The following is a 46,831-nucleotide window of genomic DNA, read 5'->3' as shown; positions in this document are numbered from 1 at the left end:
CGGTCAGCGCCACCTCGGCCCGCGCCGCGCGCAGGGCCGCCTGCGCGCCCGCAAGGTTCGCCTGCGTCACCCGCACCTGCGCCTGCGCGGCCGCCAGCGACTGCGCCGCCGCGCTCGCCATCGCGCCGACATAGCGAGTGCCCACCACGGCCGCCGCCGCACCGCCGGCCGTGGCCAGGCTCTCCATGCCCTCGGCAATGGCCGCCGCCTGCGCGTTCAGCGGCTCGGCGCCGGTCAGCAGGCTGGTGAACGCGTCCGCCGTGTTGCCGATGGCGCCGGCGATGGAAAGGAAGGCCTCCGTCGCGCGCGTTTCCAGGACGGTCATCAGCGTGTCCATCTGGTCGCTGACCAGCTCGGACTTACGCAGCAATTCCTCGTCCAGGACGATGCCCAGGTCGCGCGCCCGCTGCCGCATCGCCTCGAAGCCGTCGGCGCCGTCGCGCGCGAAGCGCGCCATGGCGACGCCCGGCCCGCGCCCGAACGCGGCGGCCGACAGGGCCAGCCGGTCGGCCTGGTCCGTCGTCTCGGCCATGCGGGTGAACAGAAGCTGCAGCGCCGCGTCGTTCGACTGGGCATTGACCAGCATCTGCTTGAATGCCGGGTCCGTCGCGTTCAGCAGCGTGTTCAGCGACCCGGTGCCCGCGCGCAGTTCGCCCAGCCGCTTGCCGAAGGCTTCCAGCCCGTTGTTCACCTTGGCCTGGGAAACGCCCACGCGGTCGCCGACGAACTGCAGCTCTTGCAGCGCGTCCGTCGTGATGCCGATGTTGTCGGCCAGCTTGGCGATGTCGTTCGCCTTCTCGACCGCGCGGGTCAGCCCCACGACCGACGCCGCCGCCGCGCCGATACCCCCGGCCGCCGCCAGACCCGCCGGCCCCAGGTTCGCCAGGATGCCGCCGACCGGCCCCGCCCGATTGGCGAACCCGCGCAGCGCCTGTTGCGCCTCCCGGCTCGCCGTATCGACGGTGCGCAGCCCGCGCGACGCCGGCTTGCTGGCGGTTTCGATCTTGCGCAGGGCAGAGTCCCCCTGCCCACCAAAGCGCCGCAGCGCAGCCGTCGCCTTCTCGGCGTCCCGCACGGACAGCCGGACAAAGATGGAGCGTTCACCGCGCATGGTCGGATCCCCGGAACGACAAAACCCCGCCAAAAGGGCGGGGTTTTCGAATCCCAATGAGTTGTGATCTACTTGGCGATCTCACCTAAAGGAGGTCGCAATGATCCGTTTCCAGAAGCCCAATGAGGACGAGCGTCGGGGTCCGCCGACACCTTCGCCTAGTGACAGGCCTCCGCGTCCGCCTAAGCCGCCAAAGCCAGATAGGTAAGCAGTCCGACCATCGGGGAGATCACACCGACGAGGGCACCAAAGGTTACCCATCGAGAGGACCAGTCGAGGCGGCAGCGGTTCCGACTAATCGCGGACTCATAGTTCAGCGACTCTCGGTAAAGGCACTCAGCCAGCGATCGGTTGGTCACGCCGTCATCCCACCAATTCTTTGGTCTGTTGCCCGGTACAGCAAACGGTCGCGGCCACGTAGCTACTACGCACATGACAGCCGCGACCACTTCAAGTGCGCCGCTCACTGCCAATGCGATTGAGCCATTCGGCGGCACCGCCTTCGCGGCTGCTGCCGCCAGCAGACCCGAGGCCAGGAGCGCGAAGACCGACGCAAGGCTCGCGCCTCTCTGGTCTGCATTCATTGCCAGACGCAGTTGCGCATCCAGGTTCAACTCGCCCTGCCTCATCACGGTACGGGCAAGTTCTTCACTCGGCTGCTGGGATGTGCCCACCTGTTGTTGCTGTGCGCCCGTCATGCCACACCCTCTTTTAAGCCACTAACGTCACCCCCGGATAATACACCCTCCCGCCGCGTCGGGTCTTCTCCACGCCTATCTGCCCCAGGCGATGGCCGAAGGTCTGGCGCGGCACGGGGCTTTCGCCGTTGTGGCGGCACCAGTCCGCGTAGTCGCAGTAGGCCGCGTCGGATGGCGTTTGTTCCCCGGCGGCGCCGGTCAGGCGGGCGCGGGTCCAGCGGGCCACGCTGTCGTCGCCGGCGGTCGCCGGGTCCAGCGTTGGCAGGTGCGGCATGCGCTCCCACAGGCGCCGCGCCGCCGTCCGGCCGCTGATCCGTCGCGCGGTGTTGACGATGTCCAGCTCCACCCGCGTGGCGTTGATGTCGGTCAGTTCCCAGGCCTCCGGCCCCGCCGGAACCGGATCGGCCTCCTCGGCTTCGGCTGCCGCCGTGCGCCCGCCCTGGAAGTGCTGGAACAGAACTTGATAGCACTCGCGCTTGTACAGCAGCACCCGCTCGCGCGTGTCCGGGTCCTTGATGCGCCGGTCGTCCACGCCGAATAGCCAGCCGTTTAGCAGACCGAGCGGGAGGCATAGGGTCTTCTGATGGCCGCCGGGCGAAGGTATGGTCATCACGACCATACCTTCGTTCAAAATGACATCCTGGCTCAGCCGTCGATATTGAGATTTCCAGTCAAGCCCAAGCGATTCGCAGATCGGCTTGATAGCGACCAGCACCTCGCCGCCCTCGCGTACGGCCCAAACTCGGTCGCCGTGAAATTCGACCTGCGCAACTTCTCGCGTCATGCCGTGGTCTCCGTATTCGGCCTTAGAAACCGATCCAATTCCTCGCGCGCCGACAGCAGCATCCGATCCCGCGCATCCAACTGGTAGTGCGGGACCTGCGGCACTTCAGCCGCGAAGCTGTCCAGCACCCACCGCAACTTCCATGTCAGTTCGTCCAACGACGTGGCCGGTGTTACCGCAATTGCCTCGGCCACGCCGGACTGCGCACGACCCAGCGCAATGCTGCGCGTCTCATTTCCCGCTTGGCTCTCTGCATTTGACATCGAGCCAAGGCGGCAATACTCCGTCATCAGATCTCGCATGGTGCTCATTGACCCTGCTCTCTGTTGCTGTGCCCCTAGATTGTGATACCGTACCAATATCGGTATAGGTACACAACAACAAAATTGCGACAGAGCCACAATATATGATTACAGGCGCCCAAGTCCGGATGGCCCGAGCCGCGCTGCGAATGAGCGTTCGGGACGTAGCAGCCGCTGCTCACGTTTCCCCGAATACGATTAGCCGAATAGAAGCGGATCACCCCGCTAACTCGTCAACGTTGATGGCCCTACGCAACGCCTTCGAAACCGCCGGCGTAGAGTTCACGAACGGCGACGCCCCCGGCGTCCGCCTGCGCGCCCGCGACGACGCCAAGGGCTGACCTTATTGCGAGCCGCCAGAACCGTCGTCGTCAGCGGCTTCGGCGTTCATGATGTAGAGGCCGTGCAGCGCCCCCGCCTTATAGGTCGGCCTCGCATCCACGATCAGCCAACCCTTCTTTGACGCGGCATCGGTGTAGACATTCGGAACGGTATCGAATGCGGGATCGCGAACCTGTGCCGTCAGGTAGGCGCCCGGAACCTCCGGGTTGTCGACCTTAAGCTGGCGGTTGTGGTGAATGATGCCATCGACATGGACGCGCATTCTTTCCATATCCCCAACCTCAATCTTGTCCTTCGAGCGTACCGCATCCGCCATCGGCGCATCGACGACGGTCGCCTCTTCGGAATCGCCCACCCAGGGAATCGTAGCTCTGTCGCAGGACGGGCCAATCGGCGCGACTGCGCTGCGGGCAGCCGGATGTAACCGGTCCAGAATATCCAAAAAGAACTGACGCTGCTTATCCTCGCTCCTCTCGTGATACTGCGCGAGTGAATGCGTAAGCTGCATCAGCATCGTATATTGCGGGTCCGCGTCTTTTTCCCTGCCGCCGGCCATAAGAAACACCCAACTCACCCATCTCCATATGATCTCAGACGCCCCTGTGGCGATCACCTCCTGCATGAGCGGTAGAGCGCCGACAAGCGGGCCAAGGTCGCCAAAGATTTCCACCGATCCGGCTACAGGCTCTTGAGCGCGGACGACAAGCGGGAAACGCTCGCCTCGTCTTGGCGGCCTGCGGTCCGATAGTGCGATAAGGCCAGTCGAGATCATACGGTCGAGGCCAACGAGCGATTGGCCAAGGTGCCGCATATCCAAGGCATGCTCATCGGCTTCGAAGCCCTCGAACCTGATCCGAAATTGAGTCCCCTCCATACCCCCTCCCGTTTTTCGGGAAGGTTATGCAGGAAATTCGCGTTCAGCAATAAAAACATAGGGGCTCGAAATATGATCGCCGCCAATGTATCCCAATACGGCATCTCATATATGCCCAAAAGAAAGGGCCGCCCCTAAGGACGGCCCTTATCGGCATCAGCCTCATTGTCGAAAGCCGTCTAGGTCAATGCCCAACCTCCAGCAATGGTGCCGGCATCATCAGTCCCGTCATACTTACGCTTGTTGCGTTTGTAGACTGCGTACATTGCAATTCGGCGGATAAGCCATCCGACAATCAGGCTGTTGAGTGTAATGGCCATGCTTCCTGCAGCCACCGCCTTACCAAACTGTTGGCGGAGCTCTTCAGGCATATCGGCCAAATCCTGTCGGAGCTGGCGCAACTTCTCTGCTGGCTCGTTTGCTGAACGCCGGGCATCGCCATGAATGAGGAAGTACATCATCTCATACGGCGCCCTACGCTTGCCAACTCGTTCCGCCAGAAATTCGACTACACTTAGGGGTGTCTCCGGCGTATCTTCACGTTCCGCAAGCACATTTGCCGCATCAAAGAAGTCATTTCGATACTCCTCCCGCGCGTCGATTTGCTGCACTCGCGCCCTCGCATAGAGGCCGGCCAACGCCAACAGAACGATAGCGGCGATGAGACCATAGGTTACCATAAGCGTCTCCCGCGCTGACCCTTCGGCCTTCTGGCGGGTCCACGCGTCACTTCCTGCGACGCTGCATTCTTCGATTGAACTGCGCCATCCTCTCATGATGGCGACGCCTACTTTCCCGATCCTTAACGTAAGCCTCAAGAACGTGCGGGCCAAGCTTTACTACGACCCATGCAAGGATACCTAGCAGGATCAGGTTGAATATGCCGTCCCCATCGAGGCGTTTTGTCGCCTCTTTTAGCGCTTCCCCCAGCCCGTTCATGCACGCGCTTGTATCAAAGCCCTGATAGTTTCGCTATCGGATTTTGACCAAATTGTGTCCGGCGCACGACCTGGACAGCGATAGGAAAGCCACGACAGAACATTAATCCATGCCCATTCGACGCCCCCGGCGTCCGCCTGCGCGCCCGCGACGGCGCCAAGGGTTGACCTCGGCCACCGTCGCGGGAACCATCGGTTTTCACCCGCAACCGATGGAGTCAGTTATGAGCGAGACTACCCCGCCCGATTTAGATCAAACTGTTCAACGATTGCAGCAACTCCAGCTTACCCACGCTACGCAGCTCACAGATATCGCAGAGATGGTTGTGGAGTTGACGCAGCATCTTCGCGAGGTCGTTCAAAGCGTCAAAGATCTTGAAGATCGTGTCGCCAAGCTCGAAACCGCTGAAACCTAGCAATCTCACGAACTGGGGCGCAGTTCGGCGGCCTCGCGCCTCAGTTCGCCCACCTCGCTCCTGAGCGCGGCAATCCGCTGATCCAGTTCGGCCGCCACGCGTTCGGACTCTTCCAGCGCCGCGCTAATGGACATGCCGATCCGCTTGGAGTTATCCGCTACAGATGGCGGGGACGCAGACTGGACGCCGATACTGAGGGTTGTAACAGGTCCATTAGCTGGGTTGTCTCTGCATACTTTGAGGGAAGCCTCCAGCCGGGTTCCTAACCTCATCTAATTATCCTTTCTGTTCCGCCGCATCCGCGCCGCCGTCGCGGCCATCAGGTGCAGCGACTCCATCGTCGCGGCGGGCTGGTCCAGCATGCCGCCCGCCGCCGGCAGGTGGCCGGGGCCCTGGCCGCCGCCGCGCCATGCGTCCCACAGGCGGATGAGGGCCATGTCCTCGTCGTCCAGAAGGTGCAGCGGGTGCACGACCAGGGCGACGCCCGCGTCCTCGAACGTCCAGGCGTCGCCGTCGAAGCCTAGCTCGCGGTCGAGGGCTTCCTCGAACTCTTGCCCCTCGCCTTGGTCGACGACGACCGCCTCCCCGGCGAAGCGTCCGCCAAAGGTGCCGAGTGGCCGGGCTTCGTCCGCGTCTTCGCCGCCGTCGAAGTCGTCGGCGCGCAGCGCCCAGACGACGGCGATGCGGAGTTTTTTGCTTCGGCCCCGTTGAGGTGCGAAAGCTCGTGCGCCTTCGCCATGATGCCCAGGCGGTGCGCCTCCGGGATGCGGGCGATGTCCCGGTCGCCGACCCCCATCGGGCCGCGCGCCAGATCCTCGCCATAGCCTTCCCATCCCACGACGAAATGCCGGACCGCCTCGATCTGCATCACGTCCATCGCGAACTCGGTATCGGCCTCCGCCTCGGCATAGGCCGGAATATGGCGGCGCACGATGGAATCCAGTTCGGCCAGCTTGGCGCGCTCCGCCTCGGACAACTCGCCCTCGCCCGCTATCTCCTGGCGGCGCTTGTCCAGCAGGGTCTCGGCATAGACGCGGTCGGCGTCCGCCTCGTCCGGCAGGATCGCCGCCACGCCCCGCGCCAGGACTTCCAGCAGGTCCCGGTCGCTGTAGTAACGCGCGCCCTCGGCCTTGATGGCGCGTTTATAGCGCGGCCAGCTTTGCACCGTCGGCGGCTGTATCAGATACGCCTTGCCGGAATCGTCCTCCGGGTCCCAGCGCACCGGCTCCGTTCCCGTCAGTTTCGCCATGCCGTGCCTCCTCAGTACGCCAGGATGTAGACGCCGGTGTCGATGCCGTTGGCCTCGAACGGGACGGTCTCGTGGCCGAAGCCGTTCACGTCCTCGTCCTCGGGCACCATCGGGCGGATGGCCGGCAGGAAGATCGACAGCCGCCGGCCCGGCGTGTTGCCCCAACGCACCCACAGCGGGCTTTCCGTCGCGGCCAGGAAGTCGCTCAACACGTCGCGGACGGAAAGCTGCGACAGCGGCGGGTTGAGGCTGCCCTGGATAAGCCGCTCCGTCACCGCGCCGACGTCCACCCCATAGATGTCGCCCGGGTCGTCCGCCTGCTGCACCTCGCCGCCGTAGTCCAGGCGAAGCTGGTTGAAGCGGATCCTGCTGCCGCCCAGGAACACGTCCGCGTCCATGAAAGGCACGCCCTGCACGTCGTCGTAACTGGGTGTGCCGGGGTCCGCCACATCCTGCGGCGCGCCCAGCTTGCCGTTGAAGGTCCAGGAAAAGCGCGCGATGCGCCGCGTCTGCACCTCAAGCTGCCACGTCCCCGCGCCGCCCAGCAGCTTGTCCAGCCGGTGCATCGCCCCGCCGCGCGTGTTGTGCCGCCACTGATAGATGGTCTGGTTCTCTAGCGCGCTCGATGCCGGGACGTAAAGCGCGGAGGCATGCACGGTGTACTGCGACGTCGCGTCCGGCGGGGTGTCCCAGTTCGGATAGACGCCCGCGATGTCCGTGCCGCTATCGACCGACCGGATGACGCGCGTCTGGCCGCCGCCGGTGCCGCCGGTCAGGGTCACCACCTGCCCGATGGCCGCGTTGGCGCCGTCCCCGGCGGCCAGGGTGATTTCGCCTTGCGCCCCGGCTTGCGCCATGCCGCTAAGGTCGCTGGCCAGCAGGGTTTCCGACATGGCGGAGGCGCGGAACAGCACGCCCGATTCCGGCGCCTGCCCCGGCGTACCCGGCCCCTTGGCGATGGTGCGGCCGGTAAAGCGCGCGCCGCCGCCGGTGGCCTGCGAGGGAAAGCGGTCCAGGCTGCCCGTCACCTCCTCGGACCGCTCGGTATCCAGGGCGTACTCCATGCGCGGGTTCTCGAAGCGCACGGCATTGGCGCCCAGCGTCGGCGCGGCGTCCTCGCCCGGCTTGGCCTCCAGCTTGACCGCGACGGAGCGGTTACGTGTGCGAAAGTCCGACATGCCCGGTTACTCCCCCTTGCCCTGTTTCGGCGCCGCCTTGCGGTGGTCGATGGTTTCCTTGGGCTTGCCGCCCGCCTTCGGGTCGATGGTGACCGACCCGCCGGCGCGGCGGCCGGGGGCCGGCTTGCGCGCGCCGATGGGCGCGGCCTTCGTCTTGCTCGCCAATGTCGCCTCCTCGCTTAAGCGCCCGGCAGGCTGGCCGGGTCGGTGTCCGCCGTCTCGACGTCGATCTCGAAGCCGACGGTCAGTTGCATCAACAGCGTCGCGCCTTCCTGCGCCTGCTGCGGCTCGCCGCCCTCGGCGGCCTCGCGAATGTCCTGCGCCAGGGCCCAGATGCCGGCGTCGCGGCTAATGGTGCGCACCAGCTCCGCATGCCGCTCGATCAGGCTGGCCTCGGCCGCGCGCAACATCTCTTTCCGCGGCGTGCCCTCCGGGAAGTCCGCGCGCTTGCTGGTCTCGACGAGGCCGATGTCGACGCGAACGGTGTACAGCTTCGCGCCCGCGTCCAGGTGCTCCACCGCCTGTCCGCTCCAGAACCGCGCGACGGCCGGTAAGTCCTCGACCGACAGCGCATAGTCCGGGTTCACGTGCACCGTCGGCGCGCCCGACAGCGTGCCCAGCGCGGCGTCGACCGCGTCCAGCACCTGCTTGATGACGGGTGTCATTCAGCCCCTTTCCAGTTTTCCCAGCTTGTCGTGCAGCGTGTCCGGCAGCCCGCGTTCCGCCCGCAAGATGGGCCGGTTGAAATCGATGCGCTTCGGGATCTCCACGCGGCGCACCAGCTTGGCCAGCAGTACCGTCCGCCGCTTCGAGGTCTTGCGCACGAACCAGAAGCTGCCCCGCCCGGTGGGTATCAGCGCCAGCTTCGGATCCTCGCTCAGGCGGTCGAGGCTGCGCCGCGTCGCGTTCACGCGCCGCGATGTGCCCTTGGCCGGGATAACCAGGAACTTGCTGCGGTCAGGCCGCAGCGTCGCGCCCCGGACGTGGGGCAGTAGCGGGTCGCCGCCATCGCGCTTTCGCCACTTCGAAAAGACGATGCCGGCGCTGTCCGCCGGCCCGTCCACGAAGACCTTGCTGCGGATCAGCTTCGGCGCCTTGCGGCTGTCCAGTGCGCCGGCCACCTCCGCCCGCGCCTGCCGTTTCAGGGCGTTCGTGGCCTCTTGCACCGACTCTGTTGTGGCCTTTTCGATGACCCGCCGGTCGCGCGCCATCGCCGCCTGCAGGTCGCCCTTGACGGCAAGATTGAAGTCCATCCCCCGCCTCCTACAGCCCGCAGCGAATGCGCCATTCAAGGCCCAGATCGTCCAGCTCCGGGTCTTCAAGGGCGTGCAGAGTCTCCCCGTTCGCTCGCGCGATGGTGTCGCCCTGGCGCGGCTTGGCCGACAGGTCCTTCTTGCGGACGCCGACGATCCGCTGCGCCGCCACGACCTCCACATCGCCCAGGTCCCGCGCCGCCTGCCCGCTCGTCACCACCGCCCGCACGCTCACGGCCTGGCCGGAAACCGGCAGATACGTCACGTCCTCCGCCATGTTCGCGTCGCCATAGATATCGTCGATGGCCGCGGCGAAGATCTCTTGCATGGGGCTTGCCTTCTTCTTCGTGGGTGCACCGCGCGCCCCGGATCGACGAACCGGGTTCGCCGCGCCCGAAAGCGCGAAGGGCGGCCACCGGGGCCGCCCTTCCGCGCGTTGTCGTGATGTTGGCTGGCGTCAGGCCGCGTTCTTGCCCTGGATCAGAACCCGCGGCCGGGTGCACAGGTTCAGCGGGTTGGTTTCCGAGTAGACGTCGACCCAGCGCTGGTACTTCTCGTCCACGTGCTGCTTGGAATAGCGCGGCAACCCGACGGTGTTCACCGTTTCGATGAAGTTCGCCGGGGCGAAGCTGGTGGTGAACAGGTCAGGCACGCCGACCGGAAAGAAGTGCGCCTTTGTCGGGTCGACGAAATCCGTGTTGCCGACCTTGCCGCGATACTCCTCGAACATCGCGCCGGCGTAGAAAAATGCCCGTCGGGCCGTGCGCTCGCGCAGGAACTCGCCGTTGTTCCAGCGCTCATAGGCTTCCTTGGTCTCCTTGTGCGCGACCAGATCGTCGAAGAAATCCGAGCCGCAGAAGCAGTGGATGCTCTCGTAAGTCTCGGCGCCCAGGTCGTCTTCGATGGTGCGGATGACGTCGTTGATCAGCTTTCGCACCGCCCCGGATGCCGGGTTGGCGTTCTTCAGGTCGAAGCCGACCTCGGCGCGCTGGGCGACGTTGAACTCCTTGAACAGGTCGACCAGCACGCCGCCGTTGGCGTCCAGCACCTTCCCCTTGATGGCGCCGATGCGGTGCCATTCCAGCGTCGCGTCCAGCGATCGCGCCATCTTGCCCAGCTTGCGGTTGACGACGCGCTGCACGCCCTGAAGCTGGTCGTTGCTGCCGAACTCGCGAACGCCGGAGACCTCGCTCGCCTGGATTTGGTCCTCGACCGGCAGGTGCGGCACCTTGATCGGCCGGACCTTGCGCTTGTCCGTGCTGACCTGGGTCGGCGCGTCGCCGCGCTCCTTCGTCGGCACCAGCGACAGCTTGCCGTCCAGTTCCTCGATCGCGACCATATCGCTGGTCACGCCATCCTCTTCGAACAGGCCCATCCGGCCGATGCGCCCAGGCGAGAAAGGCTGCTTGTTGATGGCCTTCGTCATCTCGACGACGTTGAAGGCGTCCTGATTGAATACGTCGAGCATTCGTCTCGTTCCTTGTCCTGCTGTCGGCCCGCCGCGTCAGATCGCGTCGCGGACCAGGATTCCCTGCGCCGCCAGATTCGCGATGGCAGCCGCCTTGTCGGCGTCCGCGATGCCATCCGGCCAGCCGATCTCGCTGCCGTTGACTTCGGCATCGCGCACGATGGCCACGCCGGGCTTGTCCGCGGCGGCGGCATCGACCCTGTCGAACAGCACCCCGAAGGCTTCCTGCGTCCCGTCCACCGCTGCTGGATCGATCCGCACCACCTTCTCGTCGCCGGACACAGTGACCGTGATGGTGTCGCCGATGGCGAAGTCGTTCGCGCCGCCGTTCAGCGTGAAGTTGAGATGCTCCGAGGCGTAAGCCTGTCCCACGGTCACGTCCGACAGGCGATAGCCGCTTGGCGTCAACGCCTCGAACGTGCCGCCACCCGCCGCCGCGGCGATGCAGATCAGGGTGTAGTCCCCGGCTTCGGCCTTCGCGCCGACCGTCGGCGTCGCGGCAAAGGTGCCGTCGCCGGTGTTGCCCGGATCGGCCTGCGTCGCCACGTTGCTCTTGGTTCGCTTGCCAAGCACCGTCGCAGCTTCCAGGGCCGCACCGCTCAACACCGTCACGCCCTCGCGCGAGCGATTTCCCGCCGCCTCGGAGACGACGAACTCGCCCGCGTGCGTCTTTTCCATGAACTCCATGGTCGTGTTCCTTCCGTATTCGGGTCAGTCGCACCCGGCTCAGGACGCCTGCCGCGCCTGCTCTGCCCGCGCCTTGTAGATGCTGTCGGTGTCGATGGGGCCTTGCGCGGCCGTGCCCTTCGTCGCCGCCGGCAGGGTGGTGTCGATGGCCTCTTCGTCCGGCGTCACGGCCGACGGCTCCAGGACCGCCCGCACGTCGTCGGCCGACAAGCCCCGCGCCACGAAGCGGTCGGCCAGTTCCGACCGGTTGAACGCTGCGCAAACGTCCTTCACCCCCTTCGCTTCTTCGATAGCCGCCGTCGCGGAACTACCGACCTTGCCTTCGCTCAGAAGCCGGCTCGCCAGGCTCGGCAGGCCGGCTTCGTTGCACGCCCTCGCAACGCTCGCGGCTTCCTGCAGCGTCGGCGCCTGTGCCGCCGGCTGCGGGCCAGGCGCCGTGGGTGTGGCGGGTGCGGCGGGCGGCGGTGTCTGCGTCGTCGCGCTGGCGGCGGTTTCGGTCGCCGGCGCATCCGTGGCCATGGTCATGAATTCCTCCTCTCGGCCAGAGTGACGCGCGGCGGATGCCGCGCCGGGTTCGCTGCCGGCCGCCCGTGCGGCCAGCTCGCCTATCGTGCTGTCCAGGGTGCCGACGCGGTCCGCCATGCCGGCCGCGACCGCATCCGCGCCGGTTAGCAGGCCGCCGCCCCCAAAGTCGCGAATGACGGCTTCGCGGCTGACTCCCCGGTTCGCCGCGACGCGGTCGATGAAGATCCGTTCGATGGCGTCGAGGCGGTCCAGGATCGTGGCGTGGCCGTCGTCGGTGCGCGGATCGGGCCGCTTGTCGGGCGCGTTGCTGGACACGATCTCGATGCCGCGCATGCCGTTCGCGTCCGGCTCTTCCTGCACGGCGACGGCCGCGACGACGCCGATGCTGCCAAGCTCTCCGGTCGCGGCCGTCACGATCTCCCCCGCCGCCGAAACCAGCCAGTACGCGGCAGAGGCCGCCGCGCCGACGACGTACGCCGTGACCGGTTTTCGCGCGTTCGCTTCGGCGATCAGTTGCGCGGTTTCGTCCACCCCCGGCACGACGCCGCCGGGGCTGTCCACCTCCAGCAGGATTTGCCGCACGTCCTCGCGCTCCAGGGCTTGCGCGAGCTGCATGGCGAAATGCCGAAGCGACGTGGCGCCGCTCAGTTCCGTCATCAGGTTGGCGCGCGGAAACGTCGGACCGAAAAGCGGGATGCGCGCCACCCCGTCCTGGATCGTCATGTCGGCGGCGGTTTCGAACTCCTCCTCGGCAAGCTGGGCCCGGCGATGTGCCGCCGCTTCAAGGTCGCCGCCGCCCTGCGCGATGCGCCAGATGCTCTGCAGCCAGTCTGGCTGGATCGCCCAGACCTCGCCGCTAATGGTCCGCAGCACGCGCTCGGGCTGCCGCACGGCCTTAACTCTCGCGCCCATCGTTCGCCTCCCGCTGCTGCGGCGTCCGCTGCATCTTGCCGCTCTGGTCCGTCTGCTTCGGGATGCTGTCCAGCACCAGCCCCATCCGCTCCACCCGTGCGGTCTCCGCCGCGACTTCCCGGTCGATCTCCTCGGCGTCGTAACCGAACTCCGCAATCGCGTCGGCGCGGCTGATGATGCCGGCCCGTATCGCCATGACCACGGCCTTGATCTCCTTTTCCGGATCGACCCAGGTCCATCCCTGCGGGATCCACTTCGCCCGCAGGAAATCCCGCCGGTCCTCGGCGAAACCGCGCGCCGGCACGACGCCGGCCTGCACCGCCGCCTCGGCGAACCACCGCCAGGCCACCCGGCAGAACTGGAAAACCAGGACGTTGTGCTGCCACGCTTCGACACGCCGGCGGAACTCAAGCAGGCCCGCCCGGATCGACGAGTAGTTCACGTCCGACAGATCGCCCGTAAGCTGCTCATAGGTGACGCCCATGCCGGCGGCCACGGTGCGAAGCTGCTGCTTGATCCAGACCTCGTAGTTCGCGCCGACATCCGCCGGCTCCGAGAACTTCATCTCGTACCCGTCGGGGACAAGCTGCGTGGTGCCCGGCTCCAGGACGATGTCCAGCTCGTCGGCTTCGACAGGTGGGTCGCCCACACCCCCGAACGCCTCCGCCGCCGACCCGGTCGCGCCGTCACCGGTCCGTTTCTGCACGAACGCGGCGAACAGCGCGGCCGTCTTTTTCCGCACCAGCTCCGCGTCGTCGTACTGGTCGATCTCGTACAGCCGCGTCAGGACCGTGGCCGGCCACGGCACGCCGCGTATCTGACCAGGACGCAGCGGGTTGAAGATGTGCGCGATGTCCCGGGCCGGCACCCGCACCCGCCGGGCCGCGTCGGCGCTTGTCTGCCACTCCCCCGGATGCCCGCGCCACAGCCAGTAGGCGCGCCGCCGTCCGATGGCATCGAACTCGACGCCGTTGCGGATCGTCCGGCCACGCTCCAGGTCGCGATTGAATGTCGCGTCCAGATGCTCCGGCTCGATAAGCTGAAGCTGTAGCGGCACGGAGAGGCCGTCCCGCTGCCGGCGCCTGCGCCGACGCACCAGAATTTCGCCGCCGTCGAACAGCCCGCCGGCCACCATCCCCTGCAGACCGAAAAAATCGCATCGGCCGTCGGCGTCGGCTTCTTCGATCCAATCGGCAAAGGCAAGGCGCAGGGCTTCTCGTCGCGCCTCGACCTGGGAAAGTGTGCGCGGCACGATGCCGGTGCCGACCATGTTCGAAACCAACGCCTCGCGCGCAGCCGCCGCGTGCGGATTGTTCCGCACCGCGTCTCGTGTCCGGGCGCGCAGCCGGTCCAGGTCCCCGGTCAGGATCGTGTTGATCGAGGCGCGCGACGGGTTCCACGTTTTCGCGCGGCGACCGGTTCCCGCGCCCTGGTACGCCTGCGCCGAAATCCGCACCGGCGTCTTGTAGCTGACCACCCGGCCGCGTCGCGGGATCGAAACCTTGTTCGCCACGCCTTACCACCCCTTGTCGGAGACGATGCGCACCCGGCGCACCTGCGTGCCCCGCGCCTGCTCGATCTGCCGATCCAGCTCCCGCAGGGCCTCGTTCACCTGAGACAGGTCGTAGACCACGGTCTTGTCGCCGGTGCGCACGCGGCTCACCAACCCCTCGCGCTTCTTCACCAACGCATCGCGGCGGCTTTGCAGATCGTTCAGGTCAGCCATGGACGAAGCTCGACTTTCGACGCATTCGGCGCGGGCGTGATGGCCTGCGCGCGTGCGGATGGTCCTGTGGCGGGACAGGGCCCGACGTACCCGGTTCGTCCGCCGCCGCCGGCATGGTGGCGTCGGCCGGTGCCTCGGGAATCAGCGCCCATGCCGGCACCCAGCCCAGGTCGGGCCGTTCGCCGGCAAATCGCAGGCGCACGACTTCGTTGTAGACTTCCAGGTCCCAGGTTTCGTTGCGCGGCTTGACCTTCTCCCAGCGGCCCCGGTCGTTCTTCTCCTCGGCCGTCAGCTCGTCCAGATACGCGCGGTCAAGGTCACCCGGCAGATGCAGATAGCCGGGCCCCGGCCGCGTGCGGTGCAGCCGCGTGAAGACGATGTTCTTCACCTCGTTGACGTTCGGCACCCACAGCCGCGCGCCCTGTTTCTTGGGCCGGCCCAGCGCATCGGTTTCCGCGTAGGTCGGCGGCGGCAGCAGCCGGGCGTTCGGGTTGTTCCCGCCTTTCACCAGCGTGATGGCGCTTGCCGGTACGCCGGCCCGGACGGCCGTGTGATAGAACTGCACGGCCTTTTCGCTCACGCCGTCCAGGCCGCCGGTGTCGATCGCCACCGAAAGGATGGGCGCCGCCTGGGTCTCGTCCCAGGCAAGCGGGTACTGGCGCCAGAACACCCGGTTTAGCAGGACGCCCCAATGCTCGGCATAGCGCGCCGGGTCCAGCTTGCCGCCGGTCGGCGCCTCCAGGATGGCGAAGCGGTCGACCAGCCAGCTTTCGCCCGCCTCGCACCAGCCCTTGACCGTCACCTCGAAGCGGTTGCCCTGGACGTCGACGGCCGCCGTCAGGAACCGCACGCCCCGCGGCACCACACCCAGGCGCAGTCCGGCTTCCAGCCGCTCGGCGAGGGCGTGCGGCTCGATCCGCGCCTGCTCGGCCACGCGCGAGGCATAGTTCCGCCCGACCCGCGTGTTGTAGTACGCGCGCAGCTTCGATTCGTCCTGCGCCGTCTCGAAGCGGATTTCCGCCTCGCGAAACTCCCGCGCCAGCCGCCCCCAGGACCGGAAACCCAGCATGCCGTCGATGCGGAAGCTGGCGATGTCGGTGTCCTTTGCCGGACCCTCGACCGCGCCCTCCGCCGTCACACGTTGCTGCGGTCCCGCCCAGATACCGCGCGACAACATTTCCATCTTGCGGTCCTGACCGATATGGCAGCCGCAGATGGGGCAGATGACCACCGCGTCCTGCTCCGCCTCCGCCGGGGTCATGGCCGGCCGCCCTTCCGGCTCGGACAGCCGGTAGTACCGCTGGCCGAAGCCGACAAAGAGGTGATCGACGAAGTTCAGCGCAAAGTGCTCGCCGCAATCGGGGCACGGCGGGCGGTACGTCTCATCCGTCCCGGTTGCGACGATGCCCTCGATGCCGTGCTTCTGGCCGCGCGCGGGCGAAGAGATGGCCAGCGTCTTTTCGCGCCCTTCGAACGACGCCTGCCGGCCGCCCATCAGCGAAACCGCATCGCCCTGGCCGTCGATGTCCTCGGGCATCTGGTCGTAATCGTCCAGCACGCCGCGCGGCACCGGCCGCATGGCGAACTGCGAGGCGACAGGCCAGATGAACCGGACCGAACAGCCGACGAACAGCTTGCTGAAGATGTTGTCGGCGCCCGAAACCGGAAGCTGCCGGTCGCGCAGTTCCGGACAGAGGTCCAGCATCGGGTTAACGCGCTGGACCACGTAGTCCCGCATCACGTCCTTGTCCGCCTGGCACCACAGCAGGTCCGCCGGGTCGTAAAGGACGCTCTGCAGCAGCCAGTTGTTCGCCACCTCCGTCTTGCCGCACTGCGACGGGCCCATGATGGCGACGATGCGGCACCAGTTCTCCGTCAGGCACGCCATGGGCCGCACGAGGTAGGGCGTCATCTCGTGCGTCCACGGACCGCGATAGCCGCCGCCCTTGTTGTCCAGCCGGCGCTTCCGTTCCGCCGCCGTCGGCACATCGACCAGTTCCGGGACCTCCAGGGCCCGGGCCGCGCGGGCGAAGATCCCGCCGGCGTTGGCGAAGGCTGGCGCGGACGTGTTCTCAGGACGCATCGTCCGGTGCCTCCGCCTGTTGCAGCCGCTCGGCGCAGCGGGTCAGCGCGCCGCGCACCAGCTCGTCGACCTTGTTGCGCACTTCCCGCGACAGCCCGGCCGTGCGGGCCAGGTTGTCCGGCAACGCCATCAGCTCGTGACGCAGGGCCGCAAAGGCATCGGTGGCAATGCGCTCGATCTCCGCCGCCTCGACCAGTTCGCCCTTCTCGCGGCGCAGCTTGATGGCGGCCAGCTCGGCGTCGTACTCCTCGCGCCGCTGCTTGCCCGACAGGCGATAGTCCGCGGCGCCGTCCGCCCCGCCGCCGACGAGGTCAAGGCGCATCTGCGCAAGCTGGTCGGTCCGGTCCGCCCGTTCCTGTTCGGCCTCGGCGTTGTATTTCCGCAGCCACGCCACGACGTCCGGCGCGTAGAACTTGTAGCTGCGGCCGTTCGTCCCGCGCTCCAGCAGCGGGAAGTCGGCATGCCGGTCGATCAGCTTGCGAAGCGTCGTCTCGCTGTAGGCCAGTTCGCTGCCGGCCAGAAGCTCGACCAGCTCGCCCATGTTGACGACGTACGCTTCATCGCCAAGCACAGCCTCGGCCACTGCCTCCGCCATAGCGCCCGCGCTCAAACAACAACCAGAACAAAAACCCGAAGTTCCCGAAATCCCAGGAACTTACACACCCCCCGCGCTGCCACACCGCATTGGGTTTGGGCTCCCCAGGAAGGACCCGCGCCAAAAAGCAGGCGGCGCCGCCATCACAGCGACGCCGCCAAGGTCGGGACATATCCTGGAGAGGAAGACAGCTTCCGCGTGGATGCACCTGGAAACGACAACGCCCGGCGCGGGAGGTTCCCGGCCGGGCGCAGCTCATCCAAGCTAGTTGCGAAACCTACGTGATTTTCGAAAAGGACGAAAGCCTTTCTTAAAAAATTTTATCGCAGCCGCAGGTTCACCGCCGAGGCGATGGCGCTCAGCCCCTTCCGCACCACCTTCCGCAGCGTCGGCTCGCTCCGCCCGTCCAGCATGGAAAGCTGCCGGAAGGTCGCCCCACAGCACCGCCCGATCAACACCTTCCGGTCCGCCGGGTCCTCGACCACCTTCGTCCACGTCACCGCCGCCTCCGCCCGCGAGATAGCCTCCGGCTCCGGCACGCCTGGACGCAGCCGCGCGCCCGGGTCCGCCCGGTCGCCCCATTCGGCCCGCGTCTCCGGCCACATCACCTTGACCCCCGCCGGCCCCGGCCGCCCGCCGGCCTGAGAGATGACGCGATAGGCCGTCCCGATCTCCGCCTTCACCAGTTCGCTGGTCCAGCACGCCGCCCCGTCCGGCGGCGCCAGGACGCTTATGGACGCACAGGACGCATCCGCCCGCAAATCGTCCTGCCCCCGCTTCATGCTCAAACCCGCAGAGAACTGCGACATCAACCTCACCTCTCCCCTTCATCAGGACGATAATGACGATAACCGCCAACCCTTACGCATGAGGAAAGTCGCAAACCCTTCTCACACGTATGGTCCGCAAATATCGTCATGATCGTCCTGCACCACGAAATTACCGTTGTCGTTCAATCACTTGCGGCAGGACGCATAGCCTTCCCCTGCGTCCTGCATCGTCCTAATCGTCATGGCCGGGATGGGGAGGAGCGGCGTCATAGCGCGAATTCCCCTCCCCGCCATCGACCGTCAGATCGTCCCGCAACACGAAGCCCCGGTAGTACACGACCCCGCCCACCTTCTCGCGTTCGACCCCGTCCCGCTCCTGGATGAGGCGTCCGAACCATTGCTTGCTGATGGGCTCCACGGCGTTGGCGGAGCAGTACTTCTGATAGGCCTCGTAGACCGAACTCGCCCGCTCCACCCGCTTCTGCTCCCAGCTTTCCGGCACCCGCGTGCACGAGGTCAGGAAGTCCCGCAGCGGATCGCCGCTCGCCCGGTACTCCTCGGTTTCCTTCTGCACCGCCTCGGGCACGGCCAGCCCCTGTTCACGCCAGAGATAGAAGCCGTCGATCATCCAGTTCAGAACGCCCGCCGCCTCTTGCGCGATGATCCGTTCCGCCAACAGCTTGTCCCGCTCCCCCGGCGGGATCTGCACGCCGAAGTGCACCATCGCCAGCCGGCGCCAGGTGCCGTCGTCGTTCGCCTTCACCTTCGGCTTGTTGTTGAAGCTCAGCACCAGCTTGTGCGTGGGCAGGAACTCGAACTGCGCGCCAAACAGAGGCCGCACCGCGATCGGCTCCCCGCCCGTCTGTTCCTTGATGGTGCTTTCCGAAAGCTCCGTCCCCACCTCGGGTTCCGAGGCCATGACCATCCGCCGCCCGGGCAGCCGCACGGTATCCGGCGTGGCGTCCCCGCCCCGCTTGAACGGATCGTGCGTCAGCGAGGCGAACTGCAGCGTCGCCGCATAATCCCCCAGCACCCCGCGAACGATGTTCAGCAGCGTCGACTTCCCGTTCGCCCCGCGCCCGTAGAACAACGCCAGCAACTGTTCGCTGGCATAGCCGGTCAGGCAGTACCCGAACCACCGCTGCACGAAGGTCCGCACCTCGTCGTCCGGCAGCACCCGCGACAGGAAGGCACGGAACATCGGACACTCCGCCCCCGCCTCGAAGGGCACCGCCGCCGTGTGGGTAATCAGGTCCCCGCGCTGCGGCCGGCGCAGCACCGCCTCCCGCTCATGGTCGAGCGATAGCTCCAGCGTCCCGTTCGCGCAGGCCAGCAACAGCGGATCCGCATCCAGGTCGCGCCGCCGCACCCGCAGGTACGGCGCGGCAGAGGACAGCATCGCCGTCACCCGGCTTGCGTTCCCGCTCGCCACCGCCCACTTGTGCTGCGCCTCGATCCGCTTTTCCCAGCGCTTGACCCGCGCGTCATATTCCTTCGTCGGCTCCCCGCCCTCTTTCGGCCGCGGCGGCCCGTCCGCCTCGATGGCGTCCGCTTCGTCGGCGATGGCCCCGGCCGTCTGGTGCGCCCGCTTCTGCGCTTCGGCCCAGCCGTCTTCGGCCGACCACCGCAGGCCGTCCCACACGATCCAGCCGTCCTGCGTCTGCCGCTGCAGCTCCCCGACCGCCCGCAGGTCCCGCCCGTGCCGCGCGATCAGCCGCCGCCCGTTGCCGTAATCGTTGCGCGGTTCGTCCGCCAGCTCGCGGTCGGATGGCGGCTGCCCCTCGTCATCGGCGCCGTCGACCACGGCCCGGACGGCATCCACCCCGCGCGCCCCTGCCGCCACAGTCATGCCCCCGCCCCACGTTCCGGGAAGGGGGAGGAGTCGCGCGCGTCCTGGCCGTCCTGACCGTTTTGCGTCGCGCTATTCCTCACCCCACTACCCCCGGCTGTAAAACCCTCGGACCCTTTCCGCCTTCACCAAACCGCTGCGTTGAGCGGACAATCCGGCGCACACACGCGGAGGGAGTGAAATGCCAAGCAACGACAACGACCCGCACCGTGCGGCCCTGCAGCGCTACGCGAACCGGCTGCGCCGCATGGCCAACGCTTGCCAGGAAGGCGAGGACAAGGCCGCGCTGACGATGGCCGCGGCGGTGCTTCAGGATCTGGCCCTGGACCATCCGTCCGAAGGCAACGGTACGAGTTAGCCGACCGCCCGGAATCACGGCAGTCGGCGGAGACAACCCCAGCGTCATCCTTTCTCCCCCCTCACCAGATCGTTGAAGTCCATCCCCGCCGGCGGCCGGGCCGTGCTGGCGCGGCCGACAAGGCGGCGGAACCGTTCCTGCGCCCGCGCCTCAAGGCAGCGCTGGCTCGGCGGGTCCTTGCCGTCGCCATCCGCCAGCACGCGGGCTTCGCGCGCCCAGTCCGGCGGCTGCACGCCCGGCCGGTGCATATCCGGCTTGGCCGAGGGCAGCCGCTGCCCCGGCCGCTTCGGGTTCGGATGCCGCGCCCCCTGCCCCAGGCCGCCGCCCGCCAGATTGCCCAGGCTCAACGCCGCCCAGACACAGCTTTCGCGCCCGTCCGCCCGCTCGCACATCAGGACGGACAGCGCGGTTTCGATGCCCTCGGCCACCATCCACAGCCCGCTCCGCGACGGCGGCGCCAGGCGCACCGCCCCGCCGAACGCCGTGCCGTGCATCTTCTTCGCGGGCAGGTATCGCGGCCCGCTCTCCGGGTTGTCCGCGTCGAAGTCCGGATTATCGATAAGCGCCTTGCCGTTCCCGTCAGGCTGCAGGTGCGTGACGTGCGCGCCGACGACGCGCCCCCGCGCGTCCTGGATACCGGCCACCATCGCCGGCGTCTTGGCCAACAGCCGCGCCCGGCGCGCCGCCTTGGGCGCATGCCAGTATTCCGCCTCGGGGTGATAGCGCAGCGAGGGTATCGGCCAATCCACCAGCGAAAGCTCGATGCCCCGCGCCCGCAGATACGCCTCGACGAGCGTCCCGTCCGCCGGCTGGCTGCCGCGCCAGATCGCCATCGCCCGCTCGGTGCGATTGGCCAGTTCCCGCGCTTCCCGCGCCTCGCGTTCCTCGGGCGACGGCGGCGGCCGGCGTCGTATCGCCTTCTCGCCACCCCGCTCCCCGGTCAGCCGCTCCACCGCCTCGGAAAACGAAAGCCCTTCGATGGCGCGCACGAACGCGATGGCGTCCCCGCCCGCCCCGCAGCCAAAGCAGTAATAGAACCCCTTGTCCGGCATCACGCTGAACGAAGGCGTCTTCTCCGCGTGAAACGGGCAAAGCCCCCAATACCGCCGCCCATGCCGGCGCAGCTTCACCACCCCGCCGACCAGCCCGGCAAGGTCCACGCCGTTCGCCCGCTCCACCAGTTCCCCGCCGATGCGCCCCGCGCCGGTCATAGAGCACGCCCCTCTACTGGCGGCTGCCATTGAAGCTGTGGACGGTTTCGCCTACAGCGACCAGCTATATCGAAAGACGCTGAAAGGTTCTGGACATGCCCCGCACGCACGACACCTACGCTTATCCCGCCAGCCTGGAGACGGACGAGGACGGCCGCACGCTCGTGTCCTTCCACGACCTGCCGGGCGCCCATACCGACGGCGCCACCCGCGCCGAGGCGCTGGACAACGCCGGGGACTGCCTGGAGGAAGCCATCGCCGCCGCCATCGCGGCGGACGAGGACGTACCCCCGCCGTCCCGCGCCGGGCGCGGCGAGGTCGTGGTCCCCGTCCCGCTGCGCATGGCAAGCAAGCTGGCCCTGCACCGGGCGATGCGCCGCAACGGCGTCGGCGTGCGCGAACTTGCCCGCCGCCTCGGCTGCGACGCCAAGGAGGCACAGCGCCTCGCCGACCCGCGTTACATGAGCAAGATCGACCGCCTTGCGCAGGCGGTGCGCGCCGCCGGCGGCGCCGCCCTGGAATTGCACGAGCGGGAACTGGCCTGACCCCCTCATCCCGTCGCCTCCACAGCGCCGCCGAACCTGTCCACCTCGTTGCCCCAGGGCGTCCAGCCGGGCCGGCGTTCGCGCGCGAACATTTCCAGGTACGGCCCGTCATAGAGCGCTTCGATACGCTCGTGCGTTTCGTCCGGCTTTCGGGAGTGTTCGCGCCGCGGCGCCAGGATGAGTTGCGGCACCGCCCGCGCGCCCGGCTTGAGCTTCGGCGCGCCCCGCGCCGCGCGCAGGCAGAATTCCGTGTTGCCGCGCGTGCCATACCCCAGACCCAGGAACAGGTCCCGGAAGTCCACCCACAGCCCCGCCGCCTTGGCGTTCTGCTTCACCCAAACGAAGCCACAGCTCTTGTACGTGAAACCCCATGCCGAGATGACCGACAGCGCATCCGGCAGGTTCGGCCACGTGCCCCAAAGCCACAGCACGCAATCCCGCGCCGCCGCGTCCGCCACCGGCAGGGCGCAAATCTCCTCGGTGGACATTGTCGGATAGTGCTGCTCTGCGCCCCGGCCTTGCCCACGATGCGACCACGTCGCGAAGCGCCACGGCGGATCGGCCAGGATGACCCGGTACCCGCTGCGCGGCAGCCCAGCGAAGGCGTGCCCGTCCGGCAGCGAACCCGGTTCGTCGGTGTCCGTGGCCTGAGCGCCCCTGGAACCCGGCACGGTCATTCGCAGCCTCGTCCAATGGCGCCCGCATCCCGCGCGTCCACGAATTCCCGCCATGGCCGCCAGCCCCATGCGCACCAAAAGCCCCAGTCGCGTACCCGCGGCCCTGTCAGAAACACTGTTATTGCTGGCTGTCGCTCGCCTTGGCGGTCCGCCATTAGCTCGACCCGATGGGCAGCTCGCGCACCACGCGACGTCACCTGCCCCGCCATTCGGGCGTGCATCACTGTGGCTCCCGCCGGATGGGAAGGGTCTACCGGCACTTCTTCCAGGTACCCACCGGCTAACAGGACCGACACGTTGCGCCACGGATGATCGTGCAACGCCCGGTCATCGTCGCTACGCAGAAAGCGGTGCAGATAGACGTTAAGAACCCGGTTGCGCGGCAGCAGCCACCAGCGCTGGAGGTATGGGTCACCGGTCCCGCCAATCGTGAAATCCGGCGCGCGGCGTGTCATCACCCGCTCGACCCGCTTCAACAGCCAACGCCGCAGCATGCCGGGAATATGCATCACCCCGCCTCCCCGGCCGGCACCGCCGCCGGCCCAAGCGCCGCTTCCAAGAGCGCCGTCATGCGCTTGAGCAACCCCAGGCACGCCACGGCCGCGCGCTCCAGGTGCCGGGTGCGCGCCGCCGCCTCGGGCGCAACCCCGGCCTCGGCCAGCTTGCGGCCATAGGCCTCGTACAGCGGACAGCCCAGCCCCGCCCGCGCGCTGGCCACGTCGGCCCGCACCGCGCGCTCCAGCACCTCGTTGTCCCGCCGCAATGGGTTACGAAGCTGGTCCACCCGCGAAGGCGTCACCTCCAGCAGCTCCGCCAGCCGCTCGCGCCCCACGGCACGCGCAGTCTCCGTCCAGGCGGCATGCCAGCCGCCCGCCTCGCGTCGATAGGTCATGATTGCCCTCCCTGCTGATCGCAACCGGCCTCGCACGCCGGCATAAAGCCCGCGTCTCTCATCGGCCCGCCGTACTTCGCGGCCACCTTGCTGGACTGCTGCAGTACCGTGGCGAGATGCCGGCAGTCCTCGGCCAGCAAGGGCGCGGAGATTTCCGCGAAACTGGTCGATACGCGAAGCCAGACCCGGTCGCCCGGACACGCTTCAACGCTGACCGCGTGATTGTTGACGCCCGTCTTTCTTCTTAACCCGCTGGTGGTATGTTCGAACCGAACCTCGTGCGGATACTGCTCGTCGAAGAACACGACGGTTTCGGGCTGCCTCGAACCGAACAACCGACGGAGACGCTCAAACATTGACCGAACTCCCGACGGCCTGGCTGCGCCGCGCCCGGCCGCCGGCCCTCCTGGCCCGTCGTTCATTACGAATTACCCCTTCCATTGGAATGGACACGACGAACCGTCGCGCCGAGCCTGGGTTGCACGGCTGTCACGGGAGAGGACCGATGCCCGATTCCCCCATCGACCCCGACGCCCTGCGCGCCTATGCGGAAGACTGCGCGCCCTGGCTCGCCGATGCGCTTGACGAAGCTGCGGATGTGGTGGACGAGGTGCGCTCTGCGGGTCCCGGCCGCGATCGCTGCCCAGCCAAGGCGCTTGAGGCCAGAGACTGTCGATCTCCGGTGATATGCGGAAAACCCCCGTATTCGCCCCATGACGACACATTGCTCCTTCATAAAATAACCCTGCGACCTACAGGTGTATTTCAGCCATTGCGCACGTACCCACACGATTGTATGTTCCCCGACCTTTCAACGAAAAAGAGTCCGGGAACCTGCAAGTGTCTTCACGAAGCCTTCTCCCCTGCTGCGGCGAAAAGCTGCTGCGCACGTATCCTGGTATCGACGAAATCGTCTGGGACGGTTTCGCCCATCGCTTCCGCGAGGTGGCAAACATGAACCCGCCACTTCCAGGGAACACCGTTACGCTTCCACTTGTAGACGGCCTCCCTGTCACAGCGCTCTCCAGTGGCCTTTGTGAGCGCCTCTGCCACTCGTGTTCCGCCGCCAAGACGGTCAATCAGGTCTGCATGCGCCGCTGTCATGGTCATGCCCAGACGTTCCGAAACTTTTTCGGACTTGTCAATATGTCACTTCGTTCCGACGACGCGCAGCGGTCTGTCCGCCAAAATGTCGGTATGGCACCGGACACAGAATCTCGGCATCGTCGCGAAATCGGGCGCCGCATCAGGCAGACGCGCGAAGCCTTAGGCTACAGTTCCCGTCCTGCCTTTCTGCGTGACCTGCTCGCGCAGCAACATGTCGACTACGAGCGAGATCGCCTGGAAAAATGGGAAGCCGGTAAAGCGGAACCATCGACGCGTTTCCTACGCGACTTACGCCGTTGGCGCGGGATTACTTCGGACTGGATCTTGTTCGGAGACCCGAGCGGCCTTCCGCAGGATGTCTATGAAGCAGTCCTGAAGATCGAACGCCGCGCAGGTTGAAATACGCTGAGCAGGCGCAGCATTCCCATCGCTCTCACTGCGAATGCTTGGCTTTCAGGTCTGCCTTAAGTCCCCTATTCGCCTCGCCCCCCGCCCGAGCTGCTACCTACAACGTTAGAAGTAGCCCTTCTCGATAGACTGGAATCTGCCCGCATAAGCGAATAACCTTTCGAGGGGCAACGCCAATGGGCTTGCCCTGTACGACGCGGGGAAGAAGAGGGGTATGTCATGATTAATGCGCTGCGGACAACGGTCCTGGCCGGACTATTAGCACTCGCTGGATGCGGGACACCTGCACAAATCTCCAACATTAAAAACCCTGAACCGGAAGCTTTTGCACAGTTTGAGAAGACGGTTCATCCGATTCAATTCAAAAAAATCGTTGTTCATTTGGACCGGGGGCAACACATCGGAGCAATTGAGGCAGGACTCGCATGTGTTCCTCATGGAGATCTTGCATGGAGAGGCGGACGTCTAGCCTTGGACCCGCGCGAGTTTGACGAGATCTTTCGCGAAGAGGCCAGCAAGATTCATCTGGACATCGTCGGGGACCCCGACGCGCTGTTCCAGGATCCTGATACCTGGCGCGCCGAGTACCTGGTTGCCGGGCAAATCACGGAATTGAAGGCGAACGCCTGCTACCCTATGGCCGGCTTTGGCAATCTGACATCTGCTAAGGGCGAAGCAGAAATAAAGGTGGATTGGCAGGTCTATTCCCGCCTCGATCGCGAAGTCATAGCTAAGATATCCACTCGGGGGACGGGAGAGGTTTCGGAAAGCCAGGCTGGGGGCGATACGTTGGCGATTCTGGATGCCTTCGCAGACGCTACCCAAGGCTTGTTCGCCAACAAGGGATTTCGTGAAATTGTCCGCCGGTCCGATGATGAGGAGGTCATATCGGACAGCGAGTCGCATCGGAGCCGCATTGTTCTAGCGGTAAATGCGCCAAAAGGAGGCCAAATTGACCTCGCCTCAGCACAGGAAAGCATCGTGACTGTTTTTGCCGGCGGCGGTCATGGAAGCGGATTTGCCATCTCGAATGACGGTTATCTCTTAACGAATTCCCATGTCGTAGAGAATGCCGAACGCGTGCTGGTGCGTGGCCCAAGCGGAATGGAGGCGAAAGCAAATGTGCTTTCCACGGACCGGCGTCGCGACATTGCGCTGCTTAAGGCGGAAAATGCCGGCTGGCTACAGCCCCTGCCGATACGTTCTGAACGGCTTGGCGTCGGATCGGAGGTCTATGCTGTGGGTTCACCATACCTACCCGCTCTGGAGCACACGGTAACAAAGGGTATAGTTAGCGGCTATCGTGAGGACCGCGGCTATCCACTTATCCAGAGTGACGCTGCCATCAATCCGGGCAATAGTGGTGGCCCCCTTCTTGACGATCAGGGCAATGTTGTTGGACTGGCCGTGTCTTCGTTTCGCTCAGGGGGAGGCGAAACCGGCATCAACTTCTTCATTCCAATCTCGGACGGCCTGAGGCGACTCGGGGTCGATACCGCTCCTGAGGCTTGAACTCGGCCAATACCGGGGCGCGCTTCAGCGGAATTTCAGAGCTAAAAGCGCGCCCCATCATTTGCCAATATATTCGTTGGCACGACATTCATCAGACTTCATAGCGCTTCGCCTATCTGTCTCTCCCCCAACCTGAATCCTATGTAGGTTCGGAATCGCCGAATTCCGATTTCCGATTTTTTTTCGGAATGATGTTGACCTATCCGAAAAAGTTTCGGAATATCGCGAACCATCACCACGATGGAGGCGACCATGCCTGCACCCGAAAACCAATTCCCGGCGCCTGTGCGTCACGAACTGGTGCGCACGCTGGACGTGCTGCGCAGCGTGCCGGCTGGCGTCACCTCGCTTGACGCCGGCATTGCCCGCGCGCTGGGCTTCGACGTCGAGGAAGGTTCGTTCGGCGCTTGGTACGGCCGGCGTGAGTTTGGCTCGAAGGTTATCCTGCCGCGCCTGACCGGTAATCTCGAGTGCGTCGGCCCCTGGCTCAATGCCCCCTACGTTCTGGTGGCCGAGTGCGCCGACGGCCCGTACAGCATCTTCTTCCCGCACCCGCTCGAACCCGACCGGCAGATTCGAGAGACCGCCGCCACGCCGGCGCTTGCCGCCTGCGCGGCCGTGGTTCGTCGCGAACTACTGCGGCTCGACGCTGAACGCGCGGGAGACACGCCCGATGGCGCGGGAGACACGCCATGACCGCCCCCGCCCTGACCCGGGACGAGTGGCGGCACCTCGCCCGCCTGCGCGCAATGCTGGCCGCGCGGGCGCTGGATGCCGCCACGGCCGGCTGCATCGCGGATTGCGGCCAGCCGCGCTTTCCCTACTGGCGCCTGCTCGTGGCCGCGCTTCTGGCGCTCAACGTCGCGATGGTGGCGCAGCAGGCGCTTGGCCAGGAGCTGGACCCGATGCGCCGCCCGCGCGGCAACCCGCGTCGCGGCCCGGTGCCGACACAGCTTGTCCGCCGCGCCGCCGGCCGGGGCGGCCCGTTCCCGCGTAACACCCGTACCGCAAAGGAGGTCGCCGCATGCTGACCCAGCCCGCCGCGCGCCGGGCGAAGGCCGCCCCGCCGAAGACCACCCTGGAGGAGATGACCCGCGCCATCGTCAAGCGCATGCAGGACGGCGCCGTCACCATCACCCGCCAGGACCTCGCAGCCGACGGCTTCATGCCGCGCGAAATCGACAACCACGGCGACGCGGCCATTGCCGAGGCCCGGCGCCGCGTCGCCAACACCCGTGTGGAGTAACCCATGACCGCGATCCTTTTCACCTTTCCCGACGGCGAGTGCATCGGCCCGGTCACGCCATCCCTCGCCCTCGCCGCCCACACCGCGCAGCAGCAGATGCACGCCCCCGGCGAACCCGGTTCGCCGAGCCACGGCCGCCGCCGCGCGCCACTGGAATCCGCCGGCCGCTGGCAGGGTTGCAAGGTCCGCGTCCTCGGCTCCGGCCTGGAAGGCCGCGTCGTCGGCTCCACCCGCGACGAAGGCCGCCGCCTCGTCGTCCAGCACCGGGGCGTCTTCCGCCCCTACGCCACCAGCCAGCTCGTGTCGCTGGAGGACGCCTGAGATGGAGCGGGATCGAATGGAATTGCCGGCGCACGTCGAAATGCGCGGCGACACTGTCGTCGCCGACGATAGGCCGGTGGCGACCCTGAACCCGGATGCGTCCCCGTTTGCCCGCCGCCGTTTCGAGAACCTTATCGCCCACCTGGAAGCGAATGACGTCCACCTGGGCAATCCATGGGACGACCGGAACTGACGATGAAACTCACCATCGAACGCAAGGCGCTGCACGAGGGTCTGCGCAAGGCGCAACAGGTCGCGGAACGCAGGGGCTCCATTCCGATACTGGCATGCGCGCGCCTGCAGGCGTCGACGGACGGCCGCCTCCAGGTCGCCGCGACCAACATGGACCAGCACCTGAAGACCTCCCTCCCCGCCGAGGTGGAGGCGCCGGGCGATGTCTGCGTCAACCTCGACCGGCTCGCCACCTTCGCGGCCGGCGCGCCCGACGGCAGCCAGATCGCCGTGCGCCAAGGTAAGGACAATCTGAACCTCAACGCCGGGTCGGCGCGGGCGCGCATCGCAACGCTGCCCTCCGACCAGTTCCCTTCGTGGCAGGACAGCAAGGCCAAGTGGCGCGCCGGGCTGCGCGCGGGCGACCTGCTGACCGCGCTGGGCCGCACCCGGTGGGCCGAGTCGACGGAGGAGACCCGCTACTATCTGAACGGCGTCTATATCCATCGCCACGACGAGGCCACGCTGCGTTTCGTCGCCACGGACGGGCACCGCGTTCATATCGCCCACGCCACGCCCGACGGCGATATGGAATGGCCCGATCAGAACGCCGCCATTCTTCCCCGCTTCGCCGTCGGCATCCTGCCCAAGCTGCTGGCCGAGGACGGCGCGGTGGAAGTCACCGGCAACGAGTCCAGGCTGCGCTTCGCCCAGGACTCGGTCACCTTCGATACGCGCCTTGTCGAGGGCAGCTTCCCCGACTACCCGCGCGTCATCCCCGCACAGCCGAACACGACTGTCGGGGTGGGCCGGCGGGAGCTTCTGGCGGCCGTCGAACGGGTGCGGCCGATGGCGGACAGAAAGGACAACTCCGTCAGCCTGCGCTTCATCTTCGGCCGCATCCAGCTTGCGGCACAGGCCAACGACGACCCGCCGTCCATCATCGCCGACGCCGTCGAGGCCGACGTTCCCGACCAGCCGCCCCCGGACATCAGCTTCAACGGCGGCTACCTGCGACAAGCGCTCGAGGCCCTGGAAGGAGAGCGCGTCACCATCGGCCTCACCGATTCCGCCAGCCCGGCCATCTGGCGCGGCAACGCCGACACCCACGACCTCTGCGTCGTCATGCCGAGGCGCGACGCGTTCCCCGAATTGCCGGAGGACTAGCAGTGACCCACCAGATCGCACTCAACTACACCAACTGGCGTGGCCAACGGTCCCTTCGTCACATCATCCCGAAGAACCTGTTCTTCGGGTCGAACGAATGGCACCCCGAGCCGCAGTGGCTAATCGCCGCCTGGGACTGCGACAAGAAGGCCGACCGCACTTTTACGCTGGCTGGCTTTTCCATACCCGGCCCAACGAATGTTATTGCAATCCACGGTCGCAACCGTCGTCAAAGCACGGCCTACAACTGGTGCGCGGAATGCTTCGGCGCGGCAAGCGCAGGCAGTCCGCACGAACGCGCCCGGCGCGTGCTGGAGGAGGCCCTGGAGCTTGCCCAGGCAGCTGGCGTCACGCCGGAAGACGCGGCGCACCAGCTCGCCAACGTCTACCGCCGTCCCGCCGGCGACCCGGCCCAGGAGATCGGCGGCCTCTCCCTGACGCTGCTGACCTATGCCGAAGCAGCCGGCCTGAGCGCGGATGCATGCGAAGTCGATGAACTCAACCGCGTCCTGAACAAGCCGACCTCCTACTTCGCGCAAAGGCACGCGGAGAAAGCCGCCGCCGGCGTCGCCACACCGCCGCCATCCCGCCCGGACGGAGAGGCCTGAGCCATGGCTGACAAGAGCAAGATCGAATGGACTGAGGCGACCTGGAATCCGATAACCGGGTGCCGCGTGGTCTCGCGCGGTTGCCGAAACTGCTACGCCATGAAGCTGGCCGGCGGTCGGTTGCGGCACCACCCCTCGCGCGCCGGCCTGACCGACGACAGCAAGGCCGGGCCGGTGTGGAACGGCGAGGTGCGGTTTTACAGCCCCTGGCTGGACCAGCCGCTACGCTGGAAGCGCCCCCGCCACATCTTCGTCTGCGCCCACGGCGACCTGTTCTATGAGGGAGTGCCTGACGACTGGATTGACCGCGTCTTCGCGATCATGGGCGCGGCCGAGCAGCATACGTTCCAAGTCCTGACGAAGCGGCCCGAACGGATGCGCGATTACATGCGCAAGCGCGGCCACGCCGCCTGGAATAGCGGTCGGATGGGACCCGATAAATGGCCGGCCGAAAATATCTTTCTCGGCGTCTCGGTCGAGGATCAAACGTGCGCGAACGAACGCATTCCGGCCCTGCTCGACACGCCGGCGGCGGTGCGCTTCCTGTCCTGCGAGCCGCTGCTGGGGCCGCTGGATCTGTCGGAAATCAGCGTGGGCGACGGGGTGATGCAGCCTCTCGAAACCCGTCGCTGGAGTGAAGAAATCGCGCAATGGCGCGACACCTCGGACGAGTGGGAAGCGGAATTCCTGGACTGGTTCGGCCTCTCGAAAATGCCTGCGCCCGACGACCTGATGTGGCGGCCACTCGATTGGGTCATCGCGGGCGGTGAGAGTGGCCCGAAGGCTCGACCGTCGCACCCCGACTGGTTCCGCGGCTTGCGTAACCAGTGCCAAGCGGCGGGTGTTCCGTTTTTCTTTAAGCAGTGGGGCGAATACGGGCCTGCGCCTGAGGGCGCAACGCATCCGTTGGAGTGCCACCCGGTTCCGGGCAGCAAGGGACTGATCCGAACCCGCCGCTTAAAGGACGGGCAGTTTATGCAGCGCGTCGGCAAGAAAGCAGCCGGCCGCCTTCTCGACGGCCGCGAACACAACGACATGCCATCTCTGGCGACGGAGGCGCGCCCATGACCGCCGCCCCCGCCGACCTCGACTGGTCCGCCATCCGCGCCCGCATCGACAGCGCGCGCGAGGCGGCTGGCTTTTCCGTGCGCGAACTGCACCGTGAAAGCGGCGCGCCCTATGCCTCCGTCGCCGACTGGCTGGCCGGCCGGCGGGACGTGCTGGAGCTGGCGACCCTCGCCCGCCTGTGCGGCGCGCTTGGGCTTTCGCTGTCCCATGCCATCGCGGGCGTCGAGGCGGAGTACCGTCCCCACGATGCCCTGCACCCCTCGCCGCTCAACCCGCGCCGGACGTTTAGCCAGGAGGAGCTGGAACAGCTCGCCGTCTCGATCGCGGCCCATGGCCTGCTGCAGCCGCTCGTGGTGCGGCCGCGCGCCGAGGACGGTGACTGGATTGTCGCTGGCGAGCGGCGCTGGCGCGCGCTGGGCCTGCTGTCGGCGGCCAACTTCGCGGCCGCCTGCCCGCACGGCGTCCCGGTCACGGTTCGCCGCGACATGGACGACCTGGCGCACCTGGAGTCCGCCATCGCGGAGAACGCCGACCGCGTGAACCTCAACCCGATGGAGGATGCCGAGGGCATCGCCGCCCTGGCCGATGCGCTGCGCCAAGCTGGCACGCCGGAGAGCGAGATTACCGAACGCATCGCCACGCGCCGCCGCATGGACCGCCGCGGCGTCCAGCAGCGGCTGCAGATCGTCCGCGACCTGACCGACGCCGCCAAGGCGGCCCTGCGCGACGGCACCCTGGATTTCGCCAAGGCACGCGTCCTGGTCGGCCGCGATGCCGGGGTTCAGGACCTCGCCATCGGGCATATCCGCGACGGCCTGTGGCAGACGCGCGACGAACTGACGGCCGGTCTCAAGTCCCTCGCCACGCCCGCGCCGAAGGAACCGCAGCCGGAAAACCAGCCGGCCGCGCCCGCACCGACACCGGACACCCCGAACCCGGCGGCCGCCCCCGAGGCGCCTGCCGGCCCCGCCACCGCCGACCGCGCGATACCCCCTCGTACCCCCGCGCCGGTCACCCCCAGCGGTGGCGGGGACCCCTCACCCGCGCCCGCCAACCGAAGCAAGTCCGGCGGCACGGACCGCTATCGGGTCCTTGGCGACCCGAACGTCTGGGTCTATGCCGGACAGATCGGCACCCTTGTTGTGCGCCAGGGCACCGGCTACCGCCTGCGCTTCGACGACGGCGCCGAACTCGTCTTCATGCCGCATCAGGTGGAGCGTGTGCCGGCGGACGCGCGGGCGCCGAAGCCTTCCGCCGACCCGAAACAGGATCCTCCGGCGGAAAAACGGACAGGCGATGCGGAAGACCGCGAGGCGAAGGTCGAACGCTTGCGCGAACTCTGCGCCAAACGGCCCGACGTCGCATGGCGCCTGCTGGCCGTCGCGCTGTTGCAGCCCCTCGAACGCATCGCGGTCACGCCCGGCCTGTCGGCCCGGGCCGTGACGGTTGCCGGCCGCGAGGGCGAACTCAGCGAAACCATTCGAAGCCGGCTCATGGCCGTCGCGTACAGGCTGCCCATTGGCAACACGCCGGTTCACGAACTCTCCCCGCCCGGGCTGTATGACGACCTCAGCCACCTGGACGACAGCGAAGTCCTCGACATCCTGGCGGAGTTGACCGTTGCCCGCCTGGGCCCGGCCGAAGCGCCGGACTCCACTGGGCATTCCCTCCTCGACACCGTGCTGGCGATAGAGGAACCCGCCGCGAACGGCCAGGGCGGCGCCTGAAACCATGCCGCCCCCGGTCAGCCACCCAGGCCATCAGGCGCCGCCGGCCCGCCGCGAAGGCGACGACCCGGTGCTGGCCCTGGCGCGCCTTCTTGCGCGTCAGGCGGCGGCGGAGCATGATCGCGACTCCGAACCTGCCGACCGCGATCAGAAATGATGGGCCCCCGCCATGCCCCGTGTCGCCTTCTACGCGCGCTACAGCTCCGACCGCCAGCATGAACGCTCCATCGAGGACCAGCTCCGCGACCTGACGGCGAAAGCCGAGCGGGAAGGCTGGACGGTCGTCGAGACCTACTGCGATTATGCCGTCTCCGGGGCCCATGCCGGCAACCGGCCGGCCCTGCAGCAGCTTCTGGCGGATGCCGCGGCGCGGCGCTTCGACGTCGTGCTGGCCGAGGGGCTGGACCGCCTCAGCCGCTCCCAGCGCGACGTGGCCGACATTCATGAGCGCCTGACCTTCGCCGAGGTGCGTCTGATGACGCTGTCCGAGGGCGAGGTCAGCGAACTGCACGTCGGCCTCAAGGGCACGATGAACGCCCTGGAATTGAAGGCACTGGCGAACCGGGTTCGGCGTGGCCAGCGCGGCCGCATCCACGACAAGCTGTCCGCCGGCGGCCTGCCCTATGGCTACCGTGTCGTGCGCGAACTGGACGCCCGGGGTGAGCCGGTGCGCGGCAAGCGGGAGATCGATGCGGAACAGGCGGAAGTGATCCGCCGGATCTTCGCGGCCTATGTCGCGGGGGAATCGCCGCGGGCGATCGCGCGGCGCCTGAACGACGAGGGCGTGCCGCCGCCGCGCGGCACCAAGTGGAACGCCAGCACCATCAACGGCCACCGCACGCGCCGCTATGGGATCCTGTGCAACGAGCTTTATGTCGGCTTCCTTATCTGGAACCGGCAGCGCTTCGTGAAGGACCCCGCCACCGGCAAGCGCATCGGCCGCCTGAACCCGCGCGAGGAATGGATTGTCGTCGAGGTGCCGGAGCTGGCCATCGTCGATCGGGAACTGTGGGACGCCGCGCAGACGCGAAAGGCCGCGTACGATGGCAGGGCCGTCCACCGCACGCGCCGGCCGAAGCACCTCCTGTCCGGGCTGGCGCGCTGCGGCGTCTGCGGCGGCGGCTATGTCATCCGCAGCCGCGATTACCTGGGCTGCGCGACCTATCGGGAGTCGGGAAGCTGCGACAACGACCGGCGGATCCGCGTCGGCGAGCTGGAGCGCCGCGTCCTGGACGGCCTGAAGCACCGCCTGCTGTCGCCAGAGGCCATGGCCGAGTTCGCCCGGGAGTACCGGAGCGAAATGGAACGCCGCCGCAAGACGCGCACCCGCGACACCCGCCGCACCGAAAAGCGCCTGGCCGAATTGAACCGGGAGATTGAGCGGCTTGTCGACGCGATCTGCGACGGCACCGCCACCCCGGCCATGCGCAAGCGCCTGGAAGAGAGGGAAGCAGAAAAGGCTGGCCTGGAACGCGAGCAGGCGGCCGCCGAGCAATCGGAGAACGGCGCCGACGTCGTGCCGCTGCACCCGAACCTGCCGGAACTCTACCGCCGCAAGGTCGCCGAGCTGGAGACGGCTTTAAAAGACGACGCAACAAAAGCCGAGGCCGTCGAAATCCTTCGCTCGATGGTCGACCACATCGCCATCCATCCCCGCCGCACAGCCAACACCGGCGTAGACATCGAACTCCACGGCCAACTCGCCGCCATAATAAACACGGCCCGGCCAGAGAATTCCCGGCCGGGCCGCGCAAGGACTGTATTAGTGGTAGCGGGGGAGGGACTTGAACCCCCGACACATGGATTATGATTCCACTGCTCTAACCAGCTGAGCTACCCCGCCCCAGGACTTGATCGGATGGGCGCGGCCGATGTGGCTTGGCCGCGCGGTGCAGGCCGTATATGGCTTCATGGTGGGTGCTGTCAAGCACTCCCGCACCACTTGCCGCCGGGTTCCGCATGGCCGTGGCGGCCGCCCCCGCCATCGCGCCGGCGCGGGTGGCCCATTCCTCGCCGAGCATCATCTGCATGTTCTCCAGATAGGCGCTGCCATAGCTCTCTACGGCGTTCTTCACTGCCTGCTCAAGGTTGGCCGCCCTGTGGCGTCATGTTGACGGATGCTGACGAATGATGACGTTTGCATACGGTAACGGAATCTCCTGCGTCGGCGTCGGTTTCTGGTTCATGCATCGCTCCCGTCGGTTCGTCGTGAAAAGTCGGAGGGGAGCGTAGCGGGGTTTGGGGAATAGGTCAACATTCCTAGTTCTTGAGTGCGTTCATTCAGGGGCGGGGAAGCTGCCCGCGTGAGCGGGGGTGAGGGGCGTCCCCGCCACGGCCGGCTGCAAGAACCGCTGGGGGACGCCCCTCCGGCCGCCTTCCGGCGGCCCGTCTCCCCTTACGCACGGGGAGACAACTCGTTCTCGTTTTCCCTGCCCCTCTGCCTGCTTTGCGGCAGGCGGCCGCCCCCTCACCCCGTCCCTCTCCACCGACGCGGGGGAGAGGGCGCGATAAACGCCCCAATACGGCTACTCGCCACCGTCAGTCCCGAGTAGCCGTCCCCCCTCGATTATCGTCCCTTCTCCCCCGCGTCGGGGGAGAAGGACAGGATGAGGGGGAAGCCGCGCCCCCACCGACCTCACTCCCCCGCCAACCGCCGGGTCAGCCAGTGCCGAAACATCTCCAGGCCCATCACCTCCACCTGCTTGTCGTCGATCTCCGCCGCCCGGCGCAGCGCCCAGGCGAGCGCGCCCGGACGCCAGCCGGGGCCTTCCAGCACCAGGACGACATGAACATCGGGAAACGCGAGCCGCGCGTTCGACAGCAGATAGGGCAACCGCTCGTCCAGCGACCCCCGCGTCTGCTGCCGCATCGCCTCCACCCACACCGGCTTGCCGAAGGCCGGGGCGTCGAGGACGAAGTCGATGGTGCCGCCGTGGCCGTAGATCGTGGTGTAGCGCACATGCCGCCACGCCCGGCGCGGGGAGGGGTTGTCGCCGATCTCGATTTCGCCGGGGTTGCCCAGGTCGTGCACGTCGAAGCCGTGCTCGCGCAGCACCTCCACCATCGCCGCCTCCAGCGCCTGCCCGGAGCTGCGCGGCGAGGCGGAGGCCACGGGCATGCAGAACACGGCGGCGAGCAGAAGCGCGAGGGCGCGCGGCGGCGTTGGCATGTCAGTCCTCCCGACCCGATCCAGGGGAACAGCCGCCGCGCAACCCACGCGGCGGCCGGGAGGTGACAACCTTTAGATGAGGAAAAAGGTCCGGTGACCTTTAGGCGGACGCCCTGGACATGCGCCACCGGCTCCCGGCCCCAACCGTGAAGGGCCGCAAGCATACGTCCCACGAACGCAGCAAGCGCGCGTGGCCGATGGCTTTAACACGTTTCCCGTGCCGGCCCAAGTCAGGACCGGGAGCACTGGGCCTCATCCATGGGGTTGTCACACCCCACCCGCATTGCTGCATACGGGGGTGAGCACGTCAAGATGAAGGGTGTCGGTGGGTTTTACCCGGCGGACGGGTATACCGTTGAACCTTGTATTCGGAAAGCTAACTCCAACTGTTGCATCACTCTGGATTAATCCTATCTAACGTTGAAGGAAAACCACCGAACGGTTGGCAAAAATCACATATGTTAGGCTCCGACGATCAAATAGACACTGTTCCGTGCGAAATCCAACATGCGGGGAAGTCACGTAACGGAACCGACAGATGGTGGTGCCGAACCCACGGTGCTTCTGCAACTGGCCGCGGCGGTACTCGATTGCCACGATGTGAACATCATTATTTAGGCCGGCTCCCAAAAGACGTCTTTCGTTATTCTCCAACTGATTATCCCGGAGGAGTCGCAATATGGGGAGCTGTTCCACCAATATATAACACTTCTCCTTATGAAGAAAAGCCCGGAATACACGTTCACGCTCGAACGGAGAAAGACGGTCCAAAATGTATCGACCGCACCTATGATGCGGTTATTGCAACAGTGTCAACAAACTTATTTGAATACCAAGACGTGTTGATAACCAAAGAAGCTGCCGTCGGCTACTATGTTTCTCACTTTCTTGGGCGGCAAATAACAGCGCTGCGATGCACGCACTGCGAAGCACTGCACACCGACCAAGACTATTACGCTGTGGAGCCACACATTCGGCACCAATGCAATTCCTGCGGGCGCATATTTCGAGCTTCTACACGAGGAATATCTAATCCTGTAGCACAATACAAATATTATTTCCCACAATTCCGGCAAACAAGATCACTAATTATACCCGACCGAGAACTTAACATTCAGCAATCTGATTACCTCGGAGGTGTTCAGATCTGGGCTTCAAATCCCGCCCTTCTCTGGACAGCCGAAAAACCAGAAGAAAAAGGCATACACATTCATCTTTATCATGCCAACGCGCGACGACCAGTCATAGATAATACATATTCTCGCGTTACGATTGATGGCATGACATTGGATGTGACACAAATACATTATTATATGGCACAAAAAACTTTATCTTTTTTAGGCAATAGAATTGTCTCGCTGACGTGCCCAACATGCCAGTCCGATCATTTTGACGAGGGAGACTGGGCCTTTTACCCTCATGAGCAACACTTATGTGAACACTGCGGCAGGGCCTTTAAAACCACTGGAAGAAAGCGTAAGGTTGTTAGCAACCCGATTCGGCGTACACTTGAGCTTCTTGCGCTACAAAGCAAGCGTGCTAAGGAAGAGAGAGAATGAAAGGATATATATACATTAGTGGGACCGGCTCAGATCCAATTGTCAATAACAATCTCAATGACCCAATATTTGGAAAACCACCAACCCTGGGTGCATGTATGCCTAACATCCGACGTTTTGTTGATGTCGGTGATTTTATATTTGTGGTAAGCGGAAAAACTGAAGGCGTGCAACAATATGTCGTTGGTGGCTTTCAGGTAGATGAAAAAATCCATGCACTCGACGCCTACGATCGATTTCCTGAAAATCATCTCTATGTGGACAAAAATGGTATATTACAAGGCAACATAATTGTTACGCGGAATGGTGCACAACATCACTTAGATCGACACAGCTCGTCAACCTTCGAAAGCCGACTAGAAAATTATATCGTAGGACGTAATCCTATAGCGCTTACAACGCGGCGAGAGGCAGAGCTTGGAAGGCAGCAAACTATTGGCAAGTTGGCCGATGTTCTCGGGCGCCGTAGAGGGAATCGGGTGATTGATGTTATGGCTAGATGGTCAAAGCTGAACGAGAACCAAGTCACTCAATTGATTGACTGGCTCCAAGGAATTAAATATAATTGATATAACATGTCAAGTGTATCACAACTTTTAAATTCTCTTGGCGTGGAAGCGTCAGAAGTTGCGGATAAAGCGAATATACCCGTAGAGCGCGCTGCCCAAATATTGGAAGGGGCCTCGCCTACGTTCGCGGAGTTGCGTGCATTAGCACATGGGCTGGGCTTACCCATGGAAGCATTTGCTAGTGGTAACGCCCCATCCGAAAAGTCTAAAAGCTTAAGTGTAAAATTCCGGACGAAACCAAGTGCCGGAAAATTTCACAGCAATTTAGAGAAAGAAAATATTGCTAATTTTGTGAATTCCGCCTTATCTATTTTACCTGTTCAAAATGAGCTTCCGGACTGGCTTGGAAGGCTATCGTTTAAAAAGGAAACATATAGTGAAGCCGAACAGCTTGCATACAATTTCCGGTCGATGTTTCTGAATGAGCCTTGGGATGAACCGGTCACGCATCTACCGGAAATTCTTTCAAATAATTGTTCTATATTTTTGTCTAAAATGAAAGCAAATAGCTATGAGGGCGCCTCTCTTATAATGAATAATAATGTTTTTGTATTTGTTTCGCCGAGGTTCCCAGGACGAATGCTTTTCACCATAGCACACGAGCTAGGTCACGTCATCGCTCACCATAAATACGGCGGTCCAGCCATATTCGATAGTGAGGAGAATTTATATGGATGGAGAAAAATAAGCAAATCAGAAAAATTTGTCGATATTTTTGCGTCTATCTTACTTCTTCCAGAACGTGGTGTAGCCAGAGCACTAAAGAAAATTCGCCAATCATATAATATTCACTCTTCACAAATTGGAGATATTGAAATTCTTGTCCTAGCAAGATTTTTCGGCGTAAGCTTTGAAGTCGCTGCTCGACGCTTGGAAAGGCTCGATCTTCTTCCAAAAGGGGGCGCAACTTCCCTTCGTGATGAGCTTTATCGAAAACACGGGAGTCCTGAGAAACGTGCTGAGTCAGCAGGCCTTCCTGCTCGCGTACTCGTCGATATTCCCAAAGTTTCCGATAATCTTCTTCGGCACATAGTGAAAGCTATAGAACTAGGCGATATATCTACGGGTTGGGCCTGCGATAATTTCGGTGTCGCGATTACTGATATTAATGATGCACATTCGAGGTTTAGTGGTGAATTACGTCATTGACGCTTGTTCACTTATCAATCTTCATAATGCAGCTGCCATGGAGCCCGTTGCTATGATTTCGGGCTGCAATATTTTCGTCACACCTATCGTTTTTAAGGAATGTAATGACGGTTGTGCAACAGAAATTTTGCGTCTATACAAAAAAGGGATTGTCGAATTTTTTGATGATAGCGAAATCTCTGCATTCGATTATTTGCATATTTTGTCCCAGTATAGTCTTGGCGCTGGGGAGAGTGAATGCCTCGCTGCGGGAATGTCTTCCGGTTGGCCAGTTTGTAGCGATGATAAACGCGCTCGGACGGTCGGGAAGAATCTCTTGGGAAGCGAAAATATAATAGGATCTGCCCGACTATTGAGATGGACCGTCCAGGACAAAATAATAGGGTGCAAGGAAGCTTCGTGTAAATTCTGTCGGATGCGTCAATTAGGGGGGTTCCTTCCAAATCTTGACCAAGATTTCTTTTGTATAGACCGTTGTGTCTAATTCAGTGACGCGAACATAGCTGTACCCCTACACCTCCACCACAGTCCGCCCCCTCACCTTCCCCTCCAGAATCTCCTTACCCAACCTCGGCAAGTCCTCCAGCTTCGCGGTCTGCGTCGCCTCGTCCAGCTTGTCCTGGGGCATCTCCTTGGCGAGGCGTTTCCAGGCGGTCAGGCGGCGGTCGGTGGGGCACATGACGGAGTCGATGCCGAGCAGGTTCACGCCGCGCAGCAGGAAGGGGAGGACGGTGGTCTTGACTTCCGGGCCGCCGGCGAGGCCCACGGCGGCGACGGCGCGGCCGTAGGCCATCTGGCCCAGCACGCGGCCCAGCATGGCGCCGCCGACGGCGTCGACGCAGGCGGCCCAGCGCTCGGCCTCCAGCGGCTTCTTCGAGGGCTCGTTCAACTCGGCGCGGTCGATGATTTCCGTGGCGCCCAGGTCGCGCAGGTAGTCGTGCGTCTCCGCCCGGCCGGTGACGGCGGCGACGTTGTAGCCGAGGTTCGCCAGCACCGCCGTCGCGACCGAGCCGACGCCGCCGGCCGCGCCGGTGACCAGCACCTGCTCGTCCTTCGCGGGCTTGAGGCCATGCTCCTCCAGCGCCATGACGGCCAGCATCGCGGTGAAGCCCGCCGTACCGAGCGCCATCGCGCGCTGTGCCGTCAAGCCGTCGGGCAGCGGCACCAGCCACTTGCCCTTCACCCGCGCCTTCTCGGCATAGCCGCCCCAGTGCGCCTCGCCCACGCGCCAGCCGGTGAGCACGACCTTGTCGCCCGGCTTGTAGTCGGGGTTGTCGCTCTCTTCCACCTCGCCGGCGAAGTCGATGCCGGGGATGTGCGGATAGCTGCGCACCAGCCGGCCCAGGCCGTTCAGGACCATGCCGTCCTTGTAGTTGAGGGTGGTGTACTGCACCCGCACCGTCACGTCGCCGTCGGGCAGACGCTCCTTCAGGCGGCTTTCGTCCAGGTCCTCGAACGCCTGCTCGATGCCCTCGTCGCGTTCGTGCAGTACCAGCGCCTTCACCATCCGTCGTTCCCCACTGTCCTCGTGTTTCGTTTGGTCCGTGCAGTCGCGTCCGCCGAGCCTAGCGCAGCGGCTCCAGGATCGAGACATAGTTGGCGACGCACGCGCCGCCCATGTTGAACAGCCCGGCGAGGCTGGCGTCCGGCACCTGCATGTCGCCGGCGGCGCCGGTCACCTGCATCGAGGCCATGATGTGCATGGAGACGCCGGTGGCGCCGACCGGGTGGCCCTTGCTCTTCAGGCCGCCCGAGGGATTGACCGGCAGCTTGCCGTCCTTCGCGGTCCAGCCCTCCATCGCCGCGCGGGCGCCCTGGCCGTGCGGGGCGAGGCCCATCGCCTCGTACTCGATCAACTCGGCGATGGTGAAGCAGTCGTGCGTCTCCACCAGGTCCAGGTCGTCCAGCGTGGCGCCGGCCTGCGCCAGCGCGCGCTGCCAGGCCTCGGTGCAGCCCTCGAAGCGGGTGATGTCGCGCTTGCTCATCGGCAGGTAGTCGTTCACCTGCACGGCCGCGCGCAGCATCACCGCCTTGTCCATCGACAGCGCCGTCTCCTGATCCGTCATCACCAGCGCCGCCGCGCCGTCGGAGACCAGCGAGCAGTCGGTGCGCTTCAGCGGGCCGACGACATAGGGGTTCTTCTCCGACTCCGCGCGGCAGAACTCGAAGCCCAGGTCCTTGCGAAGCTGCGCATAGGGATTGGCGACGCCGTTTTTGTGGTTCTTCGCCGCGATGGCCGCCAGCGCGTCGGACTGGTCGCCGTGCTGCTGGAAGTATTGCTGGGCGATGCGGGCGAAGACGCCGACGAAGCCGCCCTCGATGTCGCCCTCCTCCTTCAGGTAGGCGGCCTTTTGCAGGCACTTGGCGATCTCGGCGTTGGGCAGGCCGGTCATCTTCTCCACGCCGACGACGAGGACGTTGCGCGCGCGCTTGGACTCGATGGACTTCATGGCGTTGTGGACCGCCGCCGAGCCGGTGGCGCAGGCGTTCTCCACATGCGTCGCCGGCTTGAAGCGGAAGCGCTCGTCATGCTGCAAGACCAGGGAGGCGGGGAAGCCCTGCGGCGAGAAGCCCTCGTTGAAGGTGCCCAGCACGATCTCGTCGATATCCTCTGGCGCGAGGCCGGAGTCTTCGACCGCCTGCACGGCCACCTTGCCGATCAGGCTTTCGACGTCGTCGTTCTCGTGCTTGCCGAAGGGCGAGTGGCTCCAGCCGACGATGCAGGCGCTCATGTGTCGTTCCTCCGAAAGATGCCTTGGCGCGACTCATAACACGCCGATACGCGATTAGGGAGTGGGGCGCGTCGCTTTCAAGCCGGGCGGGTCGCAAGGCGGTTGCCTTGGCGGCGCGTTGGCCTCACTTCTGACTCGACGTCATGCCGCCGGGCATCGATGGAACAGCCGGGAGGCGGAACATGCCGGGACTGCCGACAGGGTTGAGCCGCCGGGTCTTCCTGGGCTCGCTGGCGGCCGCCGCCGTGACGCCGTCGCTCGCGCCGCGCCCGGGCCGGGCCGCCGGGCCGACGGGGCCGATGCTGACCAGGGCGATTCCCGCGACGGGCGAGCGCGTGCCGGTGATCGGCATGGGCTCGTGGATCACCTTCAACGTGGGCGGGGACAAGGCCGCGCGCGACCAGCGGGTGGAGGTGCTGCGGACCTTCTTCGAGATGGGCGGCGGCATGGTGGACTCCTCGCCGATGTACGGCTCGTCCGAGGAGGTGATCGGCTATTGCCTGGAGCGGATCGGGAAGACGGATTCGCTGTTCTCCGCGACCAAGGTGTGGCACCTGCTGCAATCCGTGGGCAAGAGCCAGATGGCGGAGTCGCGCGAGCTGTGGGGCGTGGACCGTTTCGACCTGATGCAGATCCACAACCTGCTGAACTGGGAAGGCCATCTGGAAACGCTGCTGGAACACAAGGAGCAGGGGCGCATCCGCTATATCGGGATCACCACCTCCCACGGCAGCCGGCACGGGGAGATGGAGCGGATCATGACCGAGCAGCCCATCGACTTCGTGCAGTTCACCTACAACATCCTGGACCGGGAGGCGGAGCGCCGCCTGCTGCCCCTTGCCGCCGAGCGCGGACTGGGCGTCATCATCAACCGCCCGTTCCGGCGCAAGCAGTTGATCCGCATGTTCGAGGATCATCCGCTGCCCGAGTGGGCGGGAGAGATCGACTGCCGCAACTGGCCGCAGTTCCTGCTGAAGTTCATCGTCTCGCACCCGGCCGTGACCTGCGCCATCCCCGCGACCTCCCGCGTTGACCACATGGAGGAGAACATGGGCGCGCTCTACGGACGGCTGCCCGACCAGGAGACGCGGGCGCGGATGGTGCGCTACGTGGAGAACCTTTAGCCTTCGCGGCGTGGTAAGCGAGCCGAGATGCTGCCGTTCACCCCGGACATCCTGTTCTCCAACCTGGCGCACTATAACCGCGAGGTCTGGCCGGTGGCCGTGCTTGCCTATGTCCTGGGGCTGGCGGCGGTGGCCCTGGCGTTCCGGCCGGTGGCGGGCGGCAGTCGGGCTGTCGCCCTCGTCACGGCCGCCGCCTGGGTGTGGGTGGGCGCGGCCTATCACCTGACGTACTTCGCCACGATCAACTTCGCGGCACCGCTCTATGGCGCCGTCTTCATCGCGCAGGGCGCGCTGCTGGCCTGGACGGGCGCGGTGCGGGGGAAGCTGCGCTTTGCGGTTCGCGGCGACCCGTTCGGTTGGGCCGGGCTGGGTCTGGTGGCCTTCGCGATGGCGGTCTATCCCCTCGTGGCGCCGGTGGAGGGGCACGGCTGGGCGGGCGTGCCGCTGTTCGGCCTCGCCCCCGCGCCGACGGCGATCTTCACCCTCGGCATGCTGCTCCTGACCGCCGGCAGGGCGCCGGTGCACCTGGCGGTCATCCCGCTGCTGTGGTCGCTGGCCGGGGGTGCGACGGCCTGGATTCTCGGGATTACGGCGGGGCTGACGCTGCCGCTCGCCGGACTCGTGGGGTTCGGCCTCGTGCTCTGGAAGAACCGGCGGGCGCGGCTGGGCGCGGCCGCCTAGTCGAAGCGCGCGCCGGGGTCGTGCCGCGTCTCTCCGCACAATGAGACGGCGAAGTCCAGCAGCATGCGGTCGCTGCCCTTCGGGCCAATCAGGCCGAGGCCCAGCGGCACGCCCTCAACCGTGGCGACCGGCAACGCGACCTGCGGCAGCCCGGCCAGACCGGCGGGGGCCGTGATTTGCAGCGTGCGGCCGCGATGATCGGCCAGGGCCTCGGCACTCGCGTCCAGGCGCGGCGCGGGACCGGCGGCGCACGGCAGGCAGATCACCGCACCCTCGCCCGTCAGTTCGGTCATGCGCGCCCGGTAACGCTGGCGCGCCTCGGCCGCGGCTTCGGCGGCCTCGGCGGTGACGGAGCGGACGAAGTCCCAGCGCTCCTGCATCTCGGGGCCGAAGACCGGGCGCTCGCGGGCGATCCAGTCGGCGAACTCGGCATGTGCCTCGCGCGCCTGGATCGTGCGGAAGCAGTCCATCCAGGCGCCCAACCCCTTCCCTGCCTCGTCCAGGGAAACCGTTTTCGCCTGTCCAAGGCGGTATTGCAAGCGCTCCACCCACGGGCGCAGGGCTGCCTGCGCGTCCGGGGTCGCCAGCGCCCAGGCATCCTCCGCCACCACCAGGGACCGGGGTTCCGCCGGCGCGCCTTCGGGCGCGGGGGGAAGCAGGACGTCGCCGACCGCGCGCAATAGCTCGGCCTCGCGCGTGAACCAGCCGACGGTATCGAAGCTGGGCGCCAGCGCCATCGCGCCGTCCAGGCTGATCGCGCCGTGCGTGGGGCGCAGGCCGAACAGGCCGCAGTAGCTGGCCGGCACGCGGATCGAGCCGCCGGTGTCGGTGCCGAGCGCGAAGTCCACCATGCCGCCCGCCACCGCGGCCGCCGAGCCGCAGGAGGAGCCGCCCGTCAGGCGGCCGGGCGCGTTCGTGTTGGTCGGGGTGCCGAAGTGCGGGTTGCGGCCGCTGAGGCTGTAGGCCAGCTCGTCCATCACCGTGCGGCCCAGCAGATGGGCGCCGGCGTCGAGGCATGCGCGCACCGGCGGGGCGTTCTCCGTCGCCGGCGCGTGCGTGCGCGCCCAGTCGGGGTTGCCGCAGGTGGCCGCCACGCCCTTGACGGCGAAGAGGTCCTTCACCGCGAAGGTCAGCCCCGAGAGCGGGCCGACCTCGATTTCCCTGCGATCCAGCGCGCCCTCGGGCACGAAGGCGCCTAGCGTATCCAGCATGTCCGGCCGCTCCCGGTCAGGTCAGATTTGGGTCAGGTCAGATTTCGGTTTCGGTGATCCCGCCTTCCTGGTCGCCGTCGCTCTCGCCGTTCTCATCCTGCTCCGGCGGGTTCAGGCGCGGAATCACGATATCGCCGTTTTCCTCGACCCTTGGCATGCCGTATTGCGGGATGGCATGCAACAGTCCTTCCAGCGCGCGCAGCAGACGCTCGGCGCCCTCGCGCGCCAGGTCTTCCGGGCTGCCTTCCTGCTGGCCTTCGCCGCCGCCCCCGGACTGGGCCATCGCCGGGCCGGAAACGGTGACGAGTGCGAGCATGGCGGCGGCGGCGACGGCGGAGAACCTGTGGGACATGGCCGCGACCTCCTTCGAGCTTAGCGACAAAAGTTGGTTCCAAAACGCGAGAGAGCCAGCCCAATGTGGCGGTCTCAGGGCGCGCGCGCCGTCCGATAAAGCGCCAGCAGCGCATAGGCGATGCTGGTGACGGCCAGGAATACCAGATAGCCGTGCGGGTTCCACAGGTCCATGGCGGTGCCGGCCAGCGTCGGCCCGACGAACGAGCCTCCCTCGTAAAGTACGATGAAGGCCGCGTTCGCGACGGCCAGGTCGCCGGGGCCGAAGCGCGCGCCGAGCAGCGCCAGCCCGACGCCGTAGTAGCCGAGCGACAGCCCGCCCAGCAGGAAAAGCACCGGCCAGGACGCCCAGGCCACTACGCCCGCCAGCGCCACCAGCGGTGTGGCCAGCGTGGCGACCACCGCCATGGCGATCAGCAGGCGCCGACGGTCCATGCGGTCGGCAATCCAGCCGATGGGGTACTGCAACACGATGCCGCCCACGATCAGCACGCTCAGAAGGGTCAGCGCGCTGCCCTGCTCCAGCCCGGTGCGCAAACCGTAGACCGGCAGCAGGAAGTAGAAGGTGCTCTCGCTGAGCCCGGCGATCAGCGCCGCGCCCGCAACCGTCGGCGCCTGCCGGATGACCTGCGCGAGCCGCATGCTGGGCGCGTGATCGATAGGCGGAATCAGGTGCCATGCGGCGATCAGCGGCAGCGCCGCCAGCATCAGCGCGCCGACGCCCAGCAGGAAGGGCGCGAAGCCGGTGACATCCGTGGCCTGCAACACCAGCGGCCCAACCGCCATGCCAAGAAACAGCACGGCCGTGTAGAGCCCCACCATCCGCGCACGGTTGTGATCCTGAGCAATCGCGTTGATCCAGGTCTCCCCGACCAGCCACGGCATCGCCATGCCGAAGCCCATCAGAAAGCGCAGCACGAACCAGATGCCGAGATCCGGCAGCAATGGCATCAGGAGAATGGAAACGCTGGCGATCAGGAAGCCGCCCAGCATCGCTGTGCGGGCCCCCACCTGCTTGACGACCCCCGCCAGGAACGGTCCCAGCACCAGCACCGCGAACGACGGCATGGCGCCATTCAGGCCGATAAGCCACGCCGATACACCCCAGCGCTCCAGGATCAGCGACGGTAGCGGCATGCTGATGCCAAGGAAGGCCCCGACACCAAAGGTCGCCGCAATCACGGCGCCGAGGCTGACCCGGCGCTGCCGGGCGGTGAGCACCGCCTCGCTCACGCTCCCTCCCGGCGCTTGTAGCAATTGCCGATGGCAGGCAACGGTGTGTTTCCTTGTCTTCCGTCCAGCGCCTGCCATAGCGTCCACATGCTGGCGCGACCGTAACTGGCTGGCCGCTATGCTGCCAGAGAAGGGATGTGCAAGGGAATTGGCGACGTCGTGGCAACCCCCTTGTGTCTTTGAATTTTGGCAGGATGGGCGGTGACGCGGTGCCGGGTCATGACCCGGCACCGCGTTGCGGCCGTGAGCCCGTTACCCCCTTGGCCTGGATACCG

General features: G+C 65.7%; 56 protein-coding genes, 1 tRNA gene and 1 pseudogene. 22 read left to right on the top strand and 36 right to left on the bottom strand.

The genetic code is table 11. The annotated features are described in order from the left end of the window. The 4 genes from DRB17_RS18005 to DRB17_RS17990 all read right to left on the bottom strand — a co-directional run. A partial coding sequence (locus DRB17_RS18005; RefSeq protein ID WP_147274952.1) for a hypothetical protein occupies positions 1-1,111 on the bottom strand: 1,111 nt, incomplete at its 3' end. 182 nt (positions 1,112-1,293) lie between these two features. Continuing rightward, positions 1,294-1,809, bottom strand: a complete 516-nt coding sequence (locus DRB17_RS18000) for a hypothetical protein (protein WP_147274951.1) — start codon at positions 1,807-1,809, stop codon at positions 1,294-1,296. A gap of 13 nt (positions 1,810-1,822) precedes the next feature. After that, complete coding sequence (locus DRB17_RS17995) at positions 1,823-2,593, bottom strand: phage antirepressor N-terminal domain-containing protein (RefSeq protein ID WP_114583619.1); 771 nt, start codon at positions 2,591-2,593, stop codon at positions 1,823-1,825. Continuing rightward, positions 2,590-2,904, bottom strand: coding sequence for a hypothetical protein (locus DRB17_RS17990; RefSeq protein ID WP_114583618.1), 315 nt, complete (start codon positions 2,902-2,904; stop codon positions 2,590-2,592). The genes DRB17_RS17995 and DRB17_RS17990 overlap by 4 nt, the downstream gene beginning before the upstream one ends. 95 nt (positions 2,905-2,999) lie before the next feature. Here DRB17_RS17990 and DRB17_RS20895 point away from each other — a divergent pair, with 95 nt between their 5' ends. Continuing rightward, positions 3,000-3,236, top strand: a complete 237-nt coding sequence (locus DRB17_RS20895; protein WP_277738586.1) for a helix-turn-helix domain-containing protein — start codon at positions 3,000-3,002, stop codon at positions 3,234-3,236. A gap of 2 nt (positions 3,237-3,238) precedes the next feature. Here DRB17_RS20895 and DRB17_RS17980 read toward each other — a convergent pair whose 3' ends face one another. Both DRB17_RS17980 and DRB17_RS17975 read right to left on the bottom strand, forming a co-directional pair. Further along, on the bottom strand, positions 3,239-4,111 hold the full coding sequence (locus tag DRB17_RS17980) for a DUF7946 domain-containing protein (RefSeq protein ID WP_114583617.1): 873 nt from the start codon (positions 4,109-4,111) through the stop codon (positions 3,239-3,241). Between the two features lie 179 nt (positions 4,112-4,290). Beyond that, complete coding sequence (locus DRB17_RS17975; RefSeq protein ID WP_114583616.1) at positions 4,291-4,791, bottom strand: hypothetical protein; 501 nt, start codon at positions 4,789-4,791, stop codon at positions 4,291-4,293. Positions 4,792-5,273: 482 nt separating this feature from the next. On the opposite strand from DRB17_RS17975, the gene DRB17_RS20040 reads away from it, so the two are divergent. Further along, positions 5,274-5,465 (top strand): hypothetical protein, encoded by a 192-nt coding sequence (locus tag DRB17_RS20040; RefSeq protein ID WP_147274950.1) that lies wholly within the window; start codon positions 5,274-5,276, stop codon positions 5,463-5,465. A 5-nt stretch (positions 5,466-5,470) separates the two neighbouring features. Here DRB17_RS20040 and DRB17_RS20890 read toward each other — a convergent pair whose 3' ends face one another. The 17 genes from DRB17_RS20890 to DRB17_RS17895 all read right to left on the bottom strand — a co-directional run bounded on the left by DRB17_RS20890 (position 5,471) and on the right by DRB17_RS17895 (position 19,760). Next, a complete protein-coding gene (locus tag DRB17_RS20890) occupies positions 5,471-5,599 on the bottom strand; it encodes a hypothetical protein (RefSeq protein WP_277738585.1) in 129 nt (42 codons plus the stop codon). 138 nt (positions 5,600-5,737) lie between these two features. Continuing rightward, on the bottom strand, positions 5,738-5,935 hold the full coding sequence (locus DRB17_RS17965) for a hypothetical protein (protein WP_114583614.1): 198 nt from the start codon (positions 5,933-5,935) through the stop codon (positions 5,738-5,740). Between the two features lie 50 nt (positions 5,936-5,985). Beyond that, positions 5,986-6,714 (bottom strand): hypothetical protein, encoded by a 729-nt coding sequence (locus DRB17_RS17960; RefSeq protein WP_114583613.1) that lies wholly within the window; start codon positions 6,712-6,714, stop codon positions 5,986-5,988. Between the two features lie 11 nt (positions 6,715-6,725). Beyond that, positions 6,726-7,892 (bottom strand): hypothetical protein, encoded by a 1,167-nt coding sequence (locus DRB17_RS17955; RefSeq protein ID WP_114583612.1) that lies wholly within the window; start codon positions 7,890-7,892, stop codon positions 6,726-6,728. A gap of 6 nt (positions 7,893-7,898) precedes the next feature. Further along, the gene (locus DRB17_RS20285; RefSeq protein WP_153242386.1) at positions 7,899-8,057 is read right to left on the bottom strand and encodes a hypothetical protein; all 159 of its coding nucleotides are present in this window, start codon (positions 8,055-8,057) and stop codon (positions 7,899-7,901) included. Between the two features lie 14 nt (positions 8,058-8,071). Then, positions 8,072-8,557, bottom strand: a complete 486-nt coding sequence (locus tag DRB17_RS17950) for a hypothetical protein (protein WP_114583611.1) — start codon at positions 8,555-8,557, stop codon at positions 8,072-8,074. Then, positions 8,558-9,145 carry a hypothetical protein gene (locus DRB17_RS17945; RefSeq protein WP_114583610.1) on the bottom strand — a complete coding sequence of 196 codons (588 nt, stop codon included), beginning with the start codon at positions 9,143-9,145 and terminating at the stop codon, positions 8,558-8,560. It lies immediately after the preceding gene. Positions 9,146-9,155: 10 nt separating this feature from the next. Next, complete coding sequence (locus DRB17_RS17940; RefSeq protein ID WP_114583609.1) at positions 9,156-9,473, bottom strand: head-tail joining protein; 318 nt, start codon at positions 9,471-9,473, stop codon at positions 9,156-9,158. Positions 9,474-9,602: 129 nt separating this feature from the next. Continuing rightward, positions 9,603-10,613, bottom strand: coding sequence for a major capsid protein (locus tag DRB17_RS17935; RefSeq protein ID WP_114583608.1), 1,011 nt, complete (start codon positions 10,611-10,613; stop codon positions 9,603-9,605). A gap of 36 nt (positions 10,614-10,649) precedes the next feature. Then, positions 10,650-11,300, bottom strand: a complete 651-nt coding sequence (locus tag DRB17_RS17930) for a head decoration protein (protein WP_114583607.1) — start codon at positions 11,298-11,300, stop codon at positions 10,650-10,652. Between the two features lie 39 nt (positions 11,301-11,339). After that, positions 11,340-12,737 carry a S49 family peptidase gene (locus DRB17_RS17925; RefSeq protein ID WP_114583606.1) on the bottom strand — a complete coding sequence of 466 codons (1,398 nt, stop codon included), beginning with the start codon at positions 12,735-12,737 and terminating at the stop codon, positions 11,340-11,342. Continuing rightward, a complete protein-coding gene (locus DRB17_RS17920; RefSeq protein ID WP_206607939.1) occupies positions 12,721-14,250 on the bottom strand; it encodes a phage portal protein in 1,530 nt (509 codons plus the stop codon). The genes DRB17_RS17925 and DRB17_RS17920 overlap by 17 nt, the downstream gene beginning before the upstream one ends. Before the next feature lie 3 nt (positions 14,251-14,253). Next, positions 14,254-14,463, bottom strand: coding sequence for a phage head-tail joining protein (locus DRB17_RS17915; protein ID WP_114583605.1), 210 nt, complete (start codon positions 14,461-14,463; stop codon positions 14,254-14,256). Continuing rightward, entirely contained in the window at positions 14,456-16,546 is a 2,091-nt protein-coding gene (locus DRB17_RS17910) for a terminase gpA endonuclease subunit (RefSeq protein ID WP_114583604.1), read from the bottom strand. The genes DRB17_RS17915 and DRB17_RS17910 overlap by 8 nt, the downstream gene beginning before the upstream one ends. Then, complete coding sequence (locus DRB17_RS17905; RefSeq protein ID WP_114583603.1) at positions 16,536-17,141, bottom strand: DUF1441 family protein; 606 nt, start codon at positions 17,139-17,141, stop codon at positions 16,536-16,538. The genes DRB17_RS17910 and DRB17_RS17905 overlap by 11 nt, the downstream gene beginning before the upstream one ends. Before the next feature lie 320 nt (positions 17,142-17,461). Beyond that, the gene (locus tag DRB17_RS17900) at positions 17,462-17,950 is read right to left on the bottom strand and encodes a DUF6362 family protein (RefSeq protein ID WP_114583602.1); all 489 of its coding nucleotides are present in this window, start codon (positions 17,948-17,950) and stop codon (positions 17,462-17,464) included. A 193-nt stretch (positions 17,951-18,143) separates the two neighbouring features. Beyond that, a complete protein-coding gene (locus tag DRB17_RS17895) occupies positions 18,144-19,760 on the bottom strand; it encodes a DNA primase family protein (RefSeq protein ID WP_114583601.1) in 1,617 nt (538 codons plus the stop codon). A gap of 181 nt (positions 19,761-19,941) precedes the next feature. On the opposite strand from DRB17_RS17895, the gene DRB17_RS20280 reads away from it, so the two are divergent. Beyond that, on the top strand, positions 19,942-20,118 hold the full coding sequence (locus DRB17_RS20280) for a hypothetical protein (RefSeq protein WP_153242385.1): 177 nt from the start codon (positions 19,942-19,944) through the stop codon (positions 20,116-20,118). A 44-nt stretch (positions 20,119-20,162) separates the two neighbouring features. On the opposite strand, the gene DRB17_RS20770 is transcribed toward DRB17_RS20280, so the two are convergent. Continuing rightward, entirely contained in the window at positions 20,163-21,329 is a 1,167-nt protein-coding gene (locus tag DRB17_RS20770; RefSeq protein ID WP_241503884.1) for a CHC2 zinc finger domain-containing protein, read from the bottom strand. Between the two features lie 95 nt (positions 21,330-21,424). On the opposite strand from DRB17_RS20770, the gene DRB17_RS17885 reads away from it, so the two are divergent. Continuing rightward, positions 21,425-21,874 (top strand): type II toxin-antitoxin system HicB family antitoxin, encoded by a 450-nt coding sequence (locus DRB17_RS17885; protein ID WP_114583600.1) that lies wholly within the window; start codon positions 21,425-21,427, stop codon positions 21,872-21,874. Between the two features lie 5 nt (positions 21,875-21,879). Here the strand turns inward: DRB17_RS17885 and DRB17_RS17880 are convergent, their stop codons facing one another. The 4 genes from DRB17_RS17880 to DRB17_RS17865 are packed head-to-tail and all read right to left on the bottom strand — an operon-like array spanning position 21,880 to position 23,799. Continuing rightward, on the bottom strand, positions 21,880-22,551 hold the full coding sequence (locus DRB17_RS17880) for an MT-A70 family methyltransferase (RefSeq protein WP_114583599.1): 672 nt from the start codon (positions 22,549-22,551) through the stop codon (positions 21,880-21,882). Continuing rightward, on the bottom strand, positions 22,548-23,060 hold the full coding sequence (locus DRB17_RS17875; protein WP_193725751.1) for a hypothetical protein: 513 nt from the start codon (positions 23,058-23,060) through the stop codon (positions 22,548-22,550). Before DRB17_RS17875 ends, DRB17_RS17880 begins: the two co-directional genes overlap by 4 nt. Next, a complete protein-coding gene (locus DRB17_RS17870) occupies positions 23,060-23,443 on the bottom strand; it encodes a hypothetical protein (RefSeq protein WP_114583597.1) in 384 nt (127 codons plus the stop codon). The genes DRB17_RS17875 and DRB17_RS17870 overlap by 1 nt, the downstream gene beginning before the upstream one ends. Continuing rightward, positions 23,440-23,799 (bottom strand): hypothetical protein, encoded by a 360-nt coding sequence (locus DRB17_RS17865; RefSeq protein ID WP_114583596.1) that lies wholly within the window; start codon positions 23,797-23,799, stop codon positions 23,440-23,442. The genes DRB17_RS17870 and DRB17_RS17865 overlap by 4 nt, the downstream gene beginning before the upstream one ends. A 484-nt stretch (positions 23,800-24,283) precedes the next feature. On the opposite strand from DRB17_RS17865, the gene DRB17_RS20035 reads away from it, so the two are divergent. The 12 genes and pseudogenes from DRB17_RS20035 to DRB17_RS20765 all read left to right on the top strand — a co-directional run. Continuing rightward, complete coding sequence (locus DRB17_RS20035; protein ID WP_147274949.1) at positions 24,284-24,949, top strand: helix-turn-helix domain-containing protein; 666 nt, start codon at positions 24,284-24,286, stop codon at positions 24,947-24,949. A gap of 228 nt (positions 24,950-25,177) precedes the next feature. Continuing rightward, positions 25,178-26,470, top strand: coding sequence for a S1C family serine protease (locus tag DRB17_RS17855; RefSeq protein ID WP_114583594.1), 1,293 nt, complete (start codon positions 25,178-25,180; stop codon positions 26,468-26,470). A 252-nt stretch (positions 26,471-26,722) separates the two neighbouring features. Continuing rightward, entirely contained in the window at positions 26,723-27,166 is a 444-nt protein-coding gene (locus DRB17_RS17850) for a hypothetical protein (RefSeq protein WP_147274948.1), read from the top strand. Beyond that, positions 27,163-27,501, top strand: coding sequence for a hypothetical protein (locus DRB17_RS17845; protein ID WP_114583592.1), 339 nt, complete (start codon positions 27,163-27,165; stop codon positions 27,499-27,501). The genes DRB17_RS17850 and DRB17_RS17845 overlap by 4 nt, the downstream gene beginning before the upstream one ends. Next, entirely contained in the window at positions 27,495-27,716 is a 222-nt protein-coding gene (locus DRB17_RS17840) for a hypothetical protein (protein WP_114583591.1), read from the top strand. Before DRB17_RS17845 ends, DRB17_RS17840 begins: the two co-directional genes overlap by 7 nt. A 3-nt stretch (positions 27,717-27,719) precedes the next feature. After that, entirely contained in the window at positions 27,720-28,037 is a 318-nt protein-coding gene (locus DRB17_RS17835) for a hypothetical protein (protein ID WP_114583590.1), read from the top strand. 1 nt (position 28,038) lies between these two features. After that, complete coding sequence (locus tag DRB17_RS17830; RefSeq protein ID WP_114583589.1) at positions 28,039-28,230, top strand: hypothetical protein; 192 nt, start codon at positions 28,039-28,041, stop codon at positions 28,228-28,230. 2 nt (positions 28,231-28,232) lie between these two features. Next, entirely contained in the window at positions 28,233-29,375 is a 1,143-nt protein-coding gene (gene dnaN, locus DRB17_RS17825; RefSeq protein WP_161958885.1) for a DNA polymerase III subunit beta, read from the top strand. A 2-nt stretch (positions 29,376-29,377) separates the two neighbouring features. Further along, entirely contained in the window at positions 29,378-29,983 is a 606-nt protein-coding gene (locus DRB17_RS20430) for a hypothetical protein (RefSeq protein WP_114583587.1), read from the top strand. 3 nt (positions 29,984-29,986) lie between these two features. After that, positions 29,987-31,051 (top strand): DUF5131 family protein, encoded by a 1,065-nt coding sequence (locus DRB17_RS17815; RefSeq protein ID WP_114583586.1) that lies wholly within the window; start codon positions 29,987-29,989, stop codon positions 31,049-31,051. Beyond that, entirely contained in the window at positions 31,048-32,778 is a 1,731-nt protein-coding gene (locus DRB17_RS17810; protein ID WP_114583585.1) for a ParB N-terminal domain-containing protein, read from the top strand. Before DRB17_RS17815 ends, DRB17_RS17810 begins: the two co-directional genes overlap by 4 nt. A gap of 169 nt (positions 32,779-32,947) precedes the next feature. Beyond that, a pseudogene (locus DRB17_RS20765) lies at positions 32,948-33,958 on the top strand (recombinase family protein); the annotation flags it as partial. Positions 33,959-34,544: 586 nt separating this feature from the next. Here DRB17_RS20765 and DRB17_RS17800 read toward each other — a convergent pair. From DRB17_RS17800 to DRB17_RS17790, 3 genes are all read right to left on the bottom strand, one after another. Further along, positions 34,545-34,621 (bottom strand) — tRNA-Met (locus tag DRB17_RS17800). Then, the gene (locus DRB17_RS17795) at positions 34,599-34,853 is read right to left on the bottom strand and encodes a hypothetical protein (RefSeq protein ID WP_114583584.1); all 255 of its coding nucleotides are present in this window, start codon (positions 34,851-34,853) and stop codon (positions 34,599-34,601) included. Before DRB17_RS17795 ends, DRB17_RS17800 begins: the two co-directional genes overlap by 23 nt. Before the next feature lie 560 nt (positions 34,854-35,413). Beyond that, on the bottom strand, positions 35,414-35,947 hold the full coding sequence (locus DRB17_RS17790) for a PD-(D/E)XK nuclease superfamily protein (protein WP_114583583.1): 534 nt from the start codon (positions 35,945-35,947) through the stop codon (positions 35,414-35,416). 458 nt (positions 35,948-36,405) lie between these two features. On the opposite strand from DRB17_RS17790, the gene DRB17_RS20030 reads away from it, so the two are divergent. The 4 genes from DRB17_RS20030 to DRB17_RS21075 are packed head-to-tail and all read left to right on the top strand — an operon-like array spanning position 36,406 to position 39,708. Next, a complete protein-coding gene (locus tag DRB17_RS20030) occupies positions 36,406-37,506 on the top strand; it encodes a hypothetical protein (RefSeq protein WP_147274947.1) in 1,101 nt (366 codons plus the stop codon). Then, the gene (locus tag DRB17_RS20025; protein ID WP_147274946.1) at positions 37,503-38,075 is read left to right on the top strand and encodes an Nmad2 family putative nucleotide modification protein; all 573 of its coding nucleotides are present in this window, start codon (positions 37,503-37,505) and stop codon (positions 38,073-38,075) included. Before DRB17_RS20030 ends, DRB17_RS20025 begins: the two co-directional genes overlap by 4 nt. A gap of 6 nt (positions 38,076-38,081) precedes the next feature. After that, positions 38,082-39,224, top strand: coding sequence for an ImmA/IrrE family metallo-endopeptidase (locus DRB17_RS17780; RefSeq protein ID WP_114583581.1), 1,143 nt, complete (start codon positions 38,082-38,084; stop codon positions 39,222-39,224). After that, entirely contained in the window at positions 39,184-39,708 is a 525-nt protein-coding gene (locus tag DRB17_RS21075; protein ID WP_479680573.1) for a PIN domain-containing protein, read from the top strand. Before DRB17_RS17780 ends, DRB17_RS21075 begins: the two co-directional genes overlap by 41 nt. 27 nt (positions 39,709-39,735) lie before the next feature. Here the strand turns inward: DRB17_RS21075 and DRB17_RS17775 are convergent, their stop codons facing one another. Together DRB17_RS17775 and DRB17_RS17770 are read right to left on the bottom strand one after the other, a co-directional pair. Beyond that, entirely contained in the window at positions 39,736-40,731 is a 996-nt protein-coding gene (locus DRB17_RS17775; protein WP_114583580.1) for an MDR family oxidoreductase, read from the bottom strand. A gap of 58 nt (positions 40,732-40,789) precedes the next feature. Continuing rightward, positions 40,790-41,956, bottom strand: a complete 1,167-nt coding sequence (locus DRB17_RS17770; RefSeq protein ID WP_114583579.1) for an acetyl-CoA acetyltransferase — start codon at positions 41,954-41,956, stop codon at positions 40,790-40,792. 182 nt (positions 41,957-42,138) lie between these two features. Between DRB17_RS17770 and DRB17_RS17765 the strand changes: the two genes are divergently transcribed. Beyond that, positions 42,139-43,080 carry an aldo/keto reductase gene (locus DRB17_RS17765; RefSeq protein ID WP_114583578.1) on the top strand — a complete coding sequence of 314 codons (942 nt, stop codon included), beginning with the start codon at positions 42,139-42,141 and terminating at the stop codon, positions 43,078-43,080. 27 nt (positions 43,081-43,107) lie between these two features. Beyond that, positions 43,108-43,761 carry a DUF6064 family protein gene (locus DRB17_RS17760; RefSeq protein WP_114583577.1) on the top strand — a complete coding sequence of 218 codons (654 nt, stop codon included), beginning with the start codon at positions 43,108-43,110 and terminating at the stop codon, positions 43,759-43,761. Here the strand turns inward: DRB17_RS17760 and DRB17_RS17755 are convergent. The 3 genes from DRB17_RS17755 to DRB17_RS17745 all read right to left on the bottom strand — a co-directional run bounded on the left by DRB17_RS17755 (position 43,758) and on the right by DRB17_RS17745 (position 46,556). Continuing rightward, entirely contained in the window at positions 43,758-44,972 is a 1,215-nt protein-coding gene (locus DRB17_RS17755; RefSeq protein WP_114583576.1) for an amidase, read from the bottom strand. The genes DRB17_RS17760 and DRB17_RS17755 overlap by 4 nt on opposite strands. A 37-nt stretch (positions 44,973-45,009) precedes the next feature. After that, positions 45,010-45,324 carry a hypothetical protein gene (locus DRB17_RS17750; protein WP_147274945.1) on the bottom strand — a complete coding sequence of 105 codons (315 nt, stop codon included), beginning with the start codon at positions 45,322-45,324 and terminating at the stop codon, positions 45,010-45,012. A 74-nt stretch (positions 45,325-45,398) separates the two neighbouring features. Next, positions 45,399-46,556 carry an MFS transporter gene (locus DRB17_RS17745; RefSeq protein ID WP_161958884.1) on the bottom strand — a complete coding sequence of 386 codons (1,158 nt, stop codon included), beginning with the start codon at positions 46,554-46,556 and terminating at the stop codon, positions 45,399-45,401. Positions 46,557-46,831: the final 275 nt, after the last annotated feature.

It is taken from the genome of Ferruginivarius sediminum (genome assembly GCF_003344765.1).
Taxonomy (GTDB): Bacteria; Pseudomonadota; Alphaproteobacteria; order Kiloniellales; family Rhodovibrionaceae; genus Ferruginivarius; species Ferruginivarius sediminum.
This window is presented reverse-complemented; position numbering and strand designations above follow the sequence as displayed.

Coding starts and splice junctions, on each gene's coding strand:
- DRB17_RS17760 (WP_114583577.1), top strand. CDS start 43,108: ATGCTGCCGTTCACCCCGGACATCCTGTTCTCCAACCTGGCGCACTAT.
- DRB17_RS17980 (WP_114583617.1), bottom strand. CDS start 4,111: ATGGAGGGGACTCAATTTCGGATCAGGTTCGAGGGCTTCGAAGCCGAT.
- DRB17_RS17870 (WP_114583597.1), bottom strand. CDS start 23,443: ATGACCTATCGACGCGAGGCGGGCGGCTGGCATGCCGCCTGGACGGAG.
- DRB17_RS17910 (WP_114583604.1), bottom strand. CDS start 16,546: ATGCGTCCTGAGAACACGTCCGCGCCAGCCTTCGCCAACGCCGGCGGG.
- DRB17_RS18000 (WP_147274951.1), bottom strand. CDS start 1,809: ATGACGGGCGCACAGCAACAACAGGTGGGCACATCCCAGCAGCCGAGT.
- DRB17_RS17855 (WP_114583594.1), top strand. CDS start 25,178: ATGATTAATGCGCTGCGGACAACGGTCCTGGCCGGACTATTAGCACTC.
- DRB17_RS20890 (WP_277738585.1), bottom strand. CDS start 5,599: ATGTCCATTAGCGCGGCGCTGGAAGAGTCCGAACGCGTGGCGGCCGAA.
- DRB17_RS17875 (WP_193725751.1), bottom strand. CDS start 23,060: ATGCATATTCCCGGCATGCTGCGGCGTTGGCTGTTGAAGCGGGTCGAG.
- DRB17_RS17955 (WP_114583612.1), bottom strand. CDS start 7,892: ATGTCGGACTTTCGCACACGTAACCGCTCCGTCGCGGTCAAGCTGGAG.
- DRB17_RS17815 (WP_114583586.1), top strand. CDS start 29,987: ATGGCTGACAAGAGCAAGATCGAATGGACTGAGGCGACCTGGAATCCG.
- DRB17_RS17790 (WP_114583583.1), bottom strand. CDS start 35,947: ATGCCAACGCCGCCGCGCGCCCTCGCGCTTCTGCTCGCCGCCGTGTTC.
- DRB17_RS17930 (WP_114583607.1), bottom strand. CDS start 11,300: ATGGAGTTCATGGAAAAGACGCACGCGGGCGAGTTCGTCGTCTCCGAG.
- DRB17_RS17905 (WP_114583603.1), bottom strand. CDS start 17,141: ATGGCGGAGGCAGTGGCCGAGGCTGTGCTTGGCGATGAAGCGTACGTC.
- DRB17_RS17845 (WP_114583592.1), top strand. CDS start 27,163: ATGACCGCCCCCGCCCTGACCCGGGACGAGTGGCGGCACCTCGCCCGC.
- dnaN (WP_161958885.1), top strand. CDS start 28,233: ATGAAACTCACCATCGAACGCAAGGCGCTGCACGAGGGTCTGCGCAAG.
- DRB17_RS17810 (WP_114583585.1), top strand. CDS start 31,048: ATGACCGCCGCCCCCGCCGACCTCGACTGGTCCGCCATCCGCGCCCGC.
- DRB17_RS20280 (WP_153242385.1), top strand. CDS start 19,942: ATGCCAAGCAACGACAACGACCCGCACCGTGCGGCCCTGCAGCGCTAC.
- DRB17_RS17780 (WP_114583581.1), top strand. CDS start 38,082: ATGTCAAGTGTATCACAACTTTTAAATTCTCTTGGCGTGGAAGCGTCA.
- DRB17_RS17895 (WP_114583601.1), bottom strand. CDS start 19,760: ATGACTGTGGCGGCAGGGGCGCGCGGGGTGGATGCCGTCCGGGCCGTG.
- DRB17_RS20025 (WP_147274946.1), top strand. CDS start 37,503: ATGAAAGGATATATATACATTAGTGGGACCGGCTCAGATCCAATTGTC.
- DRB17_RS17945 (WP_114583610.1), bottom strand. CDS start 9,145: ATGGACTTCAATCTTGCCGTCAAGGGCGACCTGCAGGCGGCGATGGCG.
- DRB17_RS17900 (WP_114583602.1), bottom strand. CDS start 17,950: ATGTCGCAGTTCTCTGCGGGTTTGAGCATGAAGCGGGGGCAGGACGAT.
- DRB17_RS17925 (WP_114583606.1), bottom strand. CDS start 12,737: ATGGGCGCGAGAGTTAAGGCCGTGCGGCAGCCCGAGCGCGTGCTGCGG.
- DRB17_RS17975 (WP_114583616.1), bottom strand. CDS start 4,791: ATGGTAACCTATGGTCTCATCGCCGCTATCGTTCTGTTGGCGTTGGCC.
- DRB17_RS20040 (WP_147274950.1), top strand. CDS start 5,274: ATGAGCGAGACTACCCCGCCCGATTTAGATCAAACTGTTCAACGATTG.
- DRB17_RS20030 (WP_147274947.1), top strand. CDS start 36,406: ATGTTAGGCTCCGACGATCAAATAGACACTGTTCCGTGCGAAATCCAA.
- DRB17_RS17775 (WP_114583580.1), bottom strand. CDS start 40,731: ATGGTGAAGGCGCTGGTACTGCACGAACGCGACGAGGGCATCGAGCAG.
- DRB17_RS17885 (WP_114583600.1), top strand. CDS start 21,425: ATGCCCCGCACGCACGACACCTACGCTTATCCCGCCAGCCTGGAGACG.
- DRB17_RS20895 (WP_277738586.1), top strand. CDS start 3,000: ATGATTACAGGCGCCCAAGTCCGGATGGCCCGAGCCGCGCTGCGAATG.
- DRB17_RS17935 (WP_114583608.1), bottom strand. CDS start 10,613: ATGCTCGACGTATTCAATCAGGACGCCTTCAACGTCGTCGAGATGACG.
- DRB17_RS21075 (WP_479680573.1), top strand. CDS start 39,184: ATGATGCACATTCGAGGTTTAGTGGTGAATTACGTCATTGACGCTTGT.
- DRB17_RS17835 (WP_114583590.1), top strand. CDS start 27,720: ATGACCGCGATCCTTTTCACCTTTCCCGACGGCGAGTGCATCGGCCCG.
- DRB17_RS17995 (WP_114583619.1), bottom strand. CDS start 2,593: ATGACGCGAGAAGTTGCGCAGGTCGAATTTCACGGCGACCGAGTTTGG.
- DRB17_RS17990 (WP_114583618.1), bottom strand. CDS start 2,904: ATGAGCACCATGCGAGATCTGATGACGGAGTATTGCCGCCTTGGCTCG.
- DRB17_RS17840 (WP_114583591.1), top strand. CDS start 27,495: ATGCTGACCCAGCCCGCCGCGCGCCGGGCGAAGGCCGCCCCGCCGAAG.
- DRB17_RS17915 (WP_114583605.1), bottom strand. CDS start 14,463: ATGGCTGACCTGAACGATCTGCAAAGCCGCCGCGATGCGTTGGTGAAG.
- DRB17_RS17880 (WP_114583599.1), bottom strand. CDS start 22,551: ATGACCGTGCCGGGTTCCAGGGGCGCTCAGGCCACGGACACCGACGAA.
- DRB17_RS17770 (WP_114583579.1), bottom strand. CDS start 41,956: ATGAGCGCCTGCATCGTCGGCTGGAGCCACTCGCCCTTCGGCAAGCAC.
- DRB17_RS17960 (WP_114583613.1), bottom strand. CDS start 6,714: ATGGCGAAACTGACGGGAACGGAGCCGGTGCGCTGGGACCCGGAGGAC.
- DRB17_RS17830 (WP_114583589.1), top strand. CDS start 28,039: ATGGAGCGGGATCGAATGGAATTGCCGGCGCACGTCGAAATGCGCGGC.
- DRB17_RS17865 (WP_114583596.1), bottom strand. CDS start 23,799: ATGTTTGAGCGTCTCCGTCGGTTGTTCGGTTCGAGGCAGCCCGAAACC.
- DRB17_RS17765 (WP_114583578.1), top strand. CDS start 42,139: ATGCCGGGACTGCCGACAGGGTTGAGCCGCCGGGTCTTCCTGGGCTCG.
- DRB17_RS17940 (WP_114583609.1), bottom strand. CDS start 9,473: ATGCAAGAGATCTTCGCCGCGGCCATCGACGATATCTATGGCGACGCG.
- DRB17_RS17950 (WP_114583611.1), bottom strand. CDS start 8,557: ATGACACCCGTCATCAAGCAGGTGCTGGACGCGGTCGACGCCGCGCTG.
- DRB17_RS20770 (WP_241503884.1), bottom strand. CDS start 21,329: ATGACCGGCGCGGGGCGCATCGGCGGGGAACTGGTGGAGCGGGCGAAC.
- DRB17_RS17850 (WP_147274948.1), top strand. CDS start 26,723: ATGCCTGCACCCGAAAACCAATTCCCGGCGCCTGTGCGTCACGAACTG.
- DRB17_RS17750 (WP_147274945.1), bottom strand. CDS start 45,324: ATGTCCCACAGGTTCTCCGCCGTCGCCGCCGCCGCCATGCTCGCACTC.
- DRB17_RS17755 (WP_114583576.1), bottom strand. CDS start 44,972: ATGCTGGATACGCTAGGCGCCTTCGTGCCCGAGGGCGCGCTGGATCGC.